This is a genomic window from Acinetobacter sp. ATCC 27244, from assembly GCF_000156555.1.
Taxonomy (GTDB): Bacteria; Pseudomonadota; Gammaproteobacteria; order Pseudomonadales; family Moraxellaceae; genus Acinetobacter; species Acinetobacter haemolyticus.
Genome location: NZ_GG665950.1, coordinates 314,575 through 357,640, shown reverse-complemented (window position 1 = coordinate 357,640; position 43,066 = coordinate 314,575). Strand labels below are relative to the sequence as shown.

At 39.7% G+C, this 43,066-nt stretch carries 38 protein-coding genes; 28 read left to right on the top strand and 10 right to left on the bottom strand.

Going from position 1 to position 43,066, the window contains the following annotated elements:
• Positions 1 to 1,112: diguanylate cyclase domain-containing protein (locus tag HMPREF0023_RS03890; protein WP_008941245.1), on the top strand; the 1,112-nt coding region annotated here is incomplete at its 5' end.
• An 8-nt stretch (positions 1,113 to 1,120) separates the two neighbouring features.
• Positions 1,121 to 1,600 (top strand): OmpA family protein, encoded by a 480-nt coding sequence (locus HMPREF0023_RS03885; protein ID WP_005088253.1) that lies wholly within the window; start codon positions 1,121 to 1,123, stop codon positions 1,598 to 1,600.
• 56 nt (positions 1,601 to 1,656) lie between these two features.
• Here HMPREF0023_RS03885 and HMPREF0023_RS03880 read toward each other — a convergent pair whose 3' ends face one another.
• Positions 1,657 to 2,667 (bottom strand): metallophosphoesterase, encoded by a 1,011-nt coding sequence (locus HMPREF0023_RS03880; protein WP_005088255.1) that lies wholly within the window; start codon positions 2,665 to 2,667, stop codon positions 1,657 to 1,659.
• A gap of 167 nt (positions 2,668 to 2,834) precedes the next feature.
• On the opposite strand from HMPREF0023_RS03880, the gene HMPREF0023_RS03875 reads away from it, so the two are divergent.
• Entirely contained in the window at positions 2,835 to 4,397 is a 1,563-nt protein-coding gene (locus HMPREF0023_RS03875) for a phospholipase D family protein (RefSeq protein WP_005086730.1), read from the top strand.
• On the opposite strand, the gene HMPREF0023_RS03870 is transcribed toward HMPREF0023_RS03875, so the two are convergent.
• The gene (locus HMPREF0023_RS03870) at positions 4,390 to 5,220 is read right to left on the bottom strand and encodes a lysophospholipid acyltransferase family protein (protein ID WP_005088259.1); all 831 of its coding nucleotides are present in this window, start codon (positions 5,218 to 5,220) and stop codon (positions 4,390 to 4,392) included. The genes HMPREF0023_RS03875 and HMPREF0023_RS03870 overlap by 8 nt on opposite strands.
• A gap of 199 nt (positions 5,221 to 5,419) precedes the next feature.
• Between HMPREF0023_RS03870 and HMPREF0023_RS16670 the strand changes: the two genes are divergently transcribed.
• The 5 genes from HMPREF0023_RS16670 (at position 5,420) to HMPREF0023_RS03850 (ending at position 8,620) form a co-directional block, all read left to right on the top strand.
• Positions 5,420 to 5,560 (top strand): hypothetical protein, encoded by a 141-nt coding sequence (locus HMPREF0023_RS16670; protein WP_004640892.1) that lies wholly within the window; start codon positions 5,420 to 5,422, stop codon positions 5,558 to 5,560.
• A 74-nt stretch (positions 5,561 to 5,634) separates the two neighbouring features.
• Positions 5,635 to 6,972 (top strand): ribosome rescue GTPase HflX, encoded by a 1,338-nt coding sequence (gene hflX, locus HMPREF0023_RS03865; protein ID WP_008941244.1) that lies wholly within the window; start codon positions 5,635 to 5,637, stop codon positions 6,970 to 6,972.
• Positions 6,973 to 7,046: 74 nt separating this feature from the next.
• On the top strand, positions 7,047 to 7,409 hold the full coding sequence (locus HMPREF0023_RS03860) for a hypothetical protein (RefSeq protein WP_004640895.1): 363 nt from the start codon (positions 7,047 to 7,049) through the stop codon (positions 7,407 to 7,409).
• A gap of 10 nt (positions 7,410 to 7,419) precedes the next feature.
• Complete coding sequence (locus tag HMPREF0023_RS03855; protein WP_004640897.1) at positions 7,420 to 8,088, top strand: LrgB family protein; 669 nt, start codon at positions 7,420 to 7,422, stop codon at positions 8,086 to 8,088.
• A gap of 88 nt (positions 8,089 to 8,176) precedes the next feature.
• Positions 8,177 to 8,620, top strand: coding sequence for a DUF2147 domain-containing protein (locus HMPREF0023_RS03850; RefSeq protein ID WP_004640900.1), 444 nt, complete (start codon positions 8,177 to 8,179; stop codon positions 8,618 to 8,620).
• A gap of 72 nt (positions 8,621 to 8,692) precedes the next feature.
• Here HMPREF0023_RS03850 and HMPREF0023_RS03845 read toward each other — a convergent pair whose 3' ends face one another.
• Positions 8,693 to 10,876, bottom strand: coding sequence for a carboxy terminal-processing peptidase (locus HMPREF0023_RS03845; RefSeq protein ID WP_004640902.1), 2,184 nt, complete (start codon positions 10,874 to 10,876; stop codon positions 8,693 to 8,695).
• A 248-nt stretch (positions 10,877 to 11,124) separates the two neighbouring features.
• On the opposite strand from HMPREF0023_RS03845, the gene nagZ reads away from it, so the two are divergent.
• Entirely contained in the window at positions 11,125 to 12,147 is a 1,023-nt protein-coding gene (nagZ, locus tag HMPREF0023_RS03840) for a beta-N-acetylhexosaminidase (RefSeq protein ID WP_005086742.1), read from the top strand.
• Positions 12,148 to 12,435: 288 nt separating this feature from the next.
• On the top strand, positions 12,436 to 13,278 hold the full coding sequence (locus HMPREF0023_RS03835; protein ID WP_005086744.1) for a class I SAM-dependent methyltransferase: 843 nt from the start codon (positions 12,436 to 12,438) through the stop codon (positions 13,276 to 13,278).
• Between the two features lie 71 nt (positions 13,279 to 13,349).
• On the opposite strand, the gene HMPREF0023_RS03830 is transcribed toward HMPREF0023_RS03835, so the two are convergent.
• Complete coding sequence (locus HMPREF0023_RS03830) at positions 13,350 to 14,654, bottom strand: alpha/beta fold hydrolase (RefSeq protein WP_017396529.1); 1,305 nt, start codon at positions 14,652 to 14,654, stop codon at positions 13,350 to 13,352.
• Positions 14,655 to 15,007: 353 nt separating this feature from the next.
• Here HMPREF0023_RS03830 and HMPREF0023_RS03825 point away from each other — a divergent pair, with 353 nt between their 5' ends.
• The 4 genes from HMPREF0023_RS03825 (at position 15,008) to HMPREF0023_RS03810 (ending at position 21,253) form a co-directional block, all read left to right on the top strand.
• Entirely contained in the window at positions 15,008 to 16,273 is a 1,266-nt protein-coding gene (locus HMPREF0023_RS03825; RefSeq protein ID WP_004640911.1) for a glutamate-5-semialdehyde dehydrogenase, read from the top strand.
• Between the two features lie 302 nt (positions 16,274 to 16,575).
• A complete protein-coding gene (locus tag HMPREF0023_RS03820) occupies positions 16,576 to 17,751 on the top strand; it encodes an acetate/propionate family kinase (RefSeq protein WP_004640913.1) in 1,176 nt (391 codons plus the stop codon).
• Positions 17,752 to 17,777: 26 nt separating this feature from the next.
• Positions 17,778 to 19,910, top strand: a complete 2,133-nt coding sequence (pta, locus tag HMPREF0023_RS03815; protein ID WP_008941242.1) for a phosphate acetyltransferase — start codon at positions 17,778 to 17,780, stop codon at positions 19,908 to 19,910.
• 23 nt (positions 19,911 to 19,933) lie between these two features.
• Positions 19,934 to 21,253, top strand: a complete 1,320-nt coding sequence (locus HMPREF0023_RS03810; RefSeq protein WP_008941241.1) for an MFS transporter — start codon at positions 19,934 to 19,936, stop codon at positions 21,251 to 21,253.
• Positions 21,254 to 21,348: 95 nt separating this feature from the next.
• Here the strand turns inward: HMPREF0023_RS03810 and HMPREF0023_RS03805 are convergent, their stop codons facing one another.
• Both HMPREF0023_RS03805 and HMPREF0023_RS03800 read right to left on the bottom strand, forming a co-directional pair.
• Positions 21,349 to 21,954 carry a class I SAM-dependent methyltransferase gene (locus tag HMPREF0023_RS03805; protein WP_017396528.1) on the bottom strand — a complete coding sequence of 202 codons (606 nt, stop codon included), beginning with the start codon at positions 21,952 to 21,954 and terminating at the stop codon, positions 21,349 to 21,351.
• 30 nt (positions 21,955 to 21,984) lie between these two features.
• A complete protein-coding gene (locus HMPREF0023_RS03800; protein WP_004640918.1) occupies positions 21,985 to 22,893 on the bottom strand; it encodes a DMT family transporter in 909 nt (302 codons plus the stop codon).
• 179 nt (positions 22,894 to 23,072) lie between these two features.
• Here HMPREF0023_RS03800 and HMPREF0023_RS03795 point away from each other — a divergent pair, with 179 nt between their 5' ends.
• The 3 genes from HMPREF0023_RS03795 (at position 23,073) to HMPREF0023_RS03785 (ending at position 27,049) form a co-directional block, all read left to right on the top strand.
• Positions 23,073 to 23,933, top strand: coding sequence for a helix-turn-helix transcriptional regulator (locus HMPREF0023_RS03795; protein ID WP_008941239.1), 861 nt, complete (start codon positions 23,073 to 23,075; stop codon positions 23,931 to 23,933).
• Positions 23,934 to 24,115: 182 nt separating this feature from the next.
• Positions 24,116 to 25,642, top strand: a complete 1,527-nt coding sequence (locus HMPREF0023_RS03790) for a fumarate hydratase (RefSeq protein ID WP_008941238.1) — start codon at positions 24,116 to 24,118, stop codon at positions 25,640 to 25,642.
• A 150-nt stretch (positions 25,643 to 25,792) separates the two neighbouring features.
• Complete coding sequence (locus HMPREF0023_RS03785) at positions 25,793 to 27,049, top strand: hypothetical protein (protein ID WP_008941237.1); 1,257 nt, start codon at positions 25,793 to 25,795, stop codon at positions 27,047 to 27,049.
• A 68-nt stretch (positions 27,050 to 27,117) separates the two neighbouring features.
• Here HMPREF0023_RS03785 and HMPREF0023_RS03780 read toward each other — a convergent pair whose 3' ends face one another.
• From HMPREF0023_RS03780 to tig, 4 genes are all read right to left on the bottom strand, one after another.
• Complete coding sequence (locus tag HMPREF0023_RS03780; protein WP_004640925.1) at positions 27,118 to 27,834, bottom strand: DUF2846 domain-containing protein; 717 nt, start codon at positions 27,832 to 27,834, stop codon at positions 27,118 to 27,120.
• A gap of 160 nt (positions 27,835 to 27,994) precedes the next feature.
• On the bottom strand, positions 27,995 to 29,305 hold the full coding sequence (clpX, locus tag HMPREF0023_RS03775; protein WP_008941235.1) for an ATP-dependent Clp protease ATP-binding subunit ClpX: 1,311 nt from the start codon (positions 29,303 to 29,305) through the stop codon (positions 27,995 to 27,997).
• Between the two features lie 27 nt (positions 29,306 to 29,332).
• A complete protein-coding gene (clpP, locus tag HMPREF0023_RS03770; protein WP_004640929.1) occupies positions 29,333 to 29,938 on the bottom strand; it encodes an ATP-dependent Clp endopeptidase proteolytic subunit ClpP in 606 nt (201 codons plus the stop codon).
• A gap of 206 nt (positions 29,939 to 30,144) precedes the next feature.
• Positions 30,145 to 31,476, bottom strand: a complete 1,332-nt coding sequence (gene tig, locus HMPREF0023_RS03765) for a trigger factor (RefSeq protein WP_004640930.1) — start codon at positions 31,474 to 31,476, stop codon at positions 30,145 to 30,147.
• 257 nt (positions 31,477 to 31,733) lie between these two features.
• Between tig and HMPREF0023_RS03760 the strand changes: the two genes are divergently transcribed.
• From HMPREF0023_RS03760 to HMPREF0023_RS03710, 11 genes are all read left to right on the top strand, one after another.
• Entirely contained in the window at positions 31,734 to 33,926 is a 2,193-nt protein-coding gene (locus tag HMPREF0023_RS03760; RefSeq protein WP_005088289.1) for a TonB-dependent receptor domain-containing protein, read from the top strand.
• A gap of 593 nt (positions 33,927 to 34,519) precedes the next feature.
• Positions 34,520 to 36,214, top strand: coding sequence for a 2-isopropylmalate synthase (gene leuA / locus HMPREF0023_RS03755; RefSeq protein WP_008941234.1), 1,695 nt, complete (start codon positions 34,520 to 34,522; stop codon positions 36,212 to 36,214).
• Positions 36,215 to 36,295: 81 nt separating this feature from the next.
• Positions 36,296 to 37,456 (top strand): homoserine O-succinyltransferase MetX, encoded by a 1,161-nt coding sequence (metX, locus tag HMPREF0023_RS03750; RefSeq protein WP_004640940.1) that lies wholly within the window; start codon positions 36,296 to 36,298, stop codon positions 37,454 to 37,456.
• Positions 37,456 to 38,049, top strand: coding sequence for a methionine biosynthesis protein MetW (metW, locus tag HMPREF0023_RS03745; protein WP_005086774.1), 594 nt, complete (start codon positions 37,456 to 37,458; stop codon positions 38,047 to 38,049). The genes metX and metW overlap by 1 nt, the downstream gene beginning before the upstream one ends.
• Entirely contained in the window at positions 38,046 to 38,633 is a 588-nt protein-coding gene (locus HMPREF0023_RS03740) for a tetratricopeptide repeat protein (RefSeq protein WP_005086775.1), read from the top strand. Before metW ends, HMPREF0023_RS03740 begins: the two co-directional genes overlap by 4 nt.
• 96 nt (positions 38,634 to 38,729) lie before the next feature.
• Positions 38,730 to 39,221 carry a hypothetical protein gene (locus HMPREF0023_RS03735; protein ID WP_008941232.1) on the top strand — a complete coding sequence of 164 codons (492 nt, stop codon included), beginning with the start codon at positions 38,730 to 38,732 and terminating at the stop codon, positions 39,219 to 39,221.
• 61 nt (positions 39,222 to 39,282) lie between these two features.
• Positions 39,283 to 39,906, top strand: coding sequence for an RdgB/HAM1 family non-canonical purine NTP pyrophosphatase (gene rdgB, locus HMPREF0023_RS03730; RefSeq protein WP_008941231.1), 624 nt, complete (start codon positions 39,283 to 39,285; stop codon positions 39,904 to 39,906).
• A 150-nt stretch (positions 39,907 to 40,056) separates the two neighbouring features.
• Positions 40,057 to 40,275, top strand: coding sequence for a Sec-independent protein translocase subunit TatA (gene tatA, locus HMPREF0023_RS03725; RefSeq protein ID WP_004640952.1), 219 nt, complete (start codon positions 40,057 to 40,059; stop codon positions 40,273 to 40,275).
• 12 nt (positions 40,276 to 40,287) lie between these two features.
• Positions 40,288 to 40,737 (top strand): Sec-independent protein translocase protein TatB, encoded by a 450-nt coding sequence (gene tatB, locus HMPREF0023_RS03720; RefSeq protein ID WP_017395723.1) that lies wholly within the window; start codon positions 40,288 to 40,290, stop codon positions 40,735 to 40,737.
• Positions 40,738 to 40,808: 71 nt separating this feature from the next.
• Entirely contained in the window at positions 40,809 to 41,522 is a 714-nt protein-coding gene (gene tatC, locus HMPREF0023_RS03715) for a twin-arginine translocase subunit TatC (protein ID WP_373868184.1), read from the top strand.
• A 173-nt stretch (positions 41,523 to 41,695) separates the two neighbouring features.
• The coding region (locus HMPREF0023_RS03710) for a PhoX family protein (protein WP_008941229.1) at positions 41,696 to 43,066 on the top strand (1,371 nt) is incomplete at its 3' end.

Here is a 43,066-nt window from a genome sequence, read left to right as displayed (position 1 = left end):
CCATGTTTACCATGGAAACTTATGCAAAGCAGAATCTTCAATTATTGAGTCAAACAGTCCTTGAACGAATTCAACCTGCTGTGGTATTTAAAGATAAAGGAACCATAGATCAAATTCTTTCCGATTACACCACAAGTCATGCCATCCGCAGCATCCATGTTTATGACGCTCAAAAGCAGTTGCTTGCAGAAAGTAGTAAAACCATTGAATACACCTCTTTTTTGCAAGATTTGCTCGACAATTGGTTCTTACACGATCCTGTTCAACTCACAGTAATTCATAATAAAAAGCAGGTCGGTGAACTCGTACTTTATGGCAGCTCTGAAAATATTTTGCATTTTCTTAAAACCATTATCATTGGATTAGCCATTTCAATGTTTTTTATCGTGATCGCCTTATTGTGGTCAGTCAATCTAACCTACCGTCAGATCATGCAAGCGATCAAGCCACTCACTCACATTGCACAACTGGTGAGTGACCAAAAAGCATATAATTTACGCTTCCCAAACAATCATATCCGTGAATTCCAAAATTTAAACACTGTTTTTAATGAGCTACTTGAGGAAATTCAAATTTGGCATACACATCTTCAAAAAGAGAACCATCAACTATCATTCCAAGCACACCATGATCAATTAACAGGTTTACCTAATCGTCATTATTTTTATGATGAGTTGAATAATATTTTTGATAATCCTCAGTATCGTCACAACTCAGCATTGTTATTTTTAGATAATAACAAATTCAAAGCAATCAACGATCAATATGGTCATTTGGCTGGCGATGCTGTTTTAACTGAAATGGCATCTCGCTTAAAACTCTCTGTTCGCCATGAAGACTTCATTGCACGCTTAGGTGGAGATGAGTTTGCTATCATTCTTCATGCTATTCACCAAGCAGAACATTTAGAGACAATTGCAGACACCATACTTGCAAGTTGCAAAGAACCTTTAGACTTTAATGGTCAATCCATTCATTTCAGTTTTAGTTTGGGAATTGCTTTCTCCCAGTTCGCTGAAAACCCAGAAGATTTGGTCATGCAAGCTGATCAAGCCATGTATAAAGCTAAAAACTTAAACCCTCATTGGTTTCTTTATAAACCAGAAAATTAGGATATGTTATGCGCACACACACACTTAAAATTTCATTTATTGCGTTACTCTGCCTAACATTGGCTGGATGTTTGAGTTTTGGCCCACTAAAGTATCGCCAAGTCAAAATGTTGAAACAAGAAGGTTTCGTTTTAACAGATGAAGGCTGGAGTTTGGGCTTACCTGAACGCTTACTCTTTGACTTTAATAAGTCAGACATCAAGCCAGAACATGCAACTGAGATTGCTCGTTTAGCGAAGCAACTCAATAAATACGATTTACAAAAACTAAAAATTGTCGGACATACCGATGATGTCGGCAATCCAGAATACAATCAAAAACTTTCAGAGGAACGTGCTCAAAGCGTTTCTATGATTTTTGTTAATGAAGGCTTTAAGCAAAATAATTTAACAGTGATTGGTCGTGGTTCTAGTCAACCCTATTTGCCAAATACCTCAGAGGAAAACCGTGCGAGCAATCGTCGAGTAGCTGTGATCATTATTCCTTAATTTCTAGATCACTCTTTCCCCAAAAAGCCAACTCATAGTCAGTTGGCTTTTTATTTTTAGATGAGTTCGATAATATCGATAGTGGGTGGCACTCTAAATCGAAAAGGCACCCCAACCATCCCTGTCCCGACTGTTACAAAGACATCAGCATGCTCATGCGAATAAAAACCTTTTTTATGTCCTAAAATTGAAACCTTTTTCATAATATAGTTGGTTACCCAAGGTAGCTCAATTTGACCGCCATGCGTATGTCCAGACAGCATCAATGGACGCATAGGTAATTCGGGCACCATATCAACAGTATCAGGGTTATGAGATAAAATTAACCAGGGTTTATCTTGGGGCAGATCAGGCAAAAAGCGCATATTGGCTTTACCAGCCCACAGATCACCAATACCAATAAGACGAAATTCGTCAAAATCAACAATTTTACCTTCGATATCTATCACATCGTTTTGCGCCAGTGCTTCACTTAAAAGCCCTTGAATAGGTGGTCCTGGATATTGTTCATCATGATTTCCAGGAACAGAATAAACAGGAGCCTTAATTTTCTTTAGGACCTCAAGTTCATAAATAAGTCGATTTTCTGGTTCATAGGTCCAATCCCCAGCAACGACAACCAAATCAGGTTGCTGCTGATTTAACTTTTTAACAATACTTTTAAGTTGTCGCTCATGCCCTGAGAATAATCCAACATGCAAATCTGCAACCAATGCCACTTTAATAGGACGCTTAAATTCCTGTGTAGGATTTAAACGAAACTGATGCTGTTTGACATGAATTTGATGTGGCTCAATAAAGCGTGCGTAGACCAAGACGCTACTCAAGAGAAAAACAAAAGCGGTTTGATGGATATTATAGTACCCAGACCACCCCGCATATAAGCTAAAAAACCACAGAGGTACGAGTAAATAAGAGAGATAAAAAGCAAGCAAATGCACAAAAGCTTTAAATGGATGGATGGTCTCTGTACGTGACTGGTGAACCCATGCTTCGATAAAGGCCCAAAGTGCTAAAATCGCAAAAATAAGATAAAAGCCAAAAATAATAGGATCTGAATTCGACATTAAAGCCCTCTTTCAATTTACTCAGGGACAGAGGTTGCATCTTATATTTATCTTTTTCGATGAAATGGTATACTCAACCCAACCTTTAATCAGTAACGATTATGACGCAATTTTCTCATTTAAATGGCAAACATACAAAGATAAGTACAAGTACTTACAATAAAAACATGCTTGCGTTTTCTTGTGCAATTGCCTTAACCATAAGTGGATGTAGTACTTTACCCCAACATAAAACACCATCAACACCCTCTATAAGCATTCAAACTGAACACTCAGAAACATCACTGGCTCAGGTCATCCAACCTCTACAAGCCCAGCACCCTGCACTGACAGGCTACCATGTATTATTTGAACCACTAGAAGCCTTATCTGCACGTTTAAGTCTGATCGATAAAGCAGAAAAAAGCTTAGATCTACAATATTATATTTGGGATAACGACAAAGTTGGAGCTCTTGCTTTACATGCACTGATACGTGCAGCTGATCGTGGAGTCAAAGTTCGACTATTAATCGATGATAACAATGCAAAAAAAACAGAAGGAATTTTTTTAGCTTTGGCTCAACATCCCAATATTGAGGTTAAGTTATTTAATCCTTATCGGTTTCGTAAATATCGTGCCATAGATATGGTGCTCGACTTAAAGCGCATCAATCGACGAATGCATAACAAAAGTTTTATTGCTGATCACCAAGTTGCATTGATTGGTGGGCGTAACATGACGAATCAATATTATAATATCAGTGAAAATTTCCAATTTTCTGATGTCGATGTCATGCTATTTGGCACAGCGGTAAATGATATTTCAGCATCCTTTGATGACTATTGGAACCATGAATACGCTTATGATGTGAGAGATATCGTTAAACAACGATCACATCGCCTTAGCTATGAAAGCTTAAAGCAGCAATTAGATGAACATTATCAACTTGCCACGGTGCAAAACTACTTAGATATTACCAATCACTCACAGACCATAAATGGTTTAATGAATCAACGCATTTCACTCGACTGGGTCAAAGCAGAAGTTGTCAAAGATTCTCCAGATAAAATAAGAGCAAAAGCCAAGAAAGAAGAACATTTAAATTTTCAATTGATCAATCACCTCGAACAACCTGAAAAGAATATCGATCTCATCTCCGCTTATTTTGTACCAGAAAAGAAAGGAACGAAGGTTTTAACAGACTTGGCGCAAGATGGAATTGAAGTCAGAGTTCTCACCAACTCATTTAAAGCCAACGATGTTGCCGTTGTTCATGCATTCTATGGAAAATATCGTCAAGAGTTACTCGAAAAAGGGGTTCAACTCTACGAGTTTTTACCTGCAATAGACAAAAGTGATTTAGATAAGCGGACGGAAGAACTGGCCAAAAAAGCAAAAGTGAGTCTTAAAGGTTTAAGCCGTTCTAGTTTGCATGCAAAACTAATGGCACTCGATGAAAAGCAAGTTTTTATTGGTTCTTTTAATTTCGATCCTCGCTCGGCATATTTAAATACCGAAATCGGCGTTCTTCTGAATAGTCCACCACTTGCTCAAGCCGTACACACCACCATGGATCAGAACCTTACCAAATTTGCATACAAATTAGTTTTGGATGCAAATAATAAAATTACATGGCAACGCCAAACACCCCAAGGCCCGATTATCTACAGAAAAGAACCAAAAATGAAATGGTGGCAAAGAGCTGGTATGAAAGTCATTTCATGGCTTCCAATTGAAGGATTTATGTAAGATCATCTTCAGGCAATACTTTTAAAACTTTACGGTGTAACTTCTTCAGACCTTCACGCATCTTTAAATCCACTTCTTTGGTTAAACTATCCACCGTATGCCCTTCAACCGAGATTGCAGGTAAAGTCAATAAATGCGCTGTGACTCTTGGCATTTCCAATACACGTTGTACATGTTCAACAAAAGTCATAGCACCAATGAATGGCGCAACCATATCTAGCTCACCTTGCTGATTGACATAGCAAATGACACAAATCTGCACAGGTCGTTGAGCTTCTATCGCCGCACCTAATAAGCGACCATGCACTTTTTTAACCTGACGACCATCTGTAGTTGTGGCTTCTGGAAAAAATAAGACAGGAATATCTTGTTTTAAAAAATCTGTAATTTGCTCTCGAATACGCAGTGAGTCACCCGAGCCTCGCTTAATAAATAAAGTTCCACCACCTTTAGCTAAATTACCTAAAATAGGCCACTTTTCTACTTCAGCTTTCGCCAAAAAGAAAATACGTGCTCCTGAGCCGAGTACCGCAACATCTAACCATGAAATATGATTACTAACCCACAGTGAAGGTTCTCTAGGTATGCTGCCATGCACTTGTACATCTAGATTAAAGACCTCACATAATCGTCGGCAAAAATATTGAACATATCGAGTATTCACAGGATTATTCGGATCTTTGTAAAGACCATGTCGATAAATCAGATAAAATCCTTCACCAATGGTTTCTAAGCCTGCTGCTAGTTTTCGACTATATAAACTAAATTTGGAAAGTAAATTTAATGGCGCGCTGCTTTTTGCTGTTGATACTTCTTGAGTCATAAATCATTAAAACCATCGGATCAGTAAAACACTGAACATGTATACATTGAATTAATCAAGTTATATCACGCTCATATCCTCTTATAAAAGTTTGTGTCATAACAAAAACCGAATGTAAGCATAATATTTTTCAATTTTAAATGGTTTTATAGATTGATTATAATTTAAAAATCGAATTTTCAAATTAAAAGGTGAGCAGATGAAATCTCAAGCAACAGCATCTACGTCACAAACCACTGTACCTTACGGTTATGCTTTAAGAATGTTTATTGGCTGGTCAATCTTATATTTTGGAACATTGGTAGGATTTATAGAACTTTTACGCAGTAATATTATATAAATCTACTCAGTCTTTGCCCTTTACTTTCAGTTTGTTCTAGAATAAGACTTTGAGACCAAGGATTTATAAACAGCGTGGAAAATTTTGAGCAGCGTCAGCATAGTGAACGAGCAATTTTGGTCAGTGTTTCCGTTCAACTTCTTGATGATCTTGATGCTGAAGAGTTCCGATTGCTCGCTCAATCCGCAGGTGCTGAAATTCTTGAACATGTTTCAGTTCAACGTCAGAAACCTGATCCAAAATTTTTTATTGGCTCAGGTAAAGTTGAAGAAATTGCGGAATTAGTTAGAGCACTTGATGCTGAATTGGTGATCTTCGATCACTCATTATCTCCTGCTCAGGAACGTAACTTAGAAAAAGTTCTAAAATGTCGTGTCATCGATCGTACAGGCTTAATTTTAGATATCTTCGCCTTACGTGCCCGTACACATGAAGGTAAATTACAAGTTGAATTGGCTCAACTCAAGCATTTATCGACTCGCTTGATTCGAGGCTTTACAGGCAATCTAGAACAACAAAAAGGTGGCATTGGTCTACGCGGTCCTGGTGAATCGCAACTCGAAACAGATCGTCGACTCATTCGAGTCCGAATTACCCAACTTAAAGATAAACTTATTAAAGTACAACAAACCCGTTTACAAGGTCGTGCCGCTCGCCAAAAGGCAGCGATTCCCACCATTTCCTTAGTGGGTTATACCAATGCTGGAAAATCAACATTATTTAATATTTTAGCGAAAAGTGATGTCTATGCTGCTGATCAACTCTTTGCAACACTAGACCCGACCTTACGCCGACTTGAGTGGGATGGTATTGGTACAGTTGTACTCGCTGATACGGTTGGGTTTGTACGTAATCTACAACATGATTTAGTTGAATCATTTAAAGCAACTTTAGAGGAAACACTTGAAGCAACACTCCTTTTACACGTTGTCGATAGTAGTAGCCCCAATATGCCTGAACAAATCGAAGCGGTAGAGTCAGTTCTAAAAGAAATCGGGGCAGATGCACCTATTTTGCATGTCTATAATAAAATCGACCTGAGCGGTGATACTGCTAAAATCACCTATAAAGCACCCGAACTACCCGATCGCGTTTATCTATCTGCACATTCAGGTCAAGGATTGGATTTACTCAGTCAAGCAGTACAACAATGTCTGATGGGACAGTTACAACAATTTGATTTAGTCCTCAAGCCTGCTTACGGTAAACTACGTACACAACTTTACACTTTGAATGTTATTCAATCAGAACATTATGATGATGAAGGTGACTTGCATTTATCCGTATGCATCGCCCCTCACAAGTTAGAACAACTGATTAAACAAGCACACTTACCACTCGATGAAATTGTCGGAGCAAAGTCGTTCTTATTTCATCGTGTTTTAGAAGAGTTCGAATCTAAACAGGAATAAGTCGCTGGGGCTCGCTTCTCGTGCAAGCGTAATAACACGATTCATCATTGTTATAAACATGGGTAAAAGAGAACATGAAAGAAATCGATTGGACAGCTTGGTTTTACACAATTCTATTAATTGTTGTATTTCGTGAAGGAGCTGTCGCCATCACCACTTTCTTTCAACATCCAGAACTCGGTAACTTGGTCGGGCTAATTAGCCTACTTAGCGTGTTATTAATCTGGAGAAAGTTTAGAAAAATTTCTAATCGTCTGATTGATACCAACAATAGAATCATGAAAGAAAGTTCTTTTGCATTTTTACCGATTTGTGCAGGGTCCTTAATCATGCTAGTTCATTTGGGTAAAGAAATTCCTGTGTTTTTATTTATTCTCACCCTAAGTACTTTATTGCCATTGTGGATTTACGCCAAAATGGCGAAACGTTGGTTATAGGAGTTCGTATATGTTTATGGTTATTTACGGATTCGTGATCACCTTGGTTAGTTATTTGATTGCTAAGCCTCTCAATAAAAAAATGCCTCAAATTCCATTAATTGTATTTGCCATGTTTATTGTGATTGGTTTATTAGCCGTCCTAAGAGTTCCTTACGAACACTACATGGATAACGTGAATGGTATATTTAATCATTTACTAGGTTATGTCACCGTCGCTTTAGCGATACCACTTGCTGCAATGCGCTATGATGATTTACCAATTAAATCCATGATTGGAATTTTAGGTTTTGCCAGTATCAGTGCTGTCGCTTTACCTATGAGTCTTGCTTATTTGCTACATATGTCTGAACCCACAATCATGGCCTTTGCTACACGAGCAGTCACCACGCCTATCGCACTAAACATTGCAACTTTACTCCACGCACCCTTGATGATGGTTACCCTGATTGTAATTTTATCGGGCGTTATTGGCGCTGCTTTTTCACCTTGGATCTTAAAACATATTCATGATGAACGTGCTTCTGGTTTAGCATTGGGCCTTGCAGCTCATGCGATTGGTACAGCTCAAGCATGGCAACGCGGTCCTGTTGCAGGGCGTTATGCTGCATTTGGTATGGCGGTGAATGGTGTATTTACAGCCATTTGGTTGCCAACATTTATTTTATCTCTATCATAATTTTTGTCACAAATCACATATTAATATTGAACTAGTTATTACAAATCACCCATAATAGAGCACTTGAACATTAAATGGATTTTTGATCATGGGGAAAAAATTAATAAGTGCTTTACTTTTATCAACAATCAGCAGTTTTGCCTCTGCAGTTGATATTACAGGACTCTGGCAAAGTATTGATGACAAGACGGGGGCGCCAAAAGCGCTAGTTGAAATTCGCCAAGAATCAAATGGCAGCTATGCTGGGAAAATCGTAAAGATTACACCTCGTACAGGCTACACACCGAAAGAAACCTGCGTAGATTGTCCTGCACCTTATACCAATAAACCAATTTTAGGTTTAGATGTAGTCACAGGTCTAAAATACAGTGAAGGTCTAAACTATACCAATGGTCGAATTTTAGATCCGAATACAGGTAAAATTTACAGTATGCGGGCTAAATTAAGTGCAAATGGCAAACGCTTACATTTACGCGGCTATCTAGGTGTATCCGCATTAGGTCGTAACCAAATCTGGATTCGTGCAGATTAACGATTAAAACAAACCCTCAGACAAAACAAAAAGCCCTATCATGTTATAGGGCTTTTTGTTTGCACGATTAAATTATCGTGCTTGTAACTTTGCATAATCCAACAGAACATTTGCCGCCTCTGTTACGAATGCTTCTTCCTCTGGTAAAGGTGGACGTTGATGTGCTTTCATCTTGGCACGTGCTTCAATTAAAGCATCAATGGAAGCTTGATAACTTTCCCAATTTGCATAAGGCTTTTGACCAGATGCTACACGTCTTTGATTTTCAGCCTCTAAAGTCTGCTTTTCTAAATCAATTAGTTCTGCACGACGCTGGTTAATATCTAATACGACCTGTTTCTGATCAGAGGTTTTCTGTGCAATTGCCTTTCTCGCCTCTAAATATTTAAACTGTGCATCCAAAGCAACACGCTCAGCAGAGAATTGGGATAATTTAGCCACATAAGGTTGAACCGAACCCTCTCGTTTGAATGGTGCTGTTGGAATCGTATCCCACTTCAACGCATTCTTCGCTTTACGTTCACCAAACTCCTCGTTATAAATATCGACAAGTTTGATATCTGGAATCACCCCCTTATTCTGGGTACTTCCACCTGTAATACGATAGAATTTACGTTGTGTCAGCGTTGCCTGCCCATAAGCTAACGAATCCAACTGAACCTGTGCAGTTCCTTTTCCTGTCGTAGTACTACCAATTACGATACCACGCTCATAGTCCTGAATCGCAGCAGAGTAAATTTCACTAGCCGATGCAGATGCTAAATTCACAAGAACAGCCAATGGTCCTGCATAAATTTGTGCACCACCATCTGTGTCCTCAAACACATTGACATTACCGTTGCCATCTCGGATCTGAACTACAGGACCAGATTTGATGACTTGTCCCAACATCCGCGCAACTTCTTCCAAAGAACCACCCGGATCATTTCGCAAGTCAACCAAGATTCCTTCTACTTTTTTCGCTTTGAGCGCTTCCAAAGCCTTGGCTGTATCAACTGAAACTGAACGATATTCTGCTCCTGCACGGCGAGAGCGGTAATCAAAATAGAAAGATGGAATTTCGATCACACCAAAGGTATGTTTCTTTCCATCTCGTGTGATCTCAATGGTACGTGAACGAACGCCTGCATCTTCCTCTTGAATAATATCACGGGTTAAAGTGACATTACGCGCTTGACTCATCGGAGCACCTGGTCCAAGTAAACGTACAACCACTTTGGTTCCTCGCTTACCGCGAATCAAGCCAACGATTTCAGAGCTTGGCCAGCCGATGACATCCACCATTTTCTCGCCGTCTTGCGCAACGCCAATAATGCGATCACCTGATTTAACTTGTCCAGACTTACTTGCAGGACCACCCTCGACGATCGTTTCAATCCGAGTGTAATCTTCATTGCCACGCTCTGGACGAATCGAAACACCGATCCCCTCTAAACGCAAAGTCGTTTGGCGATTCAGCTCCATCGCATCAATTGGTGGATAATAATTACTATGTGGATCGTATGTCGCCAACATCGCATTTAAAGTTTTTTCTAAGACATCATCACTTTTTAGACGTGCCATGCGCTCTAACTGACGCGTATAACGCTTGGTCAATGTCTGCACAGGTGTAAGATCCTCAGGTCCTGTCAGATCTTGTCCATTTGCAAGTGATGGATTTTCTTTTAATGCCTTTTGCTTGGCTAACTCTTCTTCTTTACTAATAGTTAAGTTAATTAACTGTGATACCAGCATTTTACGCCAATGCGCTTGCTGTTCAGCAGTGGTCTGGAAATAAGGAGCTTTTTCTCGTTTCAGATCCAAATAAACATCTTTTTGCTGCAAGTTTTGCGGCTTTTTCAACTCAGCCAACATAAACTCATAAAATTGTTTCAAACGTTCACGATATTGCGCATGAATTTCAAATGGACCCGTTAAATTCCCAGCTTTGAGTGAACTACCAAAATTTGAACCATATTTATTTTTATACTCCTCAACCTCACCACTCAAAAAAAGTGAATGATCAGGATCAAGACTATCTAAATACATATCCAAAACGCGGTTGGAAGTCGATGCATCTAAGCGCATGTTAAGGTAGTGTTGGCGATCAACCAATGTTGCTAACTGACGTGCAACCAGTGCTTGTTCTTGTGTAGGCTTAATCACCGTTGAGACAGCAGATGCTTCTGTTGCCGCAAATGCCTCATTAATTGTATGAGAGAAAAACAAACCACCAGTCGCAATTGCAACTGCACACGCTATCATTTGAAGTTTCATAAAATTTGGGTACTTCCTTGGATATGGCAATTATTACACGCTGATACAGCGATTAAGAACATATTTCATCCGACACTTTATCAGCCTGCATACTTATCAGGTGCTATTAATAACCTCACAATAAGTATTTATCATCAATATCATGTAGTTTTATCATAATCTGTACTGACAAAATGTAGCAAATCATTGCACAATTTTGCTATCGTTTTTTTCATCAATTTTTTAATCAAAATTCAAACGGAATACATATGATTGGCGCTTTGATGCTAGATATTGCTGGCACAGAACTTACTCAAGAAGATATTGAACTATTACAAGCCCCGCAAGTCGGTGGTATGATTTTATTTGCACGAAATATTGAATCACCTCAACAAGTTCGCGCCCTAACCGATCAAATGCGCCAAGTACGCCCTGATATTCTGATTGCCGTAGACCAAGAAGGCGGTCGAGTACAACGCTTGAGACAAGGTTTTACCTTATTACCTGCAATGGGAAGACTCGGTGAACACTACCTCGAAAACCCACAACAAGCGATTGAGTTAGCAGAACAATGTGGTTGGTTAATGGCAACCGAAGTTTTAGCTGTTGGTATTGATTTCAGCTTTGCACCTGTTTTAGATCTGAATGATGTCAGTGATGTGATTGGTGATCGTGGTTTCGCTAAAAATATGCAAGATATTGTTCCTCTTGCCGACGCTTTTATGCGTGGGATGAAAAAAGCAGGTATGGCTACCACAGGCAAACATTTCCCTGGACATGGTTCGGTAAAAGCAGATTCACATGTCGCCGCCGCCATTGATAGCCGTTCATATCAAGAAATTTATGACAAAGATATGCAAAGCTTTATCAAACTCATGCCACAACTTGATGCCTTGATGCCTGCTCATGTGATCTATGATCAAGTCGATCCAAACCCTGCTGGATTCTCTCCATTTTGGCTACAAACAATTCTTCGCCAAGAACTTAAATTTGACGGAGTTTTATTCTCCGATGATCTAAGTATGCAAGCGGCATGTGTTGCTGGCGGTGCAGATGCACGGATTCAAGCGGCATTAAGTGCAGGTTGTGATATGGGCTTGGTCTGCAATGACCGTGATGCTGCATGTACAGCTCTGGATGGAATCCAAAAATTGGCGTTGCCAAATCAACAGCGATTAGAGCGTATGCGTGGCAAAATTCCAAATATTCAAATCGGCACAACATTAACTTTAGACGATGAAAACTGGCACAACGTCAGAAAAGTCATTGAAGAATTTAAGAATTCGTTCTAACTTTGATTAGATTTTTTTAATTGTTCTATTCACACGATGGAATCTTGCCGAGAGCTCATCTGATTAAAGGATTTGGCCTTCGGCTCGACTTACTTTTCAGGGATGAAAAGTAAGCAAAAATCCTTTGTTAGGCTGAGGGTACATCCTTGTAACCCCAGCCCAACAGCGGCATCCATGCCGCCCCACGATAGTAAATAACAAACCTAAATCAAGATGTAGTCAAAACACTCTATATTTTAAAGAGATGAATTTTATATCTAAATTAGGAAAAAATAGAGTCTAGGACAGATGACACAACAACTTTCAAAACATCGCCACATTTCATTTACCGCACACTACACAGGCTATATTTGGTATCAGATGGGGATTTCACATCCCTCTCTTGCAACAGCCAAAGGAAAAACACTTGCTGCTTTAGTCCATCCGATTGAAAGTTGGGCGGAAAAATATGTGGGCGGTAGCATGCGCACCACGCTCAAGCAACGCCACACTATGCTAGATGCCCATTTAGAGCAACTCATCCGCCAACATCCAGACTTGCAGGTACTTGAAATTGCTTGTGGCTTATCTCCCCGTGGCTGGTGGTTTAGACAACACTATCCAGATATTGTTTATCGTGAACTCGATCTACCTGATATGGCTGCAACCAAGCAAGCCGCATTACAACAAATCGAAGAAAATGTCGAAGATGTACTATCAGTAGACTTATTTACAGAGGCATTTGCAGACGCCTTTGCCGTATTTGATTCGAAACGCCCATTGGTGATTATTAGCGAAGGTTTAATTAACTATTTTGATAAGCCTTTACTACACCAATTGATTCAATCCATTGCGACTTATGGAAAAGATTTTATCGAACTTCATTATCTTACTGATCTTTATCCAGAACCAACGCAAAACAAACTTGCCACAATTATTTGGAATAGCAGCCGCTTACTAAAATGGATGTCTCGCAGTGCATTTAGTTTTCACTTTCAAACACCATCAGAAGTTGAGCAGTTTTTCTATGAAGCTGGTTTTAAACAAGTAACAGTCTTGCAACCTAAACAATTCTTCGAGCAAAAAATACTGGAAAATAAACAACAACATTTAGGTGATCTGGTTTGGACCATTCAAGCAAGTAATAACTAACCCACAAGAAAAAAGAGAAGTGATCAAATGATCTACTTCTCTTTTTTACTAATCGTAAACTAAAATTACGACTATTTTTGACGCTCAATAAACCGTGTTAAACGCTCAGCAACATCGAAATTGCCATGTTTAAACAAAATACGTAATCCTTGCGCTGTTGCTTCGAAAGTTAAGCATTCAATTTTAAACTCGCCTTCTTCATCCACTAAATGTAAAGCTAAATCACGCGGATGTTGGCTAACAAAATCAAGCTGTTCTATGTCATCAAGTTTTAAATACACACCAAAGAAAGTGATATCAACAACTTTAACTAAAACTTCAGTATCTAAATGACGATGTGTTAGTTTAGTTTCTGGTTGCAAGACCGGAATACGTTCTTCACCACGACGTTCGATTTGTTTCATTTCCTCACGTGTCATGGTAATAATGCCATCAAGATTGTCGATGGATTCACCCTTCAAGAATGAGGTAAATAAATTCATCGTTTCTTTACGGCGTTGTAATTGTGGTACATGATCTGCATTGGCAATCAAAGCAAACTGCATATCTTGACATTGAAGTGCAAAGTCCGCATTTTCATGAGGTAAAGTAAAACTATCGTACTGCCCTGCTGCAACCAATGTTTTACACTGCGGCACAGGCACATCACTTAGACGCAATAAACGGTTGCAATTGATCTCGTAACGTTCACGCTCGGTTGCACTAAACTCCGCCATCTGTCTAAAAAACAAACGTTTTGCCGTCGGTGACATGCGTGTTTTATCCAATTTGGCATGATTAACCAAATACAAAATAACAGCTTGCCCAAACTCTTCCATGCGATCCTCTCGCATGAGATGCAACGACTCTTCAAGTAGCATACGCCAACTTTTACGTGTCTTTTGCATGACACCCATCAACACCATACGATCAATAAGTTCTGGACGTTGATGTGCAAACGAAGAAGCAACCACCGATCCCAAAGACATTCCCATCATGGAAACTTTATCGATTCCTACAATATCAAGCCATTGACCAAGCATTTTTGATAAGTCTGGCAATTCTAAAACACCTGCAGATTCACCAGTATCAACATTACGAATTTGTTGATTTGCACCCATGGATGGTAAATCGATTAAAATAACAGGACCACTCTCAAAAAGTTGCTCAACACAATATTTATAAGAGTTAAAGTTTTGAAATGCGCCCCCGACAATTACAATCGGCGTGTTATAGATCGTTTTAGGATCTGCAATCGCCATATATTCAATTTTCCAACCATCAATCCATGTTGTGCGTGCTGGTTGCTTAAAACTGTTTTTATTGTAGATGTCGAAAAAACCAAACCCTGTGTAGGTATGATTTAAATCCGAGTCCATTTGGATAATGGAATTCATGTCCTTCCTCCATCCTTGTTTATTTTTTTGATGCAAGAACCTCATTGTCAGCGATTTATACTTGCAAGTTAACAAATTTATAAAATTTGTATTACATTTATCCTATACTTTTTCATTCTATACAAATGCACGTTTTATACGCAATCATTTCCTTTACCACTTATCTTGTTTAATCCAATAATCTTTTGCAAAATATGTAATCTCCGTTTTATATTCAATATCTCTATCGCACTAAAATAAAAAAATTTGCGTCAATTAACATTTTTAATTTTTTTGAATTGTCAGTTCCGCCTATTCATTGTTCTGCATTTGACTGTTACTATCTTATTAGTACAGGCAATCCTTAAAATGCTATGCAAGATTCTATTGAAAATTATATGCAACAAGTGGGTATTCAAGCGCGCCAAGCTTCTCGTGTTTTAATGAGTGCATCAACTCATCTTAAAAACCATGCTTTGTCTGCGATTTATACAGCGTTGGAAAATAACCAAACACAAATTTTAGCGGCCAATCAAATTGATATGCAAAATGGTCGTCAAAAACAATTAGACACTGCTTTGCTAGACCGTTTAGAACTTACACCCGCGCGTTTTAAAGGAATGCTTCAAGGTTTAAAAGATGTCATCGCCTTAATTGATCCTATTGGAGAAATTACCGATCTCGCTTATCGTCCATCAGGTATTCAATTGGGTAAAATGCGTGTCCCATTGGGTGTCATTGGCATGATCTATGAATCACGTCCAAATGTTACACTTGAAGCAGCGTCTTTAGCGTTAAAGTCTGGTAATGCCATTATTTTACGTGGCGGTTCAGAAGCTCTTGAATCCAACAAAGCAATTGCAACCGCGATTCAACATGGCTTGCAAATTTCAGGTTTGCCAGAACATGCCGTTCAAGTGATTGATACACCAGATCGTTCAGCAGTTGGTCATCTGATTACCATGACTGAATATGTTGATGTGATTGTACCGCGTGGTGGAAAAAGCCTGATCGAACGTATTAGTCAAGAAGCACGTATCCCTGTCATTAAGCATCTAGACGGTAACTGTCATGTGTTTGTTGAAGCTCAAGCAGATCTGCAAAAAGCACTTCCAATTGCATTAAATGCCAAAACCCATCGCTATGGGGTGTGTAATGCAATGGAAACTTTATTGGTCGATGAAGCAATTGCAGAGGAATTTTTACCGCATATTGCCGAATTATATGCCGAGAAACAGGTCGAGTTACGGGGCTGCCCAGAGACACAACGTATCTTAGGTGTTTCTGTTAAAACTGCGACAGAAGATGATTGGTATACCGAATATTTAGGACCCATCCTTGCGGTAAAAGTGGTTACAGGCATGGATGAAGCAATCGAACATATCAATAAATATGGTTCGCATCATACAGATGCCATCATTACTGAAAACTTTAGTCTAGCGCGAGAGTTCTTAGCGCGTGTTGACTCAAGCTCTGTAATGATCAATGCATCAACTCGATTTGCAGATGGCTTTGAATATGGGTTAGGTGCTGAGATCGGTATTTCTACTGATAAAATTCATGCCCGTGGTCCTGTAGGTCTTGAGGGATTAACCTCTCAGAAATGGATCGTCTTTGGTGATGGTCAAATCCGTCAATAATTAAAACTCATCTAGTTAAACCAAGACACGATAAAGTTCATTCATTTGATCTTTATCGTGTTTTTATATATTTTCATACAAAAAAACAGTGAAAACCAACAGATTAATCAAAAGTATTTCTTATTTACAAACTATACTGAAAAATATTAATTCCGTTGATTTATAAAAAGTTGTATAGGCTAAAGTCTATTTTGCCAATGCAACACCTCATGTTAAAACATTGCGCTTGTTTTTACTGTTCTGCGATGATCGTAAACTCAAAATGCTTATCATAAAATTTAAAATTGGTTAGGTGTTCAAACGTGGCTATATCTGTATTAGTAATTAATTGTGGCTCTTCATCTATTAAATATGCCCTGATCTCAGAACGTCGTGAAGATCGTATTTACGGTTTGGCAGAAAATTTAGGCGCGGCTGATGCACGGATTAAAGGCATCACAATCGGTGGTGAACCACTTGAACTATCCATCCCTTACGCAGATCACGCCAAAGCACTTGAAACGCTATTAGCTCGTCTAGCAAATTATAATCCTCAAGCGATCGGACATCGAGTGGTACATGGTGGGACCATGACACATGCTGAACGTTTAACGCAGGACACCATTGATCGTATTCGTCATGCGGTTCCTTTAGCACCGCTACACAATCCAGCCAATTTAATTGGTATTGAAGCCACCTTAGCGCTATTTCCACATTTACCTCAAGTCGCTGTCTTTGATACTGCTTTTCATCAAACTATGCCTGAACGTGCTTATCGTTATGCACTACCACAGTTTTTATACTCAGATTATCAAGTTCGCCGTTACGGCTTCCATGGTACGAGTCATGCCTATGTTTCAGAGCGAGCAAGTGAGTTAGCTGGCCAAAAAAATCAAGGTGGATGGCTCAGTGCACATCTTGGTAATGGCAGCTCAACCTGTGCAATCTGGAATGGTGAAAGTATTGATACCTCTATGGGAATGACACCGCTAGAAGGTGTCGTTATGGGCACCCGAAGTGGGGATGTTGATCCAAGCCTCCCTTTGTTCTTATCCAACAATCTAGGATGGGATATTCAGAAAATCGACAATATGTTGAATAAAGAAAGCGGTTTACTGGGTTTATCTGATCTTTCTAATGATATGCGAACCCTAGTTGAAGCCTCAGAAAATGGGCATGAAGGTGCAACTCTCGCAATCGAAGTCTTCTGCTATCGTCTCGCTAAATCTTTATCAGCTTTAAGTTGTGGGCTCCCTCGTTTAGATGGTTTAATTTTTACAGGTGGTATTGGTGAGAACGCTGCCAATATTCGTGAGAAAACCGTAGCCTATCTACCACACTTTGGTTTGCAATTTAGTGTAGAAAAAAATAATAGCTTAGCACGTGGTACCGAAGGTCGGATTGATCATGGTACAGGTCCACAAATCTGGGTCATCCCAACCGATGAAGAAGGAAGGATTGCCAAAGAAACACGCCAAGTGCTTGGACAACTTAATTAACCAATAAATCGAATTTTAAGGTCATTATGAATACAATTTTACTTATTCCAACTGGCGAAGGTGTAGGTTTAACCTCAGCCTGTCTAGGCATGATCTATGCACTAGACTGTAAAGGCATTAATGCAGGATTTTTAAAACCCTTCTCTCAAATTGCTGAAGCAACTGTTGATCGCACCACAACCTTATACCATCATCTATTTCAGCATCATGCTGTAGAACCGATGACCTATGATCGATTAACACAATTGATTGCGCTCGGTGAAACAGATGAATTGCTTGAAGAAGCGGTGGCTTTACACCGCCAAATCGCGGCGCATCATGATGTGATCATTGTTGAAGGGCTTGTTCCAAATGGCCAAGACCATTTTGTGAGTGAAATCAATGCTGCCTTAGCACAAGCTTTAGATGCTCAAGTGGTCTTGGTCAGTACCGCAGACTTGTCAGATCCTCGCAAAACCGCCGAACGAATAGATGCACATCTTCGACAATTTGGTGGCGCTGCTTCAGCACGTACGACTGGCATTCTATTTATGCGAACCAAAGGTTTGCCTGAAAGTACGGCTCAAATCCCTGTCACACTCGATCCAAGCTTACGCTTAGGTGAAAAGATAGATCGTTATGCAGTAGAGTTACAACGCTATAACCGTCATATCGGAACCGAGGCCCTACCTATTATTGGCTTAGTGCCTTTTAGTAATATTTTGAGCGTTCCGCGAAGTTTAGACATTGCCCCGATTGTTAATGGAACGTGGTTACATCAAGGTGAAGCCAAACATCGACGTATATTACATACCAGTTTAATTGCATCTAATATTGAATCTGAACTTCACAAATTTGTACCGGGTGAACTAATTATTGGTGCATCTCAGCGCGCTGATATTTTACTTGCTGCCAGTCTTGCCAGCAGTAATGGAACACCATTGGCAGGATTAGTTCTCACAGAACCGTCCCCACCCGCAGCAAATGTGCTTGAGTTTTGCCAAAGTGCAATCAAACAAGGTCTACCAGTCTTACACACCTCCCTCACAACCTTAGAAGCATTGAAGAAACTCAGTCGTTTTGGTAATGAAATTCCAATCGATGATACTGAACGTGCAGAACAAGTTACACGCTTTGTATCAAGCCATATTGACAGTCAATGGCTAGATCAACACACCCAAAACAATTTACACCCGCGCCTATCTCCTTCAGCATTCCGTTATGAGTTAGTCCAAAAATCTATTACTGCTAAAAAATGCATTGTGCTACCTGAAGGCGACGAACCTCGCACCGTACAAGCGGCTGTGATTTGTCAGAATCGTGGTATCGCACAATGTATCTTATTGGCAAAACCCGAATCTGTTGCAGAAGTTGCAAAAGCTCGTGGTATTCAATTACCGAGTGATTTAAAGATCATTGATCCTGACACTATCCGTGACCGCTACATCGATCCAATGGTTGAACTACGCAAAGGTAAGTTAGATGCCTTACAAGCCAAAGCACAACTTCAAGATACCGTTGTTCTTGGTACGATGATGTTAGCCTTAGATGAGGTTGACGGCTTAGTTTCTGGTGCGATTCATACGACAGCCAACACAGTCCGCCCAGCCTTCCAGTTGATTAAGACTGCGCCTAATTATTCGTTAGTTTCTTCTGTGTTCTTTATGCTGTTACCAGATGAAGTCTATGTGTATGGTGATTGTGCAATTAATCCAGATCCGAATGCAGAACAATTGGCCGAGATTGCCATTCAATCTGCTGATTCTGCAAAAGCGTTTGGTCTCGACCCTCGTATTGCGATGATCAGCTATTCAACAGGAACCTCTGGCACAGGTGCGGATGTTGAAAAGGTCGCTGAAGCAACTCAAATCGCCCAACAGCGTCGTCCCGATCTCCTCATTGATGGACCCTTACAATACGATGCGGCTTCAGTAGAAAGTGTCGGTCGCCAAAAGGCACCTGATTCGCAAGTGGCTGGTCGTGCCAATGTATTCATATTCCCTGATTTAAATACGGGTAATACCACTTATAAAGCAGTGCAACGTGCTGCCAATGTGGTCAGTGTCGGCCCAATGCTGCAAGGTTTAAACAAACCAGTTAATGATTTATCTCGCGGTGCTTTGGTCGATGATATCGTGTTTACTATTGCATTAACGGCGATACAGGCGGCGCAACAATAAACCTAGCCTAGGAGTAAATAAGCTTGACGCCATACTCCTTTGGAAAAGGTTTTTATTTTGTTCAATTTTCCGCAATTCTGAATAGTATTGCTTCACGTTGTATACATCTAGCTCTTGCATGGTGGGTTCTTTCGATAACCAGCGATGCAAGAGCATTTGTAATCTTTGTTGCGATAGGCACAGCGGCAGACATCTTAGCACGCGGATTATTTGGATCACTCGGTGATACCTATGATAAACAACGACTGATTTCATTGTGTTATTGGATGAGTCTAATCTCAGCAATCACCATCGCCTTGTTAGCGACGACACAGACCTATCTAGCAATTGTACTTATTATTTGCCAAGCTTTAGGTGGTTTAGCCATTGGTATTCGTGAACCACTCCAAAGCAGTATCGTTCCATTTCAAATCAGCAAAGAACAACTTTCCAGCGCTATCCAATGGCGATCAGCAGCGATGACAATTGTGACCTTTTGCTCACCTATATTAGGAACAGGATTAATTTCGCTCATCGGTGCACATAATACGATTTGGTTTGGCGTCGGGTTGATTCTTTTCTCAATCATTTTATTAAATTCAATAAAAATTTTAAATGTCGGCTCGAAGATAAACTCTAAGCTCAAACGGCCTAAGTGGAACAGTGGTTTTTCTACCCTAAAACAACTCCCTCCAGAAATTAGTTTAATTAAAATTACTTTTTTTATAAATTTAGGCTTATTTCCTTTTTTTAGTGTCGCTCTACCCACTTACTTTTATCAAAATTATAGTAAGACCCCTCTACTACTTGGTATCGTTGACACATCATTTGCAATCGGCATGTTTTTAGGCGCAACAAAACTCGCAACTCTCGCCAATTCTTTGTTTGGTCGAGCAATAACCACATACTCAGGATATTTAGCGTTAAGTGTAGGTATTTTAATATTTGCGCTCATGAGCCAAGTCTTATCCGTTTTTCACATTGGCTATTTTAGTTTGATGTGTTTTAGCATGTGTGTAGCTGGCTGTGGCTTAATGGTTGCTCTAACCAATACCAGTTTTATGCGTAGCGCAGCAGTACCACATAACTTCCTAAACAGAGTCAGCGCCTCATCCACATTTGGAACAGGTATCGCAAACCCAATAGGTGTTGTTATTACAGGTATTTTTATTAGTAACTTCGGCATAAATATAACTTTGATTTTACTCAGCCTGATTCTTATCATTGCAGCAACTCTATCCTTTATGAGTACAAATCTCCGACAGGTATTATCTTTATCTGATAACGAAATTCATGGTGCTTATTCCCGAATGTATCCAAAAGCATTTTCGAAAGATATTTGTACAACCAAAATATTGAGTTAACGATATTGTATTAAACTAAATCTAAAAAATAATACCTACAAACTAAAACTGGCTTTTGTGATTAAAAATTCATCTATCTCACTAAATCGCTATTTTCAAATAAATCTTGCCAACCACACTGTATGCCCTGCACATTCAGAATCCTCTGCTATCATTTTTATTACTTCAAATCCATGTTGCTTCAATAAAAGGCGATATTCATCTGCCGATAAACTGGCATGGTACAAAGGTTCACCAAACATCTCACCAATCGCCTCCCCATGTGCAGGGCCACTAGTAAACATTAATGCAGCACCCGCCACAGCATGATCTGAAAATAACCCAAACATTTTTCTTTGATCATCATGGGTCAAATGAAAAAAACTGTCCCAAGCTAAAATACCTTGAAACTTTTGATCTGATTGAAAACTACGAAAATCTTGTTGTATCCAGTGCTGTTCAGGAAAATTTTGCTGAGCCATTTCAATCATGACATCCGAAGCGTCCACCCCCGTTACCTCATGACCCTGCTCAATCAAATATGCCGCAATTGGCTTGGCTGAGCCACAGCCCAAATCTAGAATTTTGGATGGAACAGGGATTAAAGATAAAAATCGATCCAACCAAACCTTTTCATACAAATAGGTTCCACGATGTTCGGTCCATGAACGTCCATATTTCTTATAGATATCGATAATCTGCTTTGCCAAATGCGCCTGCATTTTTCTCTTCCTTAAATATGGCAAGCTCATTCAGAGTTGCTTAGAAGACGTAAATATCGTTTGGATTCGTGGCATTTTGATAAAGAAAATAGCATTTCCACCAAGAATCAAGACCACGCCGATCACAGCGTTAAGCTGCCATTGATAGCCTTCCCAAATTGTCGCCACAACTAAAGCCACCAATGGAAATAATAACGTACTATAGGCTGCCTTCGCTGCACCAATCCGTCCGATGAGATAGAAATAGGCAGTAAATCCAATCACTGACCCAAAAAGCGCTAAATACAATAATGCACTCAACGCACTGAACTGCATACTTGGAAAGAAATTGTCTTGCTTAATCCCCGAAATCAACGCCATCAAGATCGCACCATATAACATGCCGTAAGCATTGGTACTAAAAATATCTAATCCATGTTTTTGATGTCGAGTACTAATCATATTGCCCAGTGAGAAGCCATACGTACCCAATACACACAATCCGATCCCAATCAATGTCTGATAGTTCAATGTTGTACCAAACACATCATGCCAAAATAAGGCCAGCATACCCAAAAGTCCCATCAAAGCGGCTGGATAAAAGCGCGGTGAAATCTCTTGATCAAAAAAGAATTTAGCATTGATTACATTGAAAATCATGGCCATAGAAAAGATCACCGCTTCCAACCCACTGCTAATATATTGCACAGCATAATAAAAACAGACGAAATTTAAGCCAAAAACACATAGCCCCTGTAATACACAAAACAGATGATCTTTTAATGCAAGTTTCTGTAATTTCTTGGTGAGCGCAATAAAGACAAAGAGAACAATCGCTGAAATAAAGAAACGCCAAAACACTGCGACATTTGCTGAGATTCCACTTTGTTGTTGCAAACTAATCGCAATCCATGTGGTTCCCCAAATCACCACCACCAAAGCATATAACAGCGCATTCATCTTAATTAACCCGATCGTATTCACATAACCGCTATTTTGCGATGTTTCAAATCATCTTAACTTGCATGTTCTTGCGATGATTATCATCAAATTGCGATTATATTTACCCTCGCTGTACTAATGACAAACGCGATTAAAAATCGCTACACTAGTCACATATTCAAACCTTTGAGTAGAAGATGAAATATCAGATTCTAGATCAATTACAACAATATAAAGCCGAATTGCTCGACTCAGTAGAACTGGGTTCAGGTATGCAACTCGCGATGTGGCAAAACAATCAAGATCGCGTCAATGTTTGCAGCAATCACCATACACTGAGTATGTATATTCAAGGCGGATATCAAAGCTATCAAAAAACTGCTCAAGGTTGGCATAATGGTGGTGGCCCTGATCATATGTGCTTGATGCCCCAAGATTTTGAATCAACATGGGATCTTCGTGACTCACTCACTTTTGTCCATCTCTATTACACCCAACAACATTTACAACGTGTCGCAGAACAAGTTTGGGATCGTGAACCCAACCAAATTATTTTAAATCCACAGACTTTTGTTGCTGATCCACACATTGCCATGATTTACCGACATTTTTTACTCAATGGTGCATGGCAAAATCGTGAAAATCACTTACAAATGAGCACTGCAACCACACTGCTACTTAACCATTTAATTAAAAATTATAGCCACGCCCAATGGCAAGCACCGGAAGTTAAAGGGGGATTATCACCGTATGTGTTGAAACAATTATTGCAGTGGATTGATCACAATCTCCATCTCAGTTTGACACTCTCTGACTTGGCACAGCAAGCTCAACTGAGTGAGTATCATTTTGCCCATATGTTTAAGCAATCGATGCGTATGCCACCTCACCAATATGTAATGCAACGCCGCTTAGAGCAAGCACATCAAGCATTACAGCAAACTAATCTCAATTTAACCGAAATTTCTGCGCAATATGGTTTTAGTTCTAGCAGTCATTTTAGTAATCGATTTAAAAAATATTTTGGTTATTCTCCCTCTCAAATGCGCATGAAGTAAGTTCATTATCAAGTCTCTTATATTTTTTTGAATTAAAGAAAACTCAATAAGGGTTAGATCAATAGAGAAAGAAGCCAAATCCTTAACCCTTTAGCCAAAAGTCGTTTAAAACTCCCACAATCCGAGCTTTTTGTCATATAATTTAGCCCGCCAGCTAATCGCCCGCTCAAGAGAATTTTGATATGACAACGATCATCAAACAAGATGACTTGATTACATCAATCAAGGATGCCCTCCAGTTTATTTCTTACTATCACCCGCAAGACTTCATCCAAGCGATGAGCCGTGCGTATGATCGTGAAGAGAACAAAGCTGCAAAAGATGCTATTGCACAGATCCTCATCAACTCACGTATGTGTGCTGAAGGTCACCGACCAATCTGTCAAGATACAGGGATCGTTAACGTTTTCCTTGAAGTTGGCTTAGACGTTAAATTTGATTTAACCATGAGCTTAGATGATGCAGTGAACGAAGGTGTACGCCAAGGTTACTTAGAAAATTCAAACGTACTTCGTGCTTCAGTTCTTGCTGATCCAGCTTTTGGTCGTAAAAATACTAAAGACAATACCCCTGCGGTCATTCACTACAAACTCGTACCAGGGAATAAAGTCGATATTACCGTTGCAGCAAAAGGTGGCGGTTCAGAAAATAAATCTAAACTTGCGATGCTTAACCCATCTGATTCGATCGTGGATTGGGTACTTAAAACCGTTCCAACGATGGGTGCAGGTTGGTGTCCACCAGGTATGCTCGGTATTGGTATCGGTGGTACTGCTGAAAAAGCCATGATGCTTGCGAAAGAAGCGCTCATGGAAGAAATCAACATGGACAAATTACTTCGTCGCGGTCCACAAAACAAGATGGAAGAACTCCGTATCGAGATCTTCGAAAAAGTAAATGCGTTGGGTATTGGTGCTCAAGGCCTTGGTGGTTTGACGACTGTTCTTGATATTAAAATCAAAGATTACCCATGTCATGCTGCAGGTAAGCCAGTCGGTATGATTCCAAACTGTGCTGCGACTCGTCACGCACACTTCCAGTTAGATGGTACAGGTGTTGCACACATTCAAGCGCCTAAACTTGAAGACTACCCTGCTGTGACTTGGGATTCTTCTCAATCAAAACGTGTAAACCTTGATACCATTACACAAGAAGAAATGGACTCATGGAAACCGGGAGATACCTTACTTCTTAACGGTACAATTTATACAGGTCGTGATGCAGCACACAAACGCATGGTCGACATGTTAAATAATGGTGAAGAACTTCCAGTCGACTTAAAAGGTAAATTTATTTACTACGTCGGTCCTGTTGATCCAGTAGGTGATGAAGTGGTTGGTCCTGCTGGTCCGACAACTGCGACACGTATGGATAAATTTACGCGTCAAGTCTTAGAAGCAACTGGCTTATTCGGCATGATCGGTAAAGCGGATCGTGGTCCTGCGGCTGTTGAAGCAATCAAAGACAATAAAGCAACCTACCTCATGGCTGTTGGTGGTGCTGCTTACCTCGTGTCTAAAGCTGTACGTGAAGCGGAAGTCGTTGCATTTGCTGACCTAGGTATGGAAGCAATCTACAAGTTTGTGGTTGAAGATATGCCTGTGTCCGTTGCCGTTGATGTCAATGGTACTTCTATCCACGCAACTGCTCCAAAAATCTGGCAAGCAAAAATTGGAAAAATTCCAGTGGTTGATGCTGCACAAGCTTAAGCTTCCCTGTATATCAACAAAATATAAGTGATATTCACTTTAAAGGCATTGAGGTTATCCTCAATGCCTTTTTAAATGCTTGAAATTTGATAATACGATGAAACCTCTATTACACTGCTTAAACATTAACAAGGGAGGGCGCTCAATATTATGCTTTATCAAAGATTCTTACTTCTATCCACATTTGCTATTTGTTCTAGCAGCTATGCTCAAAGTGAACCTGACTTACAGCAACAGATCAATAATTTAAAACAACAACTTGCTGCACTCGAAACCAAACTACACCAACAACAAGCTAAAGTATCAGATGAGAAAATAGAGACCACCCACACTGAGGCTAAAAAAAGTAAAGTTGAAGTCGGAGGAGCAGTTCGTGCCAATTTAGGTATCAACTCATACGAAAAAGGCAATAAAGACCGTCATGGCGATTTTGATTTCGATATGATCGCACTGAAGTTTAATGGCAATGTTGATGATATCCTGCTCGGTGCAGAACTGCGTTTTTATGACTACATGACGACCGTCAAATATGCGTGGTTAGGTTATGAATTCCTACCGAATTGGGAAGTTAAAGCCGGTATTACCCCTGTCCGCTTTGGTAATCAACCTTATAACTCTCACAGCTACTATTTCAGCCCCAATTATTATATTGGTCTAGAGGATGACTTTGATCTTGGGATCTTAGTTTCACGTCAAATGAAAGATAATTGGCGACTGGATTTAGGCTTCTATAAAAATGATGAATTAGGCGGTGTTGATGGTTATGTTGATGATCGTAGTAAACGCTACTCATACGATGTAGTTGGCGTACGAACTAAAGGTGAGGATATTTATGCTGAGCCCACACAAAAAATTGGTGAATACAATACACTTGCAGGTCGCGTAGGTTATCAATTCGATATCGGTGGGGTTATCAGTGAAATAGGTACATCGGCCCTTTATGGTGGATTACATGACAACCAAAACCGTGTCGGAAATTACCACGCATGGGCGGTTCATCTCAATAGTAATTATCAGCGCTGGAACTTCCAATTACAGCACAGCCAATATGACTACAATGTCAACAACAATGCAGATCGTATGATTGTAGGTGCTTACGGTTTTTATGATTCTATAGCGGCTCAGGCCAAGTCATTAAGTGCAAATATTGCTTATACATTACCCGTTTCTCTAGGGCCAATTTCGCAACTACAATTTTATAATGATTACGGGATGATTTACGATAAATCTGACAATAGCCGCGATACCATCATGAACACGACAGGTGTTGCGGTTTCTGCGGGTAATTTCTTTAGCTATATCGACTTTGTGAACGCAAAAAATCAACCTTTCATCGGAGGAAGCGTTGCAGGTGATAGTTCTAAAACTGAACAACGTTTTAATATTAACTTAGGTTACTATTTCTAAGCTTTAATTACCTAAATGTAGAAAGGCAAAACTAGATTTCGCCTTTCTACATAGATCATCATGGCATATTACCACGTCAAAGGATTCCATAATTTAAATGGCTTTACGAGATGCACTTCTGATTTAACATCGTATTTTTCAGGTTTAAGTTCTTGTGGTTTGGAACGTACTTTCCCCGATTCTTCCTGTGCCACAAAATTATAACTAGACGATTTTAAACGGGTAAATGCGATTTCCTGACGAGCAACTTTATCAGGCGTTGGCATAAATGGACCTGAACGCACACTACGCTCGACTTTGTTCTCTTCGTCGTACTTAATAAAATAGGTCTGCCCTGCGTCCACGCTAAAATCGATGTACTTCGGTTTTTGAAAATGTAATCCAACCAAAGGACGACTCACACTTAAACGATAAGTGCCAGCAGGCAATTCAAGCCAATAATAGTGATTATGCAATAAGCTTGGAATGCGATGCCCATTGATAAATAAATTTGCAGCGGCGATCTCTTGGCGATTCCAACGCGTATCAGGACGATATAAGTAGACCACAGCAGCCTGCTCATTTTGCGGTTTAATCGGGCTGAAATGCTGACCTAATTTTTGATTTACCCAACCACCCACTGTGAAACCACCAACATGGTATTGATCAAATAAACCAGGCTCTTTCTCAGTATCAATAGGTGGTAGCGTTGCAGTCAGCGCTGTTGGTTTTTCTTCAACTGTCTTATGACTTTGACAGCCTGCCAACACCCCTGCACAACACAATGATAATATTAAATAACGCATGACATCCCTCAAGGCGTTTTCTTGGATTTATTTTTAACTACGCAATACTATGCGGATTTTTCAATTTTTAAGATTAACACCTCAACGTCTAATTGCAAATAAAAAAAGCATGAAAAGCGAAGCCTTTCATGCTTTTTAGATAAACGATACAAGATCAGGATTATGCTGACTTGGAGTCGATCACCTTTAAGTCTTTCTTTTCAACTGTTTCTGCACTGGTCGTTTGAGGTAAGCGTTCAGCCTTAAACTTCGGCTTCGCTGTTCCATTGATCACAGCTTCATCAACAATCACTGTTCCGACATCTGAACGACTCGGTAAATCATACATCGTTTCAAGCAGTACATTTTCCAAGATTGAACGCAGACCACGAGCACCGGTATTACGTTCTAATGCTTTCTTAGCGACCGCACGTAAAGCTGACTCTTCGAAGACTAGATCTACATCTTCCATCGTAAACAAATACTGGTATTGACGAGTTAATGCATTTTTCGGTTCTGTCAGAATCTGCATTAATGCCTCTTCATCCAGTTCTTCTAATGTTGCAATCACAGGTAAACGACCAATGAATTCTGGAATCAAACCAAACTTCACAAGATCTGTTGCTTCCACCTGACGGAATAGTTCAGAGACTTTTTTACTGTCATCTTTGTTTTTCACATCAGCGGTGAAACCAATTCCACCTTTTTCTTGACGCTGCTGGACAATTTTTTCTAAACCAGAGAACGCACCACCACAAATAAACAAGATATTTGCAGTATCAATCTGAATGAATTCTTGCTGAGGATGCTTACGGCCACCTTGTGGAGGAATTGATGCGACAGTACCTTCAATCATTTTTAATAACGCTTGCTGTACGCCTTCACCAGACACATCACGGGTAATCGATGGATTTTCAGATTTACGCGTAATCTTATCAATCTCATCAATATAGATGATTCCTTTTTGCGCTTTCTCAACATCATAGTCAGCTTTTTGCAAAAGCTTTTGTACAATGTTTTCAACATCTTCCCCTACATAACCAGCTTCGGTTAATGTAGTTGCATCAGCCATTGCAAAAGGAACATCGAGTAAACGTGCAAGTGTTTGTGCAAGTAAAGTTTTACCTGAACCTGTAGGTCCAATCAGCAAAATATTACTTTTCGCAATCTCAATCTCTTTATGTGTATGACCTGACTGCCCTGCTTTTAAACGCTTGTAGTGGTTGTACACTGCAACAGATAAGGTTTTCTTAGCGATATCTTGTCCAATAACATACTGATCCAAGGCAGCACGTATTTCATGCGGCTTAGGCAAAGGTTTACTCGCCCAATCACCTGCCTCAACTTGTTGACTCGTTTGAACCAAGTCCATGCAGACATCCACACACTCATTACAAATATATGCGTCCTCACCTGCAATCAGTTTCCCGACTTCAGACTGCGTTTTACCGCAAAATGAACAATGTTTTTGTCCTTGAGGATGTTCGGACATATTTACTCCAATTCTAAATCTTTAAAATTACGGACGCTTACTTAATACTTGATCAACTAAACCATATTCTTTCGCCGCTTGCGCTGTCATGAAGTTATCACGATCAGTATCACGAGCCACTGTTTCATAGTCTTGCCCACTATGCTCAGCCATCAAACGATTCAAACGCTCTTTGATAAATAAAATCTCACGTGCATGGATTTCGATGTCAGAAGCTTGACCACGGAAGCCACCTAATGGTTGGTGAATCATGACGCGTGCATTTTCAAGACAGTAACGTTTACCTTTCGCACCTGCATTTAACAAGAATGCACCCATAGATGCTGCTTGTCCCATACAATAAGTCACAACATCAGGTTTAATAAACTGCATGGTGTCATAAATCGCCATACCCGCAGTGACTGAGCCACCTGGTGAATTAATATAAAGGTGAATATCTTTTTCAGGGTTCTCTGCTTCTAAGAATAACATTTGTGCAACGATTAGGTTTGCCATGTTATCTTCAACTTCGCCCGTTAAGAAAATAACGCGCTCACGCAATAAACGTGAAAAAATATCAAATGAACGTTCACCACGAGATGATTGCTCAACGACAACAGGAACTAAAGCATTTTCAATTGTTGGAACATACATACGTTTATTTATTCCTAAATTATTGTGACTCGGTCTATGCCAACAATATGAGGGATAATCGATGAAATTGCAAAAGGTTCACTCTGAATTATTCGATTATTTCAGCTGAATTTTGGCAATTTTTCGACAAATTAACACATTCATAACAGAGACAAAGACAGATAAAAAAAGGCGCTTACGCGCCTTTCTTCAGAACTTTTGAAAAATTAGCCACGGCGAGCTTGTTGTTCTTTCAATAAGTCTTCATAACTGATCGCAACATCAGTTACTTTAGCAGCAGCTAAAATGTGATCAACCACTTGATCTTCTAACACAACAGCTTCAATTTGAGCGCGTTGTTGTTTGTCATTTTTGAAGTATTCAACAACTTCTGTTGGATCTTCATAAGAAGAAGCCATGTCATCGATATAAGCATCAACACGTGCTTGATCAACTTCAAGTTTAGCATCAGCCAATACTTTGCTTACCAATACGCCTAGCTTAACTGATTTCTCAGCTTGTTCTTTGAACAATTCATCAGGAAGCATGCTGCTGTCAAATGCACCTGCGCCTTGAGCACCAAACTGCTGAGTGAATTGTTGGATCATTTGTTGACGTTGACGGTCAATTTCTTGAGCAACCATAGAAGCTGGAACTTCGATTTCGTTTGCAGCAACAAGTGCATCAAATGCCGCTTGTTTTACTTGGTTACGAAGACCATTGCGAACTTCACGTTCCATATTCTTACGAACGTCAGCTTTTAATTTGTCTAAGCCTTCTTCTTCAGTTAAACCAAAGATTTTTAAGAACTCAGCATCAATCTCTGGAAGTTTTTGTTTTTCAACAAGCTTCACAGTAATTTTGAATTGAGCTGCCTTACCAGCCAAGTTTTCAGCTTGATAGTCTTCAGGGAAAGTTACATCAATCACTTTCTCTTCGCCTTTTTTCATGCCGATGATGCCATCTTCAAAACCTGGAATCATACGACCTGAACCAAGAACAAGTTTAAAGTCTTCAGCAGCACCACCTTCAAACTTCTCACCATCAACTGTACCTTCAAAGTCGAAAGTCACTTGCATGTCTTTTTTCGCCATGCCTTTGGTTTCAGTCCAAGAAGCACGTTGCTTTTGCAAGTTTTCAATCATGACATCAACGTCTTTATCATTGATTTCTGATGACTTACGTTCAACTTCTAAGTCAGCAAAAGCTTTCACTTCTACTTCTGGATAAACTTCAACAGTTGCTTCATAAACTAAAGCATCATCTTTGTTTTCCACTTTCTCAATGTTCGGCATACCGACAGCATTGATTTTCTCTTGTTGAATTGCTTCGAAAACAGTGTCACGGATGACGTCATTTACAACTTCTTGATAAATGCTTGCACCATATTCACGGCGAACAACATTTAAAGGCACCTTACCTGGACGGAAGCCGTTGATCTTCACAGTTTTGGCAGTGCGTTTTAAGCGAGCTTCAAATTGCTCGTTAACACGGCTCGTCGGTACAGAAACATTTAAACGACGGGCAACGCCCGAAACCGCTTCAGTCGTTACTTGCATGGCTTCCTCGATATTTAGTTAGTAGTAACAATTTTTTAAAGTGCCACATTATATGACAACTTTTCAGATATACAAAATTAGATGATGAAAAAGTCAGTTTATCTGCCCACCCACCCTAATTTATTGGGATTCTTAAATCAAACTTAAAACAATGTTTCTTTTTGTTGTTAATGATAAGTTTTATCATTATCATTAATACATCTATATACCACCCACATTCTCGTGACTTTTATTTTTATTTAGGGATTTTTTAAATTATGGCAAGGTTCAATCCTCACCCTCTTTCTGCTGCTCTTCTCGCTCTTGTATCTGGGGCCGTCTATGCCAATAACGCTGAACCAACGACGACACATCAATTATCAACTATCGTGGTTTCAGCTGCAGGTTACGAGCAAGATATTAAAAATGCACCCGCTTCTATTAGTGTCGTAACAAAAGAAGATATTGAAAAGAAAAATGCGACCAGCATTGCAGATCTACTATCGGACGTGCCTGGCATTGATATCCGTGATGGTATTGGCAAGACCTCTGGCTTAAATATTAAAATGCGGGGTTTGGGAAATGAATACAGTCTAATTCTGATTGATGGTCGTCGCCAAACCACCTCTTCAGACGTGACACCAAATGGTTTTGGTGAATCCGCTAATGGTTTTTTACCACCGTTGGCTTCTATTGAACGCATTGAAGTGATTCGAGGACCAATGGCTACACGCTATGGCTCTGAAGCAATGGGTGGTGTGATTAATATTATTACCAAGAAAATTAGTGATGAATGGAATGGCAATGTCACAGTAAGTGGCAATGTGATGGAACATGGCGGTGAAGCCGACTCATGGAAAACCAGCTTAGTCGTCAATGGTCCAATTATTCAGGATAAACTTGGCGTACAACTACGCGGTTCTTATTTAGATCGCCAAAAGTCGGAACGTGTTCCAGGCACTTCAGGTCGTGACCCACGCCCAAGCGAAGCAGACATTTATGATGTTGGTGGAAAATTATCATTTAAATTGAATGATCAAAATAGTTTTTGGATAGATGGCTTTCACTCAAATCAAACTTATAAAAACGATGATAGCCGTTTAGGTACACAAGATTGGACGACCGTACCAAGAGGTGCAACGGAACTGGGCGCTACTGGCTATAAAGATAAATTAGAGTTTAAACGTGATCAGATTGCTTTAGGTCATGACGGTGACTATAGTTTTGGTCAATGGACCTCCTATGTTAGCCAAACCCAAACTGAAACAGTTGGACGAACAATCCCACATAATACTTTCCCTGGAAATGCCTCAGCAGGTCAGGATCGTACACTAAAAAATACTGATTTAGTTGCAGACTCGCATGTGGTTTTGCCAATTGCTGATCATAAGTTAACGGTTGGTGCTGAATATAAAGAAGCTAAAATTGCAGATGATATAGCGGGCTTTGGCTCTACATTCAAAAAAGATTCTTTCTCTGTCTATGCTGAAGATGAATGGCGTATCTTGGAAAATCTCGGTTTCACTCTTGGTGGTCGTTATGAAGATCACTCTGGGTTCGGTGGTCAATTTAGCCCACGTGCTTACCTAGTCTGGAACGCAAATGACAACTTGACACTAAAAGGTGGTGTCAGCACAGGCTACAAAGCACCTTCAGCCAAAGATCTTCACAATGGTATTATCAGTATCACTGGACAAGGAACCTCTTTTAATGTGGGGTCCCCAAACTTAAAACCAGAAGAATCAACCAACTATGAGCTTGGGTTTAATTATAACAATGGCAATTTAGACCTTACCACTACAGCGTTCTTTAATAAGATTAAGAACCTGATTACAGATGGGCCAGAATTATTAAATTGTTCTTCTGCAACAAATCCGAATCAACCAGGTTGTGTGAGTTATGGTTCACATATTACCCAAAATAGCTTTAACCAAAAAATCAATGCGGATGAAGCAGAAACCAAAGGTATTGAACTTAGCCTCAAATATAGCATTATTCCAGAATGGGACATTAAAGCTGCATATACCTACATGGAATCAGAAATTACCAAAGGTAAAAACAAAGGTTCATACCTAAGTAACGTACCCAAGAATGCATTTAACATGACCTCAACTTGGCATATCAATGATGCATTTGATTTATGGTTGCAGCATGAATACAAGTCAGATCGTAAGCGTTACGATACTGAGCAAACTACCGGTGATGCCGCTATTATTTACAATGCAACCAATAACAAACTAAAAGGCTATAATTTATTCAACTTAGGTGCCAGTTACAGCGTTAATGATCAATTACGTTTTAATGGTTCTGTTAACAATTTACTTGACAAAGATTTTAGCAGTAATGGTTCATATATAGATGCTCAGGGTAATCCTGCCTCTTATTATGACTACATGCAAATCAGCTCAAGTATGTCAGGCACCTACCTATCAGGTCGTAACTATTGGTTATCTATATCTTATGATTTCTAATTCAGTCACGTTGTAAAGATTCAGCTTCGGATAAAACCCTTTTTGGGGATTTGGATGAGTTCAAAAACTCCAACTCCCTCAAAAGGGTTTTAAATTTTAAAAGAAGAATTAAAAATTACCATGGCACTCATGGGAACAGCGAGCATAGATGACATTAACCAAGATTTTATTTACCGAGATTAGCGAGTATCTCGGTAAATATTTTCATTATTTTTCTATTTAGCGCAAAAATAGGAAATTATTTCTTGTTCATACAAATTAAAATGCTTTATAGATTTAGATAGACCTTTGCAGTTGCCTGTATTTTCACCTAGACTGTTTTCTAATACGTGATTAATATAGCAACACAACCTAATAACTGCGTTGAATGGTAGATGATGAAAACAAATCGCGGCTTTATCCATCCGTCTCATAAAAAACATCTCGCTGCTCTCCTGATGCTGCGCCTCGCGCGCATATAACTTTTTTGACCTAAATTTTTAGGTACTCGACACAGATTCTCTTTAAATTATTTCGAATAGACACCATATATAAAGTAGCACGTTGCATTTACGCTGAGTTTGCAACCCCTGCTATGACAAGGAGTTAGCAAAATGTTGGCAGATCCAAGTAAAAAATACCGCCGTATGTACCAACGTGTGGATTTACCAGACCGTCAATGGCCGAACAATGAAATCAACCAAGCGCCAATTTGGATGAGTACCGATCTTCGTGACGGTAATCAAGCAATTTTTGAACCGATGGATATGGAACAAAAATTAAAAATGTTCCATATGTTGGTGAAAATTGGTTTTAAACATATTGAAATTGGCTTTCCATCTGCATCCCAAATCGACTTTGACTTTGCTCGCAAATTGATCGAAGAAGATTTGATCCCAGAAGATGTCTACATTGAAGTCTTAGTGCAAGCACGTGATCATTTAATTGAACGTACTTTTGAATCCTTAGTGGGCGCAAAGCGTGCAATCGTGCATATCTATAATTCAAACTCACCGACATTCCGTCAAAAAGTCTTGAATGTCGATGTCAATGGTGCGAAACAACTTGCCATCAATGCAGCCAATAAAGTCAAAGAATATGCAGCACAATATCCTGAAACTGAATGGGTATTTCAATACAGCCCTGAATGTTTCACTGCAACAGAATTAGAAGTTGCCAAGGATGTATGTGATGCAGTCACAGAAATTTGGGAAGCATCGCCAACCAATAAAGTGATTTTGAACTTACCTGCAACTGTCGAAGTGTCAACGCCAAATGTTTATGCCGATCAAATCGAATGGATGCATCGCAACTTGGCACGTCGTGATGGCGTGATCATTTCTGTTCACTGTCATAATGACCGTGGTTGTGGTATCGCAGCATCTGAATTGGCGATTATGGCTGGTGCTGACCGCGTTGAAGGTTGTGTGTTTGGAAATGGTGAACGTACAGGTAACGTTGACGTTGCAGCCATCGCTTTGAACATGTATACCCAAGGTGTTGCACCGAATTTGGATTTTTCGAACATCAATGAAATCATCGCTACAGTTGAAGAATGTACAGGCTTGCCTGTTCATCCTCGTCATCCATACGCAGGTGATTTAGTCTTCACAGCATTCTCTGGCTCGCACCAAGATGCGATCAAAAAAGGGTTTGAATTCCAGAAAAATGAAGAAATCTGGGATATGCCTTACTTGCCAATCGATCCGAAAGACTTGGGTCGTGACTATGATGCGGTAATTCGTGTGAATAGCCAATCAGGTAAAGGCGGTATTGCATACTTATTAGAATCGAATTACAACGTTGCCTTACCACGTCGTGTTCAAATTGAGTTTAGCCAGATCGTTCAACAACATACTGATGAAAATGGTACAGAAATCAGTGCGCATGAGATTTGGACATTGTTCGAAAAGACTTATGTGGATATCAAAAACCACCATTATCAAACTAAACACTATCAGTTGTCTGATATCAATGGCACACAAATCATTGAATTAGATATTGAAATTGAAGGCGAAATTCAACGTTTACGTGGTGAAGGTAATGGCCCAATCTCTGCAATGTTGAACGCTTTACAGTTGCCAATCGATGTTGTGAACTATGAAGAACGTAGTATTAGTTCTGGTGCAAATGCCAAAGCCCTTGCGTTAATTGAACTCCAAGTGAAAGGCACAGGCAAAAGCGCATTTGGTGCAGGCGTACATGACAACATCGTTACGTCATCAATCGAAGCCATTATTGCATGTACCAACCGATTGATTGAACAAGGTGTGTTAACAACGGATCAAGTGGTTGCCGCTGCAGTTTAACAAAAACAATCGTTTAAAAAGGATACCAGAGTTGGTATCCTTTTTATTATTGATAAAAGATTTATAGGACGAACGATTCCAGTGTCTTTTCCATCGGATTCAGTGGGTTTAGTCACACCACAAAAATTTTCATTTGAAGCACCATTAGAACTTGAGTGTGGGAGGGTATTACCTCGCTTTGATTTAATGGTTGAAACCTATGGAACACTCAACGCAGATCATTCCAATGCCATCTTAATTTGTCATGCCCTATCAGGTCACCATCATGCCGCAGGTTATCATCATGAAGATGATAAAAAAGCAGGTTGGTGGGACAGTTGTATCGGTCCTGGCAAAGCAATTGATACCAATCACTTTTTCGTAGTTGCACTGAATAATATCGGTGGTTGTAGTGGCTCTACGGGACCAATCTCACCTAATCCTGAAAATGAAAATCGTCCCTATGGTCCCGACTTCCCTCTCGTGACTGTGCGAGACTGGGTAAAGACCCAAGCCATGCTTTCTGATCGTCTTGGTATTGATGTATGGTACGCCATCATCGGCGGTTCATTGGGAGGCATGCAAGCTTTGCAATGGTCTTTGGACTATCCAGATCGTTTAAAGAAATGTGCGATTATTGCGAGTGCACCCAAGCTTTCTGCTCAAAACATTGCGTTCAATGAAGTCGCACGCCAATCTATTTTGTCCGATCCAGACTTTCATCATGGACGTTATTTAGAGAATGATAGCTATCCAAAACGTGGCTTGATTTTGGCGCGGATGGTTGGTCATATCACTTATCTATCTGAAGAAGCCATGAAACAAAAATTTGGACGAGATCTAAAATCTGGCAAATTTATGTATGGTTTTGATGTTGAGTTCCAAGTTGAAAGCTATTTGCGTTACCAAGGCGAACAATTTAGCCGTAATTTTGATGCAAATACTTACTTGATTATGACCAAGGCTTTGGATTATTTTGACCCCTCTCGTGAGTATGAGCATTCATTGACCAAAGCAATGAGTCAACCGAAATGTCAATTTTTGGTAATTTCATTCACCACAGACTGGCGTTTTAGTCCAAGCCGCTCACAGGAATTGGTTGATGCTTTGATTGATAATCATAAACCTGTGAGTTACTTGGAAATTGATGCTGAACAGGGCCATGACTCTTTCTTGTTCCCAATTCCGCTGTATGTAAAATCCTTACGTGCATTTTTAGGTGGAGAACAACAGTTGCAATCGACATCGCAGGAGCTGAACTAATGCGTATAGATCAACGACTCGCCGAAAAATGGATTAATCCAAATTCTAGCGTGCTAGACTTAGGTTGTGGCGATGGCGAATTATTGGCTCATATGAGCAAACAGCACAATATTCGTGCTTATGGCTTAGAAATTGATCAAGAAAAGATTGCAATTGCCATCAGTCGGGGGTTAAATATTATCCAACAGGACTTAAACTTAGGTTTAAGCCGCTTTGCCGATCAATCTTTTGACTCTGTCGTGATGGCACAAGCTTTGCAAGCTGTAGATGCACCTGATGTATTACTTCGTGATATGGTGCGTGTTGGTAAGCAAGCAATTATTACTTTTCCAAATTTTGCATATTGGAAGACGCGTTCTTTTCTTGCATTAAAAGGGAAAATGCCTGTTTCGGAGGCTTTACCTTATATGTGGTATAACACTCCGAATATTCATTTATGTACATTCCGTGACTTTGAAGCCTTATGTGCTGAGAATCGGATTAAAATTATTAATCGACTTGCCGTTAATGGTGACCAACAAGGTAGTTTGCTCAGTAAGCATATGCCGAACCTATTTGGTGAAGTCGCAATTTATCGAGTGAGCGCTCTATGAAAAAGACATTAATCAGCACATTTTTATTTGGTCTGATCAGCATACAAGCGCATGCAGACTATGTTGCTCAACCGCAATCCGTTGCTGCACAAGCAGCACGATATTCAGTGATGAGTATTGGTGAATTGCAAAACGCTGCAAAAGCAGGTCAGGCTGGGGCACAGTTTTATTTAGCAACTCGTTACCAACATGGTAAGGACGTTGCAAAAGATGAAAAACAAGCGTTTGCTTTATTTAAAGCTGCTGCAGACAAAGGTATTTCCGCTGCACAGCTCAATGTTGGTCGTATGTATGCCGATGGCATTGGCACCAAAAAAGATGAAGTGTTAGCGCGCAAGTATTTTGAAAAAGCGGCAAGTAATGGTGATAACCGTGCCAGCTTTAACCTTGCTGTGATGGAAGAACAAAAGAAAAACTATATTGGCGCTTATCAATGGTATGAGCTTTCAACACGTGATGGCATGCTTGATACTAAAGTGATTAGTCTTTCTGAAGGTAAGAAAACCGCTTTGGCTGCAAACTTAACCCAAGAGCAAATCCGTACTGCACGTGATCGTGCTGATAAATGGATTCAAGCGCAGTAATTTTTTTTAAGATTTAGTGAAAATATAAAAACCGACTTGTGAGAGTCGGTTTTTTCATTATAGTTATAGCATTCATTCTTATATTAACTGTACTAAATGAGCGATATAGAAAAGGCGATATTCAAAGCAAAACTAGAATTAGAAACAATAACACCAAAAGAAATCCAAAGGTGGGCAATTGAAACATTAGAAAAAAATCCGTCTAATGATCTCGCATTAGAACTCTGTTTCTTATCAACACCTGAGCAGATTAAAGATTATTTTAAACAAATATCCAAAATAATTTTTGATTTAAATCTAACCAAAAATATGATTCAGACATTATTAGAGGAGTATCTCTCAAAAAAAGTAAATTTAACCCAAACACAAAGTGATTTTTATCCATTTTTTTATAAACTTTTTTGTTTGGCTCAGCAATTAAAAAATGAAGAACTCTATGATTTATTAAATTATTATGATGACCAATTTGATCCTTCATTAGAAAGATATAATCAAACTGAACCAGAAGCTGTCTTTCAGGAACTATTGGCTGATTTAGAAACCTTTTGTTCAGAGACATCACACCAAGAATCAAGCAATAATTCTTGACTATCCTCTTTATGCAAAAAGCCCTAAAATTCCACTCAATATGAGCTGATCTAAAATATATATGTCTATTCCATCATGGCTTAATCAAGGCAGCCTTGTGCTTGCAAGTAACAACAAAGGTAAAATCGCAGAATTTGAGCACCTATTTCAACAACTCGATCTACCTGTCGAAATCATTCCTCAAGGTAAACTGGATATTGAAGATGCCATCGAAGATGGTCTAAGTTTTGTTGAAAATGCGATTATCAAAGCGCGCCATGCATCTAAACTTTCAGGAAAACCTGCGATTGCGGATGACTCAGGTCTATGCGTCCCAATTTTAGGTGGTGCACCTGGTATCTATTCTGCACGATATGCAGGTGAACATGGCAATGATACAGCGAATAATGAAAAGCTTTTGGCTGATCTCATTCCCTTCCGCAAAAATGGTGAAAGCATAGAAGGTATGTTCGTGTGCGTACTTGCACTTGTGACACATGCAGAAGACCCTCTACCGCAGATTTTCCAAGGCATTTGGAAAGGTGAGATTTTAGCAGCTGCTCGTGGTGAAAATGGTTTTGGCTATGATCCACTATTTTGGTTGCCAGAACTTAATCTATCAAGTGCCGAATTAAGCAAAACAGATAAAAATAAAATCAGCCATCGTGGTCAAGCGATGCAACTTTTTAAAGCAAGTCTAAGTTAATATTTATAGAAACCTGGAGCATCTATTCAGGTTTCTGTCCCTTTTGCAAAATCATCTACCATCCTTATTGTCTTAATATTGCAATATAAATGTCACATCTTTGTCACGCCAACCTGTTGAGATAGAGCTAAATTTTAAGAGGAAACGGTTATGGCTGGTTTATCTATTTGGCACGTGCTCATTTTTGCAATCGTGGTTATTTTACTATTCGGTACATCAAAACTAAAAAATCTGGGTAAAGATGTTGGTGGTGCCGTTAAAGATTTCAAAAAGTCGATGAAAGATGAAGAAGAAACTACAGCTTCTCTAAATGAACCACGTACTATCGACGCTCAAGTAAAAAATTCTGAAAGCTCAATAAAAAGCTAAGCGAGCACCATTATGCTGAATTTGGGAATGTCCGAACTCCTAGCGTTCGGCATTATCGCCTTACTTGTACTAGGGCCTGATAAATTACCTGAAGCTGCCCGATTCGTTGGGAAATGGTACGCAAAAATTAAACGTACGGTTAGCAATGTTCAAAATGACATAGATCGTGAATTACGTCTGTCCGAACTACGAGAGCAAATGCAGCAAGAAATGCAACGCATTGCTGAGCTTGAACAAAAAATGCAGGCGCAAATGACAGCATTTGAGCAGCAAAAGGTCTCGCTTCAAGAAGATTCTCAAAAAGCTGCTACGCAAAAATGTCAGATTCAGGTGGTCTACCACCACATTCGTCAACCATTGCCTGTGATTTACCTTCCGAAATTTGCCCTATTGCATACATCGGTATCAACTTCATCATTAGAACAAACAACTTCGGTTCCAGAATTAAAGGTAGCAGTATGAGTTCACCCTCTAGCTCTCAACTTCCCCAGTCTTCTTTGGGTGAGCAAGAACAAGATGTTAAGCTTGAGGAAATGCCTATCACCAAGCATTTGATGATTCTGCGACAACATTTATTTAAAATCGTTGCTGCCATTCTGTTACTTTTTTTCTGTTTATTACCCTTTGCCAATCGTACTTATCAAATACTCTCTGAACCGTTACGAGCTCAGTTGCCTGTAAGTTCATCCATGATTGCAACGGATGTTACAGCAACATTTATGGCACCTTTCAAACTAAATTTCTTCGTGGCATTAATGCTGGTTATGCCTTATATCATTTATCAGATTTGGTCTTTCGCTAAACCTGCCCTATATGAAAAAGAGAAATCTTTAGCTCTCCCGATCTTAGTGAGTAGTATTTGCTTGTTTTATTTGGGTATTGCATTTGCTTATTTTATTGCTTTACCTTCAATTTTACATTTTTTCATCAGTGTCTCACCCGAAACAGTGGCACCAATGACCGATATTAATAGTTATTTGGCTTTCTGCTTAAAACTTTTCTTAGTCTTCGGTCTGACCTTTGAGATTCCAGTCGTTACCTTGTTACTGATCTTAATCGGTGTTGTCAGCACGCAAAGTTTAGTTGAGAAAAGACGATTTATTATCGTGGGATGTTTTTTCATTTCGATGTTTGTTACCCCACCTGACGCTATTTCAATGATTATGCTCGCCGTTCCAATGTGGTTATTGTTTGAACTTGGTCTCTTATTAGGCAAAGTTCTAGAAAAATCAAAAGCAACAGCTTAGACTTAAATGATCCAATTTTAGAACAGGTCTAGCACCTGTTTTTTTGACTAAACGTTTTATTATTTATTGATTTTTAATGTATTTGTCACATAACTGTCAAGGCAGCGTCACAATTAAAAACTAAGTTAAAGGCGGGAAATTTTTTATCGCACATATAAACTTAGGATGATTCCATGACACAGCTGACGCCATATCATGAAGACCAAGAACTGGATAATAACACGTCTACAAATGTTCATTTCCGTGACATTTTAGAACAACATATTAACCGCCGTAGCCTCATCACTAAAACTGCAAGCGGTGCTGTCGCACTGACTTTGGCATCAACTTTAACTGGCTGCAATGACAACGATAATAAATCGAATAATAATAACGGCGGAACCAACCCTCCTATTGACCCAAATAAGAAACCTGAAAAATTAAACTTCACTACAGTGCCTAAAAATCTAAACGATATCGTGACTGTACCTGAAGGTTATGAAGCACATGTTCTGTATGCTTTAGGTGACTCAATCAATCCAACATACGCAGAATGGGATGACAACAATATTCCATCAGGTCCAAGTTTCCAATTCCGTTCAGGCGACTGTCATGACGGGATGAGTTATTTTGGTCTAAATACTGCAACAGGTCGTTATGATGAACAGCAGTCAAATGATGGTTTGTTGGTTCTAAATCATGAATATATCAATCCGACATTCTTGCATCCTAAAGGACCAACTAAAGTCGATGGCCGCCGTCCAGAAGATGAAGTAATCCGTGAAGTGAATGCTCACGGCGTCTCGATCATTCATGTAAAGAAAGACACCAAAACTCAAAAAGTTGAATTGGTCAAAAACTCAGTTTATAACCGTCGTATTACCGGTTCGACTCTAATGGAGTTTGCTGGTCCTGCTGCGGGTAATGCATTACTTGCCACTAAGTTCTCACCATCGGGTGTACAAACCCGTGGTACACATAACAACTGTGGTAATGGCTACACGCCATGGGGAACTTACCTCACTACTGAAGAAAACTTCATTGGCTATTTTACACGTAGTGTAACTGATGATGCCGCCCGTCGACCTGAGGAAATTGTTGCACTGCAGCGCTATGGTTTAAAACAAGGTGCAAGTTCACGCTATGGTTGGGAAACTGCACAAGGTCAAGTTGAATCCCAAGATCTTTATGATCGTTGGAATGCTGATGTAAAAGCAGCTAATGCAGGACAAGATTACCGCAATGCACCAAATACTTTTGGTTGGATGGTCGAAATCGATCCATTTGATAGCCGCCAAGCACCTGTAAAACGTACTGCACTTGGACGTTTTGCTCATGAAGACTGCCGTACTAGCCGCGTCATTGAAGGTCAGAACCTAGCTTTTTATATGGGTGATGACTCACGCGGTGAGTATATCTATAAATTTGTATCCGATGCTAAGTGGGATCCAAAAGATATCAACGGCGGTTACCGCGCTGGTGATAAATATATGAACAGCGGTAAATTCTATGTTGCTAAATTCAATGCTGATGGTACAGGTCAGTGGTTAGAGTTAAGCTATGGT

Bases quoted from the DNA above. Each gene is read 5' to 3' on its own strand.
- HMPREF0023_RS03885 (WP_005088253.1), top strand. From the start codon at position 1,121: ATGCGCACACACACACTTAAAATTTCATTTATTGCGTTACTCTGCCTA.
- HMPREF0023_RS03880 (WP_005088255.1), bottom strand. From the start codon at position 2,667: ATGTCGAATTCAGATCCTATTATTTTTGGCTTTTATCTTATTTTTGCG.
- HMPREF0023_RS03875 (WP_005086730.1), top strand. From the start codon at position 2,835: ATGCTTGCGTTTTCTTGTGCAATTGCCTTAACCATAAGTGGATGTAGT.
- HMPREF0023_RS03870 (WP_005088259.1), bottom strand. From the start codon at position 5,220: ATGACTCAAGAAGTATCAACAGCAAAAAGCAGCGCGCCATTAAATTTA.
- HMPREF0023_RS16670 (WP_004640892.1), top strand. From the start codon at position 5,420: ATGAAATCTCAAGCAACAGCATCTACGTCACAAACCACTGTACCTTAC.
- HMPREF0023_RS03860 (WP_004640895.1), top strand. From the start codon at position 7,047: ATGAAAGAAATCGATTGGACAGCTTGGTTTTACACAATTCTATTAATT.
- HMPREF0023_RS03855 (WP_004640897.1), top strand. From the start codon at position 7,420: ATGTTTATGGTTATTTACGGATTCGTGATCACCTTGGTTAGTTATTTG.
- HMPREF0023_RS03850 (WP_004640900.1), top strand. From the start codon at position 8,177: ATGGGGAAAAAATTAATAAGTGCTTTACTTTTATCAACAATCAGCAGT.
- HMPREF0023_RS03845 (WP_004640902.1), bottom strand. From the start codon at position 10,876: ATGAAACTTCAAATGATAGCGTGTGCAGTTGCAATTGCGACTGGTGGT.
- nagZ (WP_005086742.1), top strand. From the start codon at position 11,125: ATGATTGGCGCTTTGATGCTAGATATTGCTGGCACAGAACTTACTCAA.
- HMPREF0023_RS03835 (WP_005086744.1), top strand. From the start codon at position 12,436: ATGACACAACAACTTTCAAAACATCGCCACATTTCATTTACCGCACAC.
- HMPREF0023_RS03830 (WP_017396529.1), bottom strand. From the start codon at position 14,654: ATGAATTCCATTATCCAAATGGACTCGGATTTAAATCATACCTACACA.
- HMPREF0023_RS03825 (WP_004640911.1), top strand. From the start codon at position 15,008: ATGCAAGATTCTATTGAAAATTATATGCAACAAGTGGGTATTCAAGCG.
- pta (WP_008941242.1), top strand. From the start codon at position 17,778: ATGAATACAATTTTACTTATTCCAACTGGCGAAGGTGTAGGTTTAACC.
- HMPREF0023_RS03805 (WP_017396528.1), bottom strand. From the start codon at position 21,954: ATGCAGGCGCATTTGGCAAAGCAGATTATCGATATCTATAAGAAATAT.
- HMPREF0023_RS03800 (WP_004640918.1), bottom strand. From the start codon at position 22,893: ATGAATGCGCTGTTATATGCTTTGGTGGTGGTGATTTGGGGAACCACA.
- HMPREF0023_RS03795 (WP_008941239.1), top strand. From the start codon at position 23,073: ATGAAATATCAGATTCTAGATCAATTACAACAATATAAAGCCGAATTG.
- HMPREF0023_RS03790 (WP_008941238.1), top strand. From the start codon at position 24,116: ATGACAACGATCATCAAACAAGATGACTTGATTACATCAATCAAGGAT.
- HMPREF0023_RS03785 (WP_008941237.1), top strand. From the start codon at position 25,793: ATGCTTTATCAAAGATTCTTACTTCTATCCACATTTGCTATTTGTTCT.
- HMPREF0023_RS03780 (WP_004640925.1), bottom strand. From the start codon at position 27,834: ATGCGTTATTTAATATTATCATTGTGTTGTGCAGGGGTGTTGGCAGGC.
- clpX (WP_008941235.1), bottom strand. From the start codon at position 29,305: ATGTCCGAACATCCTCAAGGACAAAAACATTGTTCATTTTGCGGTAAA.
- clpP (WP_004640929.1), bottom strand. From the start codon at position 29,938: ATGTATGTTCCAACAATTGAAAATGCTTTAGTTCCTGTTGTCGTTGAG.
- tig (WP_004640930.1), bottom strand. From the start codon at position 31,476: ATGCAAGTAACGACTGAAGCGGTTTCGGGCGTTGCCCGTCGTTTAAAT.
- HMPREF0023_RS03760 (WP_005088289.1), top strand. From the start codon at position 31,734: ATGGCAAGGTTCAATCCTCACCCTCTTTCTGCTGCTCTTCTCGCTCTT.
- leuA (WP_008941234.1), top strand. From the start codon at position 34,520: ATGTTGGCAGATCCAAGTAAAAAATACCGCCGTATGTACCAACGTGTG.
- metW (WP_005086774.1), top strand. From the start codon at position 37,456: ATGCGTATAGATCAACGACTCGCCGAAAAATGGATTAATCCAAATTCT.
- HMPREF0023_RS03740 (WP_005086775.1), top strand. From the start codon at position 38,046: ATGAAAAAGACATTAATCAGCACATTTTTATTTGGTCTGATCAGCATA.
- HMPREF0023_RS03735 (WP_008941232.1), top strand. From the start codon at position 38,730: ATGAGCGATATAGAAAAGGCGATATTCAAAGCAAAACTAGAATTAGAA.
- rdgB (WP_008941231.1), top strand. From the start codon at position 39,283: ATGTCTATTCCATCATGGCTTAATCAAGGCAGCCTTGTGCTTGCAAGT.
- tatA (WP_004640952.1), top strand. From the start codon at position 40,057: ATGGCTGGTTTATCTATTTGGCACGTGCTCATTTTTGCAATCGTGGTT.
- tatB (WP_017395723.1), top strand. From the start codon at position 40,288: ATGCTGAATTTGGGAATGTCCGAACTCCTAGCGTTCGGCATTATCGCC.
- tatC (WP_373868184.1), top strand. From the start codon at position 40,809: ATGCCTATCACCAAGCATTTGATGATTCTGCGACAACATTTATTTAAA.